Raw genomic sequence first — 57,350 nt, 5'->3', positions numbered from 1 at the left:
TCCCCCTCCACCACTACGTCTGCTTTTTTCTCCGCCTGCTTGGCGGCCAGATGCGGCAGCAGATCGGTGATCGTGAATACGGGATCCGAATCCTCTTCCCCGACAGATAAAGAAAAAGAGGTTCCGTCTTTTTTTATCACAACGCCGTGCAGGGCCATGGGAATCGCGGTCCACTGGTATTTTTTGATTCCTCCATAGTAATGCAAATCGAGATAGGCCAGACCGCCGTCCTCGTACAGCGGATTTCCCTTTACATCCAGCCGGGGCGAATCCACATGAGCTCCGAGAATATTGAGCCCTTGGGCCAGAGGCTCTGTTCCCAAATGGAAAAAAGCAGCGGTTTTTCCCATGTATTGGACATAAACCCGATCCCCGGGTCCTGCGCCGGGACCCAGTGGACGGAAACCGGCCTCTTCCGCCAATCGGATTGACTCTGCGATACATTCCCGTTCGGTCTTTCCGGCATCCAGATAACGGCGGTAGGATTCGCTAAGCTGCTCCAATTCCTGCCAATTCTTTTCTTGATATGTATGCCAGGCCGTTGTTTTCTGGTTCATTTTATCTCCTTATGTCATAATATATTTATTAATGTATACAAGAATGAATTGATTATACCACGAGGACCCGGAGGTTGCAAGAGAAAAAATTCAAAAAAAATACTTGTAAATAGAAAAAAAGTATGATATGCTTTCCTTAAGCACGTATACATTAAAGTATTCATGATATATGTGCTTAATTTTACCGAAATTAATGTATACATAGATAAATGTGATAACAAATACTAAAAACCAAAAGCACAACCAAAAGCAAAAGACTGAGGGAAGAAAGAGGTGATTTTATGAGAAGTCCGCCGGGATCTTTCAGGTGTTTCAGAGAGGGAGATTGAGAAGGTCTTTGGCAGACGGCATCGATGTACATAGAAAGAGATCAGGAGAGTTGACGCGCATCCTGCCGTCCAGTAGACTGGAGATATACGAAAAATGATACCGGATAGCCCTGCAAAATAAAGAAAGGAAGAGCGTATGCACGCCTCCTTTAGGCGTCGCATAGAAAAGAAAAATATGAGCGATCACGTACTAACAAAGATAAGAGATATAAAGATTCCGATGTGGGTGAAGATCTGTTTTTCGATGAACGGATTTGCCCGTATGATGTCCAGCACGTTTCTCACGGTCTATGGGGTCTATTACTATACCGATCTGATGGGGATTGACGGGAAAATTGTCAGCGCGATCTTTCTGATTTCAAAGATCTGGGATATCGTTAACGACCCTATGATGGGCGCCATGGTGGACCGGACCGAATCAAAAGAAGGAAAGTGCCGGTTCTGGCTGAAATATTTTTCCGTGCCCAGCGGCCTGCTGCTGGCTTTGATGTTTTGTGTGCCAAACATCAGTTCTGCCGGACAGATCTTTTGGATTGCCGTCACCTATATCGGATACGCCATGGGCTGCACGGCCAACAACATTCCCGCCAATGCGCTGTTGGGCCGGATTACCAGCAATAAAGTGGAGAGAAGTAAAATCAACCAGCTGAACACCATCTTTTCCGTGGCCGGTTCTTACCTTGCCATGGCGGTTTCTCTTCCGCTGGCCAACCTTCTGGGCGCCAACAATGTACGGATCGGCCTGTCCTATGTGGCCATCATCTATGGCGTGCTGTACGCCGTCATGTTCCTGACCGCTTATGCGGTAACCAAGGGCTATGAGCCTTTGGAGCATCTGGAGGTAGAGGAAAAGGGGACAAATCAAGTTCAGGAGCACAAGAAGAAAAAAACACCGATCCTTACCGTGGTTCGCGCGGCGATCAGCAACAAGGTTTGGCTCCTCTGCGTGGTGATGTATGCCACTTACGCCATCGGCGAATCCATTATGCAGTCCTCCATGGTACAGTATTATATGTATAATCTGAGGGATGTGAATCTGGTCTCTCTTTACTCTACGATTACGACGCCGGCATCTGTGGTGGGCGTCCTGCTGCTTCCGCTTTTTATCAAAAAACTGGGCAACGGCGGAACCGCCATGCTGGGCTGCATTCTTTCTTCCTGCGGCTATCTGGCACGTTTTATCTTTGCGGACCAGTTCCGGGCTTTGATGATTGCCAGCTGGGGAATCTCCAGTTTCGGCGGCGGTTTGATCGGTGCGACGGTTCTGCTTTGTATGTTTGATTCCCGCGTGTACGGAAAATGGAAAACCGGCGTGGACAACGATGCGATTTTGATGTCTGGGTTCACCACAGCAGCCAAGCTTGGAATCGCAGCCGGCGGTCCTGTTGCCGCTTTCCTGCTCAGCATGGTGAATTATGTGCCCCAGGCCCAGAGTCAGAGCGCGTCCGTGATGACCCTGTTCCGCATGGAAAACTCTCTGATTCCCTGTATCTGTCTGATCATCGGAGCGATTTCCGCCTACGTGGTATGGCGGTATGAAAAGAAGCTCCCTCAGATGCAGGCGGAAATCGATGCCAGGGAGGCGTCTGTTGGAAACTGATTGATAACGCAGTACAATTCCCCAGGTATTTGGGGCGGGAAGGAGGCAGGATAACATGAAGAAACCGACGATCTTGGTGACTGGCTTTCAGCCGTTTTTAGGGCAGGAGAAAAATTCTTCGGGGGAGGCAGTTCGTCTTTTGCCGAAGGAAGTCTCCGGCTGCCGGATCGAGACGAGGATTCTTCCGGTAAAGTGGTTCGGCTGTGTCGATGAGCTGGAAAAGGCGCTTGCGGAGACAAAGCCGGACGTGTGGCTGGGAACGGGGCAGGGCTATCCGGTTCCCCCGCTGTTGATCGAGCGGGTGGGTCTCAATTTGGCCTCCGGTCCGGACGGGGATTTTGAGGTGGACTTGCGGGAGCAGCCGATCTTTGCCGGAGGTCCCGCGGCTTATTTCAGCAGCTTTCCCTACGAGGCCGTGCATCAACGCCTGAAAAAAGAAGGGATTCCGGTCCGCTACAGCTTCAGCGCGGGACAAAATCAGTGTAATTGTGTCCTGTACGCTGCCCTGCATTTTGCAGCCACCCGGTATCCGGGTCTTCAGGCGGGGTTCCTTCATCTTCCCATGGTTCCGGACGGGACCAGGGAAAATACGATGACCCCTCAGGAGTGTGCCCGTGCGCTGGTCTTCTGCCTGGAGGAGATTGGAAGGACGCTGACACTGCCGGTGAGAAGCCTGGACGAGTACCGGGAATCTCTGTGATAAAAGGGCGATCGCTGCTTGCGCAGACATCACCCTATATGAGAAGAAAAGAAGGCTCACAGGAGCCGGATCAGAGATCTTTAGACGCCGGGCGGGTTTGGGAAAACTGTCCGGCGTCTGTCATAACGAAATAAAATTTTAGAGGGAGAGGAAGAAGAGCGATGTTTCAGGTTGATCTCAATAGTGATCTGGGAGAGAGCTTCGGCGCTTACCAGATCGGGATGGATGCCGATGTGATTGCAAAGATTACCTCAGCCAACGTGGCTTGTGGATATCATGCCGGGAGCCCCGACGTGATGGAGAGAACCATCCGTCTGGCAAAGAAGGAAGGGGCAGCCGTCGGTGCTCATCCGGGATTTCCGGATTTAATGGGATTCGGACGTCGGAATCTGAATGTGTCTTTGGACGAGGCCAGGCAGTATGTGATTTATCAGATCGGAGCCCTTACGGCTATGGCGAAAGCCAATGGCGTGCCTTTGCAGCATGTGAAACCCCATGGAGCTCTTTACAACATGGCAGTTCAGGACATGAGGCTGGCGGAAGCCATCGCCGAAGGGGTCGCCTCTGTGAACCCGTCTTTGATCCTGCTGGGTCTTTCCGGCAGCTGCCTGGTGAAAGCCGGCAGAAAAGCCGGGCTGAGGGTGGCGGCTGAAATTCCCATTGACCGTGGTTTTCTGGACGACGGCACGCTGGCGCCCCGCAGCCGGGAAGGCGCGGTTCTTGAGGAACAAGAGGAGGTCATTGACCGGGCGGTCCGGTTGATTCAGACCGGAAAGCTGTCCGCCCTTTCCGGCAAAGAATTGGAGTTTTCCGTGGATTCTCTCTGTGTCCATGGAGATAACCCTTCCGCTGTGGCATTGGTAAGAGCGCTTCGCAGAGCCTTTAAGGAGCAAAAAATCCAGGTAAAAAAATTGTCGGAGATTGTGGAGGCATAGATGGAAAGAAGGATAGAATATCGGATCGCCGGGGACTGCGCGTTGACAGTTGTGTTCGGCGATTGCATCAGCGAGGCGGTCAATCAAAAGGTGCGGGCTCTTTCGGAATTGCTCCGTGCGGAGCCGATCGAAGGTGTGTCGGAACTTGTCCCAGCCTATTGCTCCCTGACAGTTCATTACCGGCCGAACCGAATCGGATATTCAAAGCTGCTGGACCAATTGAGGCAGCGGATGGGGCGGCTGGAAATACGAAAGGAAAGACGGCGGCAGATCGTGGAGCTTCCTGTGCTGTATGGAGGAACCGCAGGGCCGGATTTGGAATACGTGGCCCGTTACCATCATCTGACCGTGGAGGAGGCAATCCGTCTGCATACCGGAAGCGATTACCGGATCTATATGATGGGATTTACACCGGGAAGCGCCTACCTCGGAGGTCTCGCGAAAGAACTGCATACGCCTCGTCTGGACACTCCCCGTGTGGAAATTCCGGCTGGTTCCGTCAGTATTGCCGGCAACCAGGCCTTTCTCTACGCCATCCGCTCCCCCGGAGGGCATCGGCTTGTGGGGAGAACGCCGGTCCGCCTCTTCGCGCCGGAGCGGGAACAGCCGTTTTTGCTGATGGCCGGACAAGTTGTCCGCTTTGCGGTCATCGACGCGGAGACTTACCGAGAGATTGAAGAGGAGGAGAGAAACGGTAGATATCACTGCCGGACATGGGAGGAAGTGTTCTGATGGGAATTCATATTTTGGAACCAGGGGCGCTCACCACGGTGCAGGACGGAGGGCGTACCGGCTATCAGGCATTCGGTGTGCCGGTGTCCGGCGTGACGGATCCCCGTTCTGCGGCGTGCGCCAATCTTCTTTTAGGGAACGAGGAGGGGGAAGCAGTGCTGGAGATGACTCTCCTCGGTCCGAAAATTTTATTCGGCCTTCCCAATGTGATTGCCATTGCCGGGGGCGATTTTTTCCCGACTCTGGACGGAAAACCTGTTCCCAGATATCAGGCGGTGGCGGTCCGGGCCGGGCAGGTTTTGCATTTTGCCATGGCAGCGAGCGGATGCCGCGCCTATTTGGCCTTTGCCGGAGGACTTCGGGTTCCGCTGGTGATGGGAAGCCGTTCCACCTATCTGCGCGGAGGGATCGGCGGCTGGTATGGGAGAGCGCTGCAAAAACATGACGAAATCCTTTTCCGTCATCCTCTGCCGGTCCTGCCGGACATGGAACAGAGAAGGCTGACGCCTGAGCACTTTTTAAAGGAGAGTACGGTGCGCGTGGTGCTGGGGCCTCAGGCGGATCGGTTTACCAAAAGGGGAATCCAGACATTCCTGAGTGAGTGCTATACCGTGGCGCCGGACTCGGACCGCATGGGATGCCGTCTTAGGGGGCCGGTGATTGAAGCGGTGGGGGACTCCAATATTCTTTCCGACGGCATCAGCTTCGGCGCCATCCAGGTTCCAGCGAATGGTCAGCCCATCGTACTGCTGTCCGACCGGCAGACCACGGGAGGGTATCCCAAGATCGCCAATGTCATTACCGCGGATCTTCCTCTTATCGCTCAGAAAAAGGCGGGGGATGCGGTTCGTTTTCAGGCGGTGTCCGTCGAGGAAGCGCAGGAATGTTACCGGAAGGAGCGGGAATGGTATCGGAGCCTGCGAGTATCGCATCAGATCTGACCGTACTGTCAACCGGCCGGAGGAGACGTGGCAGACGCAAAAACCATACCTTGCATCTTTCCCATGCGTATGTTATACTAAAACAGATTTCATGTGGAAAAGTTTCCGGCCGCCGGCTGTGACTATGAGTGGAAGACTGTAAGTTTGAATCGATCAATACCACAGCTTGGCAGTTCCGATCTCCGGATTGTCAGACGACCAAAGAAAAATGAGGCACTCCGAACCAGGAATGGGAGGAGTGCCTTTGTTGTCCTGCTGCGCTCTGCCCCTGTTGGTGCAACATCATCAAATCTTAAGGAAATTATCGAAATATTCATAGAAGTTTGTCTCGAAAATTTTCCGTGGCTGTGATATACTAAAATAGACTAGTGCTATTTTCCCAAAAACTCTGCCCGGCGCCTCATCGGTGAAGTGAAATAAGACCAAGGCCGCAGGGGAGCGCTTTGTTTCCTGTATGCGCGGCGGACCGTCCGCCGGCAGAGAGGAAAATGCGGCGGATGGGAGTAGAAAGGCGATCAGCAAAAGACCAAAAGCAGCGGAGCTATGTTTCATGTAGCAAAGCGAAAGGAATGATTTCATAGGAGCCCGAAAATGGTAAACGAAGAAAAAGTCAAATTGATGACGGAAACAGCGCTGACCCAGAAAAGGGAAAAGAGAGATACCTTCCTGGCCGTTTGTTTTTATGGAGATGATTATGTCAGCTTCCAGACGATCAAGGCGGTCATTGGAGTGACATTCTCTTATGCCCTGGTGCTGGCACTTTGGGCGCTGGGGCGTCTCGATACCTTGATGATGGATTACTCGATTCCGGCGCTGTTTGCCCTGGCGAAGAGTTTTCTGATCTTGTATTTAATGCTGCTCCTTTTGACCGTGTTTTTGAGTGTGCTGGTGTACACCTCACGGTATTGGAAGGCGCGGGAAAACGTGAAGGCTTATCAGTCCAATCTGAAAAAGCTGTATCGGATGTACCGGAAAGAGGAGAAGGAGCGAAAGGAATAAGCGATGGATAAAGTTTTAGTAATCAGGCAGCGCCTGAAAGAGTTTTACGGACGGTTTGATCTTTATATCCTGCCGGTCCTGAAATTTGTAACGATGCTGTCGATCCTTTTGGTAATGAACAGCATGATCGGCTATCGGGAGTTCCTGACGAAATGGATGATCGTCGTGCTGGTGCCGCTGATCTGTTGTCTTCTGCCCTGGGGGGCCATGACCTTTGCGTCGGCGGCGTTTCTTCTGGGGCATTTGTCTGCGCTCTCCTGGGAGGCCACGGTGCTGGCGTGTGCATTTTTGTTCTTGGCCGCGATGGTGCACTATCTGTTTCTGCCGGGCTACAGCCTGGTCATTGCGCTGATCCCGGTGGCCTTTGTACTGAAAATCCCGTATGTGGTACCGCTGATCCTCGGCCTGATCGGTGGGGCGACCTCATTCATTCCGGCGGGATTCGGTGTATTTGCTTATTATTTCTTGACTTGTATTCAGAAAAATGCCGGTTTCCTGGCAGATTCTACGGTCAGCGCAGATTCCCTGCAGCGTTTTACGCAGGTGATGACTGCCCTGAAAGATAATTCCTTGATGTTTTTGACAGCGGCGGCCTTCTGTATTATGACACTGCTCGTCTACGGAATCCGGAAGCTGTCAGCGGACTATGCGCCTTATATCGCCCTTGCTGTGGGCGGGATCGCCAATATTTTGATCTTTTTGGCCGGGGGCTTTATGCTGAATGTCAGCATCCCCTATGTGAATGTATTCGTAGGCAGTCTGGTATCCATTATTTTCGCTTTTTTGGTTTTATTTTGGGTTGTGACCGTAGATTACAGCCGGACGGAATATATTCAATATGAGGACGACGAGTACGTCTATTATGTGAAGGCCATCCCGAAGATCACGGTGACGCGGCCGGATGTCAAAGTGCAGGAAATTAATCCGAGAGTGGAGGATGATTCCAATCAGGAGATCCAGGAGGCTTTGGAAATGCTGGATTCCATGGAAAAAGAAGAAGAATAAGCTTTTGTGTGGCTTGGGAGACGAAAAATGGCGAGAATTACAGGCTTTCTGAACAAGCTTCAGTGGCTGACAGTTGGACCGACCGATATTTTAGAGATACTCATCATTGCATTCGTACTGTATCATTTGCTGGTCTGGGTGAAAAATACCAGAACCTGGTTTTTGCTGCGGGGCGTCATTGTGATTTTGGGTTTTTTCGGCGTGGCCGCATTTCTTCAGCTCAATACAATTCTCTACATTGCACAGAAATCCCTGAGCGTGATTGTACTGGCCGTGGTGGTCGTGTTCCAGCAGGAACTGCGGCGCGCCCTGGAACAGCTGGGAAAAAATAATGTGCTGATTAACTTCTTCTCCCCTGTGGAGGACGAGAGCCGGGGATTTGACGAAAAGACGGTGGAGGAACTGGTGAAGGCTTCTTTTGCCCTGGGAAAGGCCCGGACGGGGGCTTTGATGGTGATCGCCCGTGCAATCCCTCTGACGGAATATGAGAAGACCGGGATCGAGGTCGACGCCGTGGTCACCAGTCAGCTTTTGATCAATATTTTTGAACACAATACACCGCTCCATGACGGCGCGGTGATCATCAAAGGAAACCGGGTGGTTTCCGCCACCTGCTATCTGCCGCTTTCCAGCAATTCGTCCATCAGCAAGGACCTGGGAACCAGGCATCGGGCGGCTCTGGGAGTCAGCGAGAATACGGACAGCGTCACGATTGTTGTATCGGAGGAGAGCGGGAATGTATCTCTGGCGGTCGGAGGCGACCTCAAGCTCCACTTGACGCCGGAACAGCTGATGGAGGCGCTGGATGCAATTCGGGAGAAAAAGGCGGCGGGTTCGAAACGCGGATGGATCTTGAAGAAAGGACGCCGGCAGAATGAAAATAAAGAAATGGATCACGAATAACTGGCAGATCAAGCTGATTTCCGTTCTTCTTGCTGCGATCATCTGGGTGGTAGTGGTCAATGTGGACGATCCGGTCCAGACGGTGACCATTCCCAATATTTCGATTGAAATAGCAAATGACGATTTGTTTCGGGAGCAGGGAAAGACTTATACAGTGATAGGATCTCTAAAAATGTCGGTCCGGGTGACTCAGAGGCGGTCGGTGACTTCCCGGCTAAGCGCTTCGGACTTCAAGGCGGTGGCGGATTTCAGCGATATCTATCAGGAAGGCCAGGTGCCGGTTAAGGTAACCTGCCCCAGCGGGAAAGTGTCCAGCACTGATTATATCCAGATGACTCAAAGCTTGGAGATTCAGGCGGAAGAGCTGAAAACCGTTACGCAGAAGGTGACGGTGCAGACCAACGGAGAACCGGCGGAAGGCTATATGGTCGGGGAGACAAGCGTGTCACCCAATGAGATTACGATCACGGCGCCGGCAAGCTTTGCCAATAAGATTCGAAAAGCCGTGGTGAATGTGGATGTATCCGGCATCTCAGAGGAGGTCAACAGCCGGTCAAGCATCCAGTTGTTGGATGCCTACGGCGATGTGATGGCGACTGGTGATCTGGCGGAGGAAGATTTCCATATCAGCTCGGAAGAGGCGGATGCCAAGGTGGAAATCCTGAACATTAAATCCGTACCGATCAATGTCTCGGTCGGCGGAATCGATCAGGTGGCGTCCGGTTACCGGTACACCGGCTATGAGGTGAATCCGGAGAAGGCGGCGATTTCAGGACTGAAATCGGTCCTTGGCAAGGTGACGATTGAAATCCCGGCGGATATCGCCGATGTGGCAGGGGCCAGGGGTGATGTGACGAAAACGGTATTCATAAAGGATTACCTGCCGGAAGGCGTATCCTTGGTGGACGGGGAAAAAGATGAGATTACCATTACGCTGAAGGTGGAGCCGCTGCAGGAGCGTGAATTCCAGATCAATGTTTCCGATCTACAGCTTGAAAACGTTGGGGCCGGTCTGACCGTAGAGTTTGTCGGGCAGGAAGTTACCGTTAAGGTAAGAGGCTTGGAGGAGGACTTGAAGAAGCTGGAAGCGGAAGGCCTGACAGGACATGTGGACCTGGACGGCGTGGAAGCTGGGATCCATCCGGTGCAGGTGGATGTCGGCCTGCCGGATGCCTTCGAACTGGTGGAGAAGCCGACCGTGACGGTCCGTTTGGTGGAGCCAGCCACGGAACCGGTCAGCGGGGAAACATCGGAAAGCAGTTCAGAACCGGAGAATGATGGGGGGAATGAGCCCCAGTAGAATAGGGAGGACGCATGCGGCGGGGAACCGCCGCGGCGGAGAAGATATGGTATCAGGAAAAGTAAAAGTGATGGCGTCCATGGGCCTTCATCTCAGGCCTGCAGGCACCTTGTGTAAGCAGGCCACCCAATACCAGTGTAAAATCGAACTGGTGACGGAGCGCTCAAGGGCAAACGCGAAGAGCGTGCTCAGCGTGCTGGGAGCCTGCGTCAAGTCGGGAGAAGAGATTGAATTGGTCTGCGATGGACCGGATGAACAGCAGGCCTTGGAAGAATTGACGGATTTAATTAATCATCGGTTGGAAGAGGAGAGATTATGTTGAATTATCAGAGATATCGGAGAGTCCCGGTTGTAACTTATCCGGAACGGAAGTGGCCGAACAAAGAGATTGAGAAAGCGCCGGTATGGTGCAGCGTGGACCTGAGGGATGGAAACCAGGCTCTGATCGAGCCTATGGTGGTTTCGGAGAAAGTGGAGATGTTCCGGCTTCTGGTGAAGCTGGGCTTTAAGGAAATTGAAGTGGGATTTCCGTCTTCGTCTCAGCTGGAATACGATTTTCTGCGCCAGTTGGTGGACCGGAAGATGATTCCGGACGACGTGACCGTCCAGGTGCTCTGCCAGTGCCGGGAGCATTTGATCGAGCGCACCTTTGAAGCGCTTCGCGGCGTACCACGCGCCATTGTACATATTTACAATTCCACCTCCACCTTGCAGCGGGATGTGGTGTTTGAAAAATCCAAAGAAGAGATCAAGCAGATCGCTGTGGACGGCACTAGGATGGTTAAAGAGCGAGCGAAAGATTTCCCCGGAGAGATCATTCTGGAGTATTCCCCGGAAAGCTTTACCGGCACGGAGCTACCGTATGCCCTGGAAGTCTGTACGGCGGTACAGGAAGCATGGCAGCCCACGGAGCGGAATAAGATTATCCTGAACCTGCCGGCCACAGTGGAGATGAACACTCCGAACGTGTATGCCGATCAGATTGAGTGGATGAGCACTCATTTGCAGGACAGGGATAAAATTATATTAAGCGTGCATCCTCATAATGACAGAGGAACCGGTGTTGCGGCCACGGAGCTGGCTCTTCTGGCCGGAGCGGACCGTGTGGAGGGCACGCTGTTTGGAAACGGCGAGCGGACGGGAAATGTGGATATCCTGACGGTTGCCTACAATTTGTTCTCTCAGGGCATCAATCCGGAACTGGATCTGGAAGATATCAAGGAAATCATTGATGTATATGAGCGCTGCAGCAAGATGAAAGTTCATGAGCGCCATCCCTATGCCGGCAAGCTGGTGTTTACGGCATTTTCTGGGTCTCATCAGGATGCTATCAATAAAGGGACCAGAGCGATGGCTGAGCGTCAGAACCCGTACTGGGAAGTCCCCTACCTGCCCATCGATCCCACAGATGTGGGCCGTGTCTACGAACCGATCGTCCGGATCAACAGCCAGTCCGGCAAGGGCGGCGTAGCCTATGTGATGGAGACCTGCTTTGGCTTTAAGATGCCCAAGGGAATGCACCGGGAGTTTGCCGATGTCATTCAGGTTTTGGCTGAAAAACAGGGAGAAGTTACCCCAGAGCAGATCTATCAGCATTTTGAAAAAGAATACTTGGGTCTGACCGAGCCTTTCGAGCTGGTGCGCTATGAAGTATCGGATGTGGATCAGGATACCAGAGCGCGGGTAATCTTTAAATACGTAGGCCAGCTTTTTGATGCGGAATGTATCGGTAACGGCCCGATCGACGCGGTAAAGGCTGCAATCTTGTCCCAGGTGAACCTGAGCGCAAAAGTTTTGGATTACGACGAGCATGCCCTGACGCAGGGCTCCAAGTCCAAGGCGGCCGCCTATATTCATATGGTGGATCTGGACACCGGACGGACCACGTATGGCGTTGGTATCAGCTCCAATATTACCAGAGCGTCGATCCGAGGAATTTTCAGCGCCCTGAACCGGCTGTTTGGCTAAGGAGGAATTATGAGGGCAGTTGTACAGCGGGTCAGCCATGCCGCAGTTCGCGTGGAAAACGCGGTGATCGGCTCGATCGAGGGTGGTTTTTTGGTACTGCTTGGGATCGGGGAGGAGGATACCCGCGAGGATGTGGACCGCATTGTCAAAAAGCTGGCGGGGCTCAGGATTTTTGCCGACCAGGAAGGAAAGACGAACTTATCCCTGAAAGATGTGGGAGGCGAGCTCCTTGTTATTTCCCAATTTACCCTGTATGCCGATTGCCGGAAAGGAAACCGGCCGAGCTTTGTCCATGCGGCTAAACCGGAGATGGCGGAGGCGCTATATGAGTATTTTGTGGAAGTTTGCCGGAGCTATATCCCCAAGGTGGAAACCGGCGCATTTGGAGCTCATATGGAAGTGGATCTCGTCAACGATGGACCGTTTACCATTCTATTGGAGTGATTTATGACAAGAGAAGAATTCATCGATACTTTAGGGGCCAGCCTGCAAGGCCAGGTGCCTGCCGGTACAATCTCCTCGAATCTGCGCTACTACCGGGATTATATTTCGGAGGAGATGGCAAAGGGGCGTTCAGAGGCAGAAGTTCTGGACGGCCTGGGAGATCCGCGTCTGATTGCGAGGACCATCATCAATGCAGCGGAGGCGGGAGAGGGCCAGCAGGAAAATTCCTATGAGCAGAACCCTTACCGGCAAGATACAGGTGATTCTTGGGCGCCAAAAAAAAGTTTTTCTGTCAGTTCCTGGAAATTGATCTTGATTTTGGTATTGATTGTTGTTCTGATTGTGATTTTAGTCTCAGGAATGATTTCTTTGGTCGTCCGGATTCTGCTGTCGCCGGTCTTTTGGGCCGCTGTTTTGATTTACCTTGGAATTCGATTCTTTTTGAGCCGCAGATAAATCGTCTGTGAATAATTTTACCTCCGCTTGGGATAATAAAAGCGTAACCCAATAAAGGATATCAGGAGGTAGAAAAATGGATAACAGAGAGAGAAACAAATCCGAGAATAGAAGCCAGAACCGCAACGAGCAGAATCGTTCTCAGAACTGTGACAACCGCAGCGAAAACAGAAGCTCTAACCGCAATGAGCAGAACCGTTCTCAGAACTGCGACAACCGCAATGAGCAGAACCGCAGCGAAAACCGTTCTCAGAACAGCGAGAACCGTAGCTCCAACCGTAACGAGCAGAATCGCAGCCAAAACCGTTCTCAGAACAGCGAGAACAGAAGCTCCAACCGCAACGAGCAGAACCGCAGCCGCAACGAGTTCGATTTCTAAATCACTTTACAAAAGGGCGTTTTCCAAATGACGGCGGCTTAGAACAGATCACAGAATAGAAGCTGCTGGAGAATGCGCAAAAACCCGGTGGAAAAGTATGTTGCTTTTCTTCCGGGTTTTTGATTTGTGAAGTAAAAAAGATAATGTATCGGTTTGGCAGATTGGCCCGCTGTCCGGTTCTTTTGGAATCTTGCTGCCGGTTTGAGCTTGCATTATCAGAGGATGTATGATATAATTCCAGTAATTGAACCGACGGTTTAATTATTGCGAGGAGGCTTTATGGGGCGGAGAATCAAAGAGCCGGGACAGGTTCACCGGGAAAAGATCGCATCGGCAGCGGAGCGTCTCTTTTTTTGCCACGGGATAGAATCGACATCGATGAACCATATTGCAGATGCGGCGGGTTACAGCAAGGCTACGCTGTACGTTTACTTTGCCAATAAGGAGGATATCATAGGATTTCTTGTGCTGAAAAGCATGAAGACCCTCCTCTCTTTTCTTCAGGAAGCGGTGGCTGGTTCCGGATCATCGAAGGAAAAATACAACCGGATCTGTCTGGCCTTGATCAACTATCAGGAGCAGTATCCGCTTTATTTTCATTTGGCATTGGGGGAAATCAATGTAGACTTTGAAAGGGAGGACTATTTGCCGGTTGAGAAAGAGATTTATGAAGTAGGGGAACAGATCAATGCAGAGATCGGAACATTTCTCCGCACTGGTATCTGTAATGGAGATTTTAAGCCGGATATCCCGGTCGAACAAACCGCCTTCCTGTTCTGGGCTGCGCTGGCAGGCGTAATCCAAATGGCCGAAAATAAGCGAATCTATCTGAAAAAAGCAATGAACCTCTCAAAGCAGCAATTTACCCGGTATGGGGTTGATCTGTTTTATAAGCTAATCGCAGAGGAGGAGTAGGAATGAAGAAAAAGCTGCTTGCCATACTGGGAAGCTCCCATGAAAATGGTGCAACTGCCTCGATGTTACAATGCGTGCTGAAATCCGCCGAAGCGGACGGATGGGAAACTTCCATCCTTGTCCTCAACCAAAAACAGATTGCATTTTGTAAAGGCTGCCGGACCTGCATCCGGACAGGTAAATGTGTCATAGACGATGACATTCAGGAAATCGCGGGCCTTCTGAAAAGCTGTGACCGTGTGGTTTTGGCGGCGCCTACCTATTGGGCCAATGTCCCGGCTGTTGTGAAAAATATGTTTGACCGTCTGCTGGGAACGGCTATGGAGGAAACGGCCACGTTTCCACGCGCACGTCTTTCCTCCAAACAGGAGTATCTGCTTTTAACGGCCTGTCACACCCCATTCCCTTTTTCTTGGCTTTGCGGGCAGAGTAAGGGCGCGCTGCGCGCAATGAACGAATTTTTCAAAACTTCCGGTATGAGGCGCATGGGGGCGGTGACATTTCCAAGCGCAAAAGGCTCTGAACTGCCTCCCAAGGTGGCGAGAAAAATACAACGCCTGTGGCGTTAGGAAGGAAAAAAGAGAGGAGATAAAATTGGCGGCAGATTTGTTTGTTACGGGCAAAGATTTTAAGGAGGGCGGCTGGATTCCCGACCGTTACAGTGGATATGGGGATGACATCTCCCCCGAATTGAGAATAGAAGGAATCGATGAAAACGCCGTTTCCATGGTAATTACCCTGGACGATATGGATCATCCCTTGTTTCCCGGCTTTAATCACTGGATTGCTTGGAATTTACCGCCTGTGCCGGTCATTCCGGAAGCGCTTCCCAAAGGAGCGGTGGTTGAACAGCCCATTCACATGGAACAGGGGATCGCCTATGGAAGGCATTGCTATCGCGGCCCGAAACCTCCCTTTCACTGGAATCACAAGTATTGTTTTACTGTTTATGTGCTAGACGTCATACTGTCGGTAGATGCCAATTCGGGCAAACAGGCGGTGCGAAAAGCAATGGAGAACCATGTGATTCAGAAAGGCACTTTGACGGCGCAGTATCAGAGACAGCATCCGTAGAATTGCATCCGGCGGGTCAGGCACAAAGGCATCCGGCGCTCATATAGTATTTTATAGCAAGATTGGGAGGTCCCCATGGTTGACACGTTATCCGTTCGTGATCTGCGGAGGATGACCTTTCACCGGCGCCGCCGGCTGCTGGACTTGCGTGACCCGGAGGATTTCGCCGCCGGACATTATCCGGGGGCGGAGAATTACCCCTATGAGGACATGGAGGCCTGGAAACAGCGGCTTCCGCGGGATGCGGAGTATATTTTACTCTGTGAGCACGGGAGCACAGCGCTGCGGGCGGCCGCCGAACTGGAACGGCTCGGATATCAGGCGGCTGCCGTAGTGGGAGGCTATTCGTATTTACAGTTTTGATTCAGCGGGAACCGGTTGACAGAAACCGGTTCCTGTTTTAGTATTAATAAATAGCGGACAAGGTTCGCGGTGAGGAGAACATGCTTGATATATGAATGGATTGCCCCCTGCCATTTTGGGCTGGAGGCCGTATGTAAAAAAGAAATCATGGATCTGGGATATGAGATTGTTCAGGTGGAGGACGGCCGCGTTACATTCCGGGGTGGACCGGAGGCCGCCTGCCGGGCCAATCTGTTTTTGCGGACCGCCGAGAGGGTTTTGCTGAAAGTGGGATCTTTTAAGGCGGTTACTTTTGAGGAATTATTTGAAATGACCAAAGCCTTGCCATGGGAAGAATGGATTCCCGCGGACGGGAAATTCTGGGTGGCCAAGGCGACTTCGATCAAAAGTACCCTGTTCAGCGCATCCGACATCCAGTCGATTATGAAAAAGGCAATGGTGGAGCGCCTGAAAAGCCGGTATCATCTGACCTGGTTCCCGGAAACCGGGGCGAGCTATCCGCTCCGGGCGTTTTTCCTGAGAGACGTAGTGACAATCGGGATCGATACCAGCGGGGATTCTCTGCACAAGCGGGGATATCGGAAACTGGTAAGCAAGGCCCCGATCACGGAGACTTTGGCAGCGGCCCTGATCTTGTTGACTCCCTGGAAGGGAGATCGGATTTTTGTGGATCCTTTCTGCGGAAGTGGTACTTTTCCGATAGAGGCGGCGATGATGGCGGCGCATATGGCGCCTGGCATGAACCGGAGTTTCCTGGCGGAAAGCTGGGAAAACCTGCTGCCGCGCAAACTTTGGTACGAAGCGGCCGATGAAGCGGCCGACCTGGTGATCACGCCGGAAGGAACCGACATCCAGGGATACGATATCGACGGCGATGTGGTGAAAGCCGCGCGGGAAAATGCCAAAGAGGCTGGTGTGGATCATTTGATTCATTTCCAGCAGAGGCCGGTCAGCGCCCTGAGTCATCCGAAGAAATACGGCTTTCTGTTTATGAATCCGCCTTACGGGGAGCGTTTGGAGGAGAAAGCCGCGCTGCCGGAACTGTACCGGGAAATTGGGGAGCGGTTTGCGGCGCTGGATTCCTGGTCCGCCTATATGATCACATCGTTTGAGGATGCGGAAAAATATATGGGCCGGAAAGCAGATAAAAACCGAAAGATTTATAGCGGGATGATGAAGGCGTATTTTTACCAGTTCCAGGGCCCGAAGCCGCCGAGGAGAAAAAATGGAGAATAAGATAATTTTCGCTACCGGAAATGAGGGAAAGATGAGAGAGGTCCGGGAAATTCTCTCGGATCTTGGCATGGAGATTTTATCCATGAAGGAAGCCGGCGTTTCCATGGATATCGTGGAAGACGGGACTACTTTTGAGGAAAACGCCCGGATCAAAGCCAGGGCGGTCCAGAAAGCCACGAGGGCTCTGGTCTTGGCGGATGATTCCGGATTGGCGGTGGATTATTTAAACGGAGAGCCAGGTGTTTACTCGGCGCGCTATATGGGGGAAGACACTTCTTATGTGATAAAGAATAAGTCTATTATCGACCGTCTGAAGGGGATCGAAGGGAGCGCCCGCAGCGCCCGGTTTTGCTGCGCAATCGCTGCCGTGTTTCCCGATGGAAGCGAGGCCGTGACAGAGGGGATTATTGAGGGAGTGATCGCAGAGTCGCCCAGCGGCGAGGGCGGATTTGGCTATGATCCCATTTTTTACTTGCCGGAGCGCGGCATGACAACGGCGGAACTTTCCGCTGAGGAGAAGAATGCGGTCAGCCACCGTGGAAATGCACTGCGGAAAATGAAACCATTGATCAAGGATTGGCTGGGGAGGCAAGGACTATGAAGGTATTACTCGTCAGTGATACACACCGGCATTTGAATCATTTTGTGACTGTGCTGGAGCGGGTCAGCCCGGTGGACCGGATTTTGCATCTGGGAGACGCAGAAGGGGAAGAAGAAGTTATCCGAAGTCTGGCCGGCACTACTCCGGTGGATTTTGTCGCGGGAAACAATGATTTCTTTTCCCATGAGGACAAGGAAAAGGAGATCATGCTGGGCAATTACCGCGTGCTGATGACCCATGGGCATTTGTACGGAGTTTCCACCGGGATCAGCCGCCTGGCATCCGAAGGGGAAGCAAGGGGCGCGCAGGTGGTGCTCTATGGACATACCCACCGTCCGGCCATTGATCGCTGGGGAAATTTGACTTTGATGAACCCCGGCAGCCTGTCCTATCCGCGTCAGCAGGGGAGGAAACCATCCTTCGGAATTCTTGAAATTGACCGGGAAGAAAAAATTCATTTTACGATAAATTTTTTGGATTAAATGCTTGACAGATGAAAACTTTTATAATATAATAACCCTTGCGTCTGTAACGAACGGATGGTACTCGGACGGGGTGTGGCTCAGTTTGGCTAGAGCGCCTGGTTTGGGACCAGGAGGTCGCAGGTTCGAATCCTGTCACCCCGATTCGTGTTTGCGCGGGTGTAGTTCAATGGTAGAACACCAGCCTTCCAAGCTGGACACGTGGGTTCGATTCCCATCACCCGCTTCCTGCATCACCGCAGGGGATTGTTGAGTCTGACAATAGACCTGACATGGTGGGTGTGGCACAGTTGGTTAGCGCGCCAGATTGTGGCTCTGGAGGTCGTGGGTTCGAGTCCCACCCCCCACCTTTTTGGGCTATCGCCAAGCGGTAAGGCACAGGACTTTGACTCCTGCATGCGTTGGTTCGAATCCAACTAGCCCAGCTAGGCGGTAGAAGCAGGGGCGATTAGCTCAGTCGGTAGAGCACTTGACTTTTAATCAAGTTGTCGGGGGTTCGAATCCCCCATCGCTCATCGAATAACCCACGTAAAAACGTGGGTTATTTTATTTTGTGTCATATTTCATGTCATATCTTTCTGAATTTCTTTCAACACAGTTTCCTCAAAATACTGATTGATTACCTCATCAACCTTTTGGCGCTCTGGGCTGAATGTATGGGTATACACCTTTTTCATAGTGCTGTCGGTTTTCCAGCCGCCTCGTTCCATCGCATATTTATCGGGAATTCGAAGCAGGGCCATGACGGACGCATTTACGTGGCGGAGATCATGGAAGGACATGTGCGGGAGGCCGGCATCTTTCAGAAGCTTGGTAAACCGGTAATAGATTTGCCGGCTATTGAGAGGAACAAGCACATCGCCGTCCACCTGATCGATTAGCTGCTTGATATATGGAGGAATCCGGTGGCGCCGGTTCCTGGTGGGAACCTTGCCTTGGGATTTGCGGACAATTTTTGATCCGGCATTAACCACGACTTCTTTGACTGTAATATAATCTCCATCAATGGATTTTGACTTTGTCAGGCCGCGGACCTCGGACATAGAAAAAGAGAGCCACATGGCCAGCAGAGCCGCCAATTCTATTTCCGTTCCTTGGACGACCTCCATGATTATTTCCGGCGGGAGCACTTCTTTATAAATCACTTCCTTTTGGGGAAGTTTGACCGTGCAATCTAATTTCGGACGATACCGGTTCAAGACGGCTGTCACGAGCCCGTATTCGTTGCATACGGTCTTTGGCGAGATGGTCTTGGGGTTTTTCTTGGACTTCCCGTTTAAACGTTTTGATTCGGCGTTTACGGCCTCTGCGAGTGTGGCGGTGGTTAATTTGCGAAGGGGGACATCCATGATATCATGGAAGGCAACCTCTTGAATCTTTTTGTATCCGGCAATGGTGGTCTCAGACAGAACCGCATCGGAAGAGTTGATGTATTTGTGGATCGCTTCGCGCAGTGTCATGTCTGGGACGCTTTCCTGAACCCTTAATCCTGCGGCAAATTCAGCGGCAGCTAATTCGGATTCTTTTTTGGTGCCGGCGGTAAAGGATTCGTAGATTTTCTTCTCTTTCTGTTTCCCGTTTTTATCGTAGACCGGTTTTCCTGCATTGTCGACTGCAGGAATGCTGTGGCTGTAGACTCGTGTTCGCCAGGAGCCGGATGGGAGTTTTTTGGCTTTGGGCATAATATCTTCCTCCTTTGTTTCGATTTACGAACCCTGTATGGTGGGAACTGTAAATTTGGGTATAAAAATAACAGGGTACTTGACCCTGCCCGCCGAAGGATGGTATACTGTGAATGTTCAGGTCACTGTCCATCCTTTGGTGGGCTGTGTATCGCCGCCTGGTGCTGGTATGGTACTGGGCGGTTCTTCTTGACAAAGCAAAGATTGTGTGCAATAATAAATGTGAACCACTGAAAGCGTGAATACGCCGTAGGTGGTGTTTTTATTTTTTGGGATAAATAACCAGGCCATATTTTTCGTGGCTTGCTTTTTCATTTAAAATTCCATTGGTGGATAAGGTTGCCATCACACCACCAACAAATTCTTTATCAATTAGTTTTCCAACTCTATTCGGAAGTGCTCTCTTTTTATATCGTGTTAAATAGTAGAGGTGTACAAAGTAAGATATAAAATCACAAATCTGGATAAAATGGGATTCTTTGGAATCCTTTTCCAAGACATCTTCAATCATATTTTTAATGGGCTTATTGAAATATCCTCCAAATTGCGACTGAATTGGATTATAGGCTCTTATTGCCCTAGCGGTTTTTCTCATAGGGGATATACGTCCTTTGTCCGTAATAAGAAGGAAATTCCAGTCTCCTCTGCTATCATTCTCTATTCTTTGTATATTGTAAGTCAAGGCATTTTCTAGTACATGGTAACTGTCTGTGTTGATTAGTGTTTTATCAATAATTACATTGATTACAGAGAGCCGTAGTGAAGCAATCATGAGAGTGAATTTTTTCAGTATTTCTATTTTTTGAGTCTGTGTCCACTGGTAGGTTCGATACGGATATTTGTCGGTTAGGAAATACTTTGTGTGCATTTCTTGGCTGGTGTGAAATCCATATTCCTTTTTTAGTTCGGAGCGAAATGCTTTGATAGTATTATAATTATCTTGCCACGAGTTACTTGGCATATATATACTGGTAAGAATGAATGATTCACTGGAACTGGTATTTAATCCATCATCTCCGGTTTCATCACAATATACAATTTGAGTTTCCATAGCTTTTCCCTTTCGTAACTGTTAACCTTGCGCTAGCGCAAAGGATATATTTTTAATGGCGTTGATTTTCATGGCGCGCCTCCTTTTTTAACGATGAACAAGTATCTTACCATTTCTGTTGGTGCAGGGGCTGGTTTTTATTGTCAATAACATTTAGAGCAAGGCCCTCTTCCGCTATAGATTGCTTCATCCAGAGTAATATGGCTGGGATTTTTCATGTTGCTGCAAATCTTAAAAATCTTCTGCGCTAATTTTTTCGCTAGCGATATCTCCATCTTCTGTATGGAATGTTAGTGTATATTGGGAATCGCCGAAACCATCGCAGGCGATAATCTGATCAAGTTTATAAAATTGGGTACTTTCTCCAAACAAGTCATTTTTTCCATACCAATTCTGGCCAACGGCATAGTGAATAGTATAGTTTCCATCAGGCACATATACAGTTGTTTCTTCGCCTGCGCGGAGAAAAAATCCTAAAGTATATGGGAACCACTTAGATGTGTAATTTTTATCAAAACTAGGTTCTATATAATTTTCACCCAATAAATCCATCTTCGCATACTCAAAGAGAGATTTTCCTTCGAAATCGCCAATTAATTTTATGTAATAGTCATTGGAATCGCTCCTATTAGATTCCACAGTAAGAGGATTCCCAAAATGATCAGAGCGTGTAACAAGTTGATAGCCTTGAAGAATGGTTCCGCTATCGGGGGAAGGTTCAATTTTTAGCTCTTTTTCTTTCGTTTCTTCGTTTGTAAGAATTTCTGTCATTTCGGCGATTGTTGAGGCAGGTACTGTTATTTGTGTTTCAGGGGCATTTGTGGTTGTATCAGGTGGATTTGTAGCTTCTGCAATTTGGGTTTCATTGCCGGAAGAAATTAGATTAGTTGCGAGCCATACAACGGTACAGGATGCAATTAAAATGCCGGAAAAAATGAAAATAGCCAGATTCCGGGATGTTTTCTTTATTGGATATCCACAATGTGGACACTTTTTCGCATGGTCGGAAATTTCTTCCTTACATTCTGGACACTGTATTAAAGCCATTTTGCACCTCCCCGGTTTTTAACGTGTCAGCATCGTTTGTTCTAAAAGTCTTCAGGATCAACGCGCTCTTTGCTCAAGTTTCCATTTGGCTGCAAATAAAGTTCCAAAGTATATCCCATGTAGTATTCATCATCTTCGTAGAAAGAAAATGTAGAGTCCAATTTGTAATAGTCGGTGTCTTCACCAAATAGACCATCTTCCCCATACCAGGTAGAGCCGCAGGCATAATAAAGATTATAAGTACCTAAAGGGACATCGACAGTAACGGGTTCCCCTCCTCGAACATAGATTTCGATATAGGAATATTTAGCTTTTTTCAATTTTATTACATAATCATTAGAATCAGGGGCGATAATCTCTAAAGGTGCAAGGCACTCACCATCAACAAGGTTGTGTAAAACTTCACCATTTGACGGACGTGGCTCTTGTCGTAATCCCGCAAGAAACTGCCTCTTATATTTTTCATATTCAGCTCGCTCTTTTGAATATTCCGTTTGTTCTGGCGTTACTTCAGGGAGAGTGCTAAGCGTGGTCTCTACCGGGGTGGTTGTTTCAACTGCATCAATGATTTGCTGTTCTTGAAGCTGGGATGATTGTTTTTTACTATTGTTGTTTTTTATCGAAACTATGGCGGCTACAAGAAAAATACAAATAAATATTGAAGCGACAAAAATATCTGCCGATAGTCTTGTCCTCTTCTTTTGCGCACTCGATTCTTTGTCTTTTAGTACAATTGGTTCCGGTGCGGGTTCTGTAGGAGTTGTTTTTCCTTCACAAAGATTTTTTATGATTGACAAGAATAGTTGGCTTCCTTCATCTGCTACCTCTGCGTAAGCGTCTTTCGGGGCGGGTTTGCCAGTTAGCATAAAATAGCATAGAACGTATATTTTTCCGGGTGTTAGAGATTCATTTAGTTGCACGTCGTATCCGCATAAAGAAGGATGAGAGATTAATTTCTCGAATCGTTCCACGGCTTCCGGATTGTTAGTCGAGAAATGATTCATGGACAAAATTAGAACACAATCAAAATAATCTTTCAGCATTTTTTTGAAAGATGCTTCGGAGCCAGTGTTTTCTTTTTTTGCACGAGAAAAATGTTCTTCTATTATGGTGACGTTATCAGACATATAGGAAAGTATTTTGGCTTTTATAACAATAGAGATACTATCCATAGGGTTCTCCTCATTAGTAGCTATATGGGGCTCACTCAGTCGCTTTACGGAGAAAGAAAATTGCTATTCCACATATTATCATTATCAAGGCCTGTAGTTCGAAGTTTTTGTTAATGATAAGACCGGCTATAAGTTCGACTAGGTAGAGCAGTATTGTAAATATTCCTACTCCAATTAAAGCTTTCTCACCTTGAATAGGACGTTTTGCATTTATTTTTTTTTATGATAACTACCGTCAAGATAACAGCAAGTCCAGCAGAAGCTGCAACTGTATAAAAGCCACTTTGTCCTGGATCCATGAACCAAAAGATATTTAAAAACCATCTTAAAGGAGTGATTCTAGAAGCAGCCTGGAATATCCATGTATGGAAGTTAAACATTATAAAGTAGATGGAGTTGACGATTAAGACTCCAATGATGAAGGACAATATTACCATTAAAACTGACACGGATTTTTCCGATTGTTTATATTTTGTATTTTCTTCATTTGCCATAGGAATCCCCCTCACTTAACGCATGTTCCGTAGTTTTATTTTCACAAACTGTTCCCGATATCCCAACAAACGAGCCAATTGTTCTATGGAGTAATCCGGATACTCCAAAATGGTTTCCTCAGGGATTAGCAACTCTGCTGCGAATAGGTTGGCTTCTCGTTCAATTCCAGGAAGGAGCAACGTTTTTTCCCGAAGAAAATAACAGTTTTGCTTTCGGTGCATAACGGCATGTCCAAGCTCGTGGGCCAGCACCATATTGGCTTCCTGTTCTTCTAATTCCTGGTTAAGGAATATATATCTATGGTTTTTCAGAAACATATAGCAACCGCAGCAGCTTCCGGTATTACCGATTTGGACTTCAACATTTAGGGCATTGGCCAGCCGAAACGGATCACGTGTATTATATTTTCGTACATAGTACGCAACTTTTTTCTTTATCTTATCGCGCAAGGCAGCGGTCACCTACTTTTTATTCTTATGAGGATTGTATTTCTCCTTATTTATTAGTTTCAGACGTTTCAGCGCAATCTCTAGCTCGCCACGAAACAGTTCTAACGATTCGGGGGAAAGTTCTTCCCCATCATAGGATGCGGGACCATCGGCTCCAGTGGAGATCTTCTCCATAATATTGTCGAGGTCTTTTTTTATGTCCTTTTCGTCTTTGGCGGTAAGACCAGAGTGAATTATGTTCTTATCACCAGTTGTGAGGTAGTCAATAGACACGCCGAGATAATCTGCTATTTTTTTTAGACGATCATCAGGAAACACTCCTTTTTTTAACTGCCCTATATATCCGTTTGAAAATCCTAATTCCTTTTCAAGTTTTGAAATTGGAATCTTCTTTTCTTTACATAACACTTTTACTTTATCTACCGAGCTCATAAAATACCCCCGCAGAAATATAGAGGAAACCCTAAAAAACTCTTGACAATTTAGAGGAAACTCTATATAATGAACTTGTAATTAGAGAAAAACCTAAAACAAAATAAAAAGAGTACTTTTAAATTGGTTTCTAGACAATTCCTATTTTAGATTATTCTCTAAAAAAAGTCAATAGGCTTTTCTCTAAATCGATTACTTTAAGGAGGTGATAATTTGATTTACGCGAATGTTCTTGCATACTGCAAAGAAAATGAGCTCTCAGTAAGCGCATTTGAAAAAAAATGTGATATTGGGAACGGAACAGTGGGACGTTGGAAAGATGACTCTTCAAAGCCAACACTCGCAACGTTACAAAAAATTCAGGAAGCCACAGGAATCCCTTTGGCAAAGTGGATTGGTGATAATAAGGAGGTGTAAATCAAAGAGTTGAAAGGACGTGTGAAGGCTTGGAAAATTCAAAGATTGTATATGCCATACAGCATAACGTCACAAAGCGTATCTACATTGGTTCTACCGGAAGAGGGCATCACAGGATAAAAAGCCATTTAAATTTACTCCGTAGACATGCCCATAAGAATAAACTCATGCAAAAGGATTTTGATGAGTATGGGGAGGATTACAGCTTTTTTATCCTTGATATGATACCAACAAGTTTTCATAGAGAAAGAGAGTATTATTGGATGCTCATCTTTGATACTTATGATCCTGAAAAGGGTTATAACGTAAAAGATTACACGATAAACCATTTAAAGATTACTGATTTCCCTAAGTTGGAAATTTCGGGTGTATCCATTGAGAAGTTGTTGGCAGAATCCGACAAAGGAAGATAGGAAGGAAATGAAGAGATGCCGAAATTAGCCTTAACAGATAGTCAGAAGAAAAATACGGAGCTCCAAGCTCTTATCGCAGGTAAGTTGATTCGGTATGGAAAGAGCCGGCAGAAGCTGGCAGCTCAGATTTATATGCCATATTCGACTCTCTGCGCAAAAATCAACAATCCTGATGATTTTGATCGGGACGAGTTACTTAGAATATTTGATGTTCTAAAATTTTCCGACGAGGAAAAGGCGGCAGTTTGGTAGATAAAAGGAGAAGACAAAATGAAGTGTAAAGGAAAGGGGACGCTACTTGTCCCGGTTTATTTGATGGGGTGGATTATGGTCCTACTAGTGCTGGCCCATCGGAGTACACCGGCGATTCTGGGATTGGGGATGGTGTTCTTCGGTGTCAACACGGTGATGTTGATCAGAGGGAGATGAGAGAGTGACGCTGATGTATGGGAAAGAACTGGAAGACATGGCTTTGAAAGAGATTCATGAGCTGGAAAAAAGGACGGGAATCCATCTAATATTTGATGGCTTCCGACCAATAGCTATTCGTGTTCCCTGCGATCTTCCAGGGATGGCTGCGTTGCTGGTATTAAAATAGGCCGTCATGCTGCAACATGGCGACCCAATTAAGAAATAACTTATGCCCTTATTATAAGGCAGGATCGGAGGAAAATCAATGGATTATATGAAAATGTGGATGAAAGCAAAACGGAAGCTGATGGAAATCTCTGATGGACATGAGCCAGTGGAGGCAGGAAATTTTCGAATGTATTCCTCAGAAGCCGAAGCTGTTTTGCGAATTTTCGGCCAGATTGAAATGGAAGAGTTTTTTGGAGAAGAAATCGATGAATGAGATAATCGGTTATCAGTGTGTCGGAGTAGAAGACTACGGGACATTTGTCCCTGTGGAAAAGGCTTTTGCTTTTGCGATGGAACGTCTGCGGATGGCGGACGAGGAGCAGAGGAAAGAGCTGATCGACTGGTGGTTCGGGAATTCAGAATGGAAAAATGTTATGGAGGATACAGATGGACAATCTGAAGATTTATAATTCGGTCCGTGAGGTTCCGGAGGAAGCGAAGAAGATGATCCAGGCGGGGAATATCAAGGGTTTTACGGATATTAACCCCATGTGGAGAATTAAGACCTTGACGGAGCAGTTTGGGCCTTGCGGATTTGGATGGTATTCAGAGATCACGAAGCAGTGGCTGGAGGCGGGGGAAGACGGGAAGGTGGCTGCCTTCTGCAATATCAACCTGTACGTGAAGTGGGGCGGAGAGTGGTCAAAGCCGATTCAGGGGACGGGCGGTTCTGCGTTCGTGAATCTGTTTAAGGGTAGCCCAGCAACATCAGATGAGGCTTATAAGATGGCCTATACGGATGCGATTAGCGTAGCTTGTAAGAGCCTGGGGATCGGTGCGGATGTGTACTGGAATAAGGATCAGACTAAATATTCAGAACAGGAAACTAATCCTCCAGCATCCGGGGTAATGATATCGACGATTCAGAAAGCGATGGAGTCTTTAGGAATCACAGAAAAGCAGTTGTTTTATAATCTCGGCGTACGATCCTGGGATGAAATCGGCACACAGGAATTCAAGGTGGCGATGGAGAAGTTTGACGCGGAGAAAAAGAAGAGGGGGATTGCATGAATAAGTTGTTTTTGATGGGCCGTCTTACGCGGGATCCGGAGATTCGTTACGGGCAGGGAGAAAACCAGGCAGCAGTCGCCCGGTTTAGCCTTGCCGTGGACAGGCGGTTTAAGCGGGCAAGCGATACTGCAAATGCGGACTTTTTTAGCTGCACCGCATTTGGTAAGCAGGCAGAGTTTGTAGAGAAGTATTTAAAGCAGGGAACGAAGATTCTGCTAACTGGACGGATCCAGAACAACAATTACACGGACAAGAACGGGACTATGGTTTACAGCTTCCAGGTGATTGCGGAGGAAATAGAGTTTGCTGAGAGCAAAAAGGCGGATTCCGGTGGCGTTCTGGAAGATGATGATCAAAGGCGAGAGCAGTATCATGGTTTTGCGACGGGACCTGATAGATTTATGAATGTACCGGACGGGTTCGATGATGATAAATTGCCTTTTGATTGACGCCTATGGAGCTGATAGGGAAAATCAAGGACATCACTCGATCAATCGCGGGAGAGACAATAATCTCCCTGGTGATTGAGGATGGAACAGATGCGGTTCCCGGCCTGACGAAGCTGTATCAGGCTGGGAACCGGCTGGCGATCCAGATCAAAAAATATCGTAAAAAGCGGAGCCTGGATGCAAATAACTATTTTTGGCAGCTGGCTGATGAGATCGCCAAAGCAATGACGGATGCAGACGCAGGCGTGCAATACACCAAATGGGACATATATCTCATGAAATTAAAGGAGTATGGAGTTTTTACAACGATTGGATGTCGGCGGGAGATGAAACCGGAACTGGAAAAAGTCTATCGCGCGGTAGAGGAAGTGGATGAGGTCAAGATATCTTACGCCGGTAAGGAAAAAGAACAGACGATATTCCACTGTTATTACGGATCGTCCTGTTATGACAGTAAACAGATGGCTGACTTGATCAACGGCACAGTGGTAGATGCTAACGATCTGGGGATTGAGACGGCCACTCCTTCGGACATCGAAGAAATGCTGGAGGCAATGAGGATTCATGAAAAAGAGCAAGCGGACTAAGGCGTGTGATATGAAAAAAATTAAGAAGGCTCTGATGGAAAGGGATAATGGCTGTATATTCTGCCGAATGGGTTATAACCTCCCGGCAGAACCGCAGTATATCTTTGACGCCATGCACTACATACGGAGAAGCAGAGGCGGTCTTGGAATTGTTCAAAATGGTGCCATTGGATGCCGGTATCATCATACTATGATGGATTTTGATGTGGGTGGAAAGCAGAAAGAAATGATGGAACTATTTAAGGGATATCTTATGGAACGATACCCAGGCTGGAATGAAGATGATCTGATCTATAACAAGTGGGGTGAGATATTTGGTCAACAGCAGGCAAAAAGGTGCGAACGGAGAGAGAAAGTTTGCTCAGATGATGCGGGACTTTGGTTTTAAAGACTGCCGGAGAGGGCAGCAATACTGTGGAGCGAACGGGGATGCGGATATCGTTGGACTACCGGGCCTTCATGTGGAGTGCAAAGTGTATCGGGACCGCCTAAAAGGTGGAATCTATGGTGCGCTGGATCAATCGAAGCGGGATGTTAGAGAAGGGGAGGTCCCGGTAGTGTTTCACCGAAAAGATTATTGTGAGGCGCTGGTGACGATGCGTTTGGAAGATTGGGTGAATTTTTACCGGGAATGGAGGAAATAGCATGTCGTTTCATCCGTATATGATTAGTCGAGTTTTGCAGTGTACGCCGAAGGGAAGCCGGAATGCGAAAGACCGTTATCGGATAGCGGATCAAATCGGGATCAATGAGCGTGTTTATCGAGATTATGTGGAGCATATCAATGCAAACGGGATAGCGATCATCATTGCCGGCGTGAGGGGAAGAGGTTATTTCATCCCAGAATTTCCGGAAGACCGCCCTTATTATGAGGCTTATCTTGCGAAAGAAAGGTCGAAGGCAAGGAAGATCAATGAAAAGTGCGATGGAATGGAGGGCAAAAAAGGAAGACGGATATTTTCAATGGAACCAATTCAGTTGAATTTATTTGATGAGGGGTGGTTATGAACTATATCGCGGAGATGAAAGCGTTTTATGATTGGCTCGAAATAAATCCGCTGCCCTCACCGGCAATCGTATTATGGCATGGTTTGATGCACATAGCGAATAAAACCGGTTGGCAGCAAGAGTTTACGGTAGCTACATCGGTTCTGTCGATGAAGACGGGGCTTAACGCGAAAGCGATTGAGAGGGCGAGAAATCATCTGGAACAAAGCGGCAGGATTATCTGGAAAAAAAGGAGCGGAAACAGGGCGGCAATGTATCAGATAATTTCTCTGTGCGACAAAATGAATGTTGAAAATGTCGCACAGAATGTCGGACAAAGTGTCGTTCCAGTGTCGGACAAGGCGTCGTGCAGTATGTCGGACAAAGTGTCGGTATTAATAAACAGAAACATAAACGAAACAAAAAAGAAAGAAGAGAAAGAAAGTTTCCGTCCTCCGTCCGTTGTGGAAGTTCGTGCCTACTGTGAGAAGAGAGGAAACCGAGTGGATGCAGAGCGGTTTGTGGACTTTTACGCCTCAAAGGGTTGGATGGTCGGAAAGAATAAAATGCAGGATTGGAGGGCATGTGTCCGAACTTGGGAGAAGGGGGAACAGATCCATGTGAAATCATCCCAGGCCCCAAACCGATTTCACAACTTTGATCAAAGAGATACGGATTATGATGCTCTGCTGATGCAGGAAGAAAAAGAGCTTTACGGAGGCGGAGGGTGAAAGCTTATATGAACCCTCCGGATCCCCAGCCTTGGACGGACGATGACGTCCTAATGGAGTATGCCAGGGTTGGGAACCGGCGGAAGGTAGCGAAGATATATGATATCCCTTTGAGGGAAGTCAATCGGATCCTAAGATCTGGAGTGTGCCAAGAGACAGAGCGTCCATACAATCAAGGTGATTCATGCCCGGCAAAAGGCGGGTGCGCGGGGTATGTGCAGGAACTTAATCCACAAGATGTTGCAGCAGATAGTAAATTACTTCGCCTGGAGTCGGTTTCTCAGCCAGATGCCGTCCAGTAATCCGCTCCAACTCTTTCCGGTCCCCATGATCCCAACAATCATCCACGGCGCGGGCAATATCGCGGGATACGTTGGTTGGGGTGGATTCTGCTACTACGGCGATTTGTGGATAGAGGACAGTAGTTAGACCGCGGGCGGGATAGCCATCCCGAAGAGCAATCGAGACGGCAAGGGCGAGGTAATGATACCCGATTCGGGTAGGATGTCCGGCAATCAGGCCGATGGTGTGAGCAATGGATGTTTGCATCGTGTTATCTCCTTTGTTTGACTATTTAATTGTAGTTTATAACGGAAAAGTCTAAGGATGTAGTCAAACAATGAAATAGACATAAAACGACAATGCAAATCGGTTCATGATTACAGTTAATTAAGTTTTTAAGGAGGGTTTTAGATAACAGATGAACTACAAAGAGAAATGGTCGGAACTGAAAGAAAGGTTAAAAAAAGCCGAAATGGAATTGTTGCGCATGATTAGCAAAACCAGGCATAACGAGCTGGAAGAAAAAAGACTCAATGCTAAAATGCAAGGATTGCGGATCGCGATTGAATATATGGAAGAACTAGATGAAAATTAAGTTTTAGGAGGTAATTTGAAATGTGCGCTTACTGCGAGCTGAAAGAAACAGGAACCTATGCGGGAAGTAGTTTTTTGTGGGGCAGGGATTTAACAGGGGAGTATGCGGGGGAATTTAACATTGTGCAATCAAAGCATAATAAGAAACACTATCTGAAATACGCAGATGATGAATCAGAAAACACATCGGAGCCTATTCATTTTTGCCCTATGTGTGGGCGGAAATTAGATTAATAAATTAAAATTTAAAGGAGAAGAAATTTATGGATAAAACGAAAATTGATTGGTGTGATAGCACATGGAATCCGGTTACTGGCTGTCTGCATGGCTGCGAATACTGTTATGCCAGAGGGATAGCAAACCGATTTGGCTTCCATGCGAGCGAGCCGGATATAAACGAAAGAGTGTTATTGGAAATGCCCATGAGCGCAGGTAAGAAAGTGCCATACCCGTTTGATTTTCAACCGACATTTCATAGATACCGTCTTGACGAATATCGAAACAAGCGCGGCAGAAACATTTTTGTATGTTCTATGGCTGACTTGTTTGGCGAATGGGTACCGGATACTTGGATTGAAGAAGTGTTTGAGACTTGTAAGAAGTCTCCGCAGCACAATTATTTGTTCCTCACGAAGAATCCGGGGCGCTATGAGAAACTGCTTAACTGCTATATGCCGCCTAATATGTGGTTTGGTTGGTCGCAAACTGGACCTGTGGGAGCTGATTTTTCTTTCACAACACACCATTCCGTTCAGACTTTTGTAAGCATGGAACCGTTGTTAAGCCCTTTTACGGAATTTCATATTCGAGGGGTGGATTGGGTTATCATTGGTGCGGAAACTGGACGGAGAAAAGATAAGGTCGTTCCGAAGCGCGAGTGGATAGAAGATATTGTGGGGCAGTGCCGCAAAGAAGATATTCCGGTATTTATGAAATCCAGTCTAATGAACATATGGGGAGAGCAACTGATTCAGGAATTTCCGAAGCGACTTATTCATGAAAACTGAGCATTAAAGGAGCAAGAATATATGGGATGTAAAGCAAAAGAACTATTCCCCTTTCGGGGTGGATTGGCCTCTGCATATGCAATCTCAAAGGCGTATGGATTGCAGCACCGTACCCATTTAGTCCAGAAACGGTTAAGGATGGGGATACCTGCCGAAGAGGCGGTTAAAGTACATCGGGATGGCCCACGGAGTGTTATTCAGGGCGGAATCATGCCGTGGGAGATCGATGAGATGCGGGATCGGATACAGGTGGGACAAAAGATTTTAATGGTTGTTGAGGCGGCGTCGATGGGAAGGGAGAGTTCAGTGAGACGGAAAGAAAATTGCATTGTTATCAATAAATATGGCCATTTGGTTATTCTTCGAAGGCCGTGCGGACTTCGGATTTCCCGGACTTACTCGGAGCTCCTTTCTGAAATGAGGCAGCTATGGCAGGAAATACAATAAGAAGTGCGAATGCGATCTGCCCTTATTATAAGTCGGCGACTAGGGTCCGGATTCTATGTGAAAGTGGGAGTGATTACGATGCAGGTCTGTTTTTCCATTCGGAAGAGCGGGCCATCGCTTGGAGATTTAACTATTGTGATTGCCACTGTTGGCCGGGATGTCCAGTCGCAATTATGATCTCGGAAGATATTTTAAACGGAGGAGCTTTCTAGGGCTCCTCTTTTTGTGGGGAGAAATATAGAATGGTTTTCGATATGATTGTATGCAGAGGAGGTGGGAAGGTGTGTGTACCTAATTATGAGCCAGCAAAGAAGGATTATATGGCGGGCATGAAGTACAAGGATATCGCGGCTAAGTACGGTGTCAGCCTTGCCACAGTGAAAAGCTGGAAGACACGGTATCAGTGGGATCGAAAAGGTATGCGTACAAAGTCTAAAAAAGTATGCGTAAAACAAATGGTTGCAAAGGAAGTGGAGCAGGTATGCGCGAATCCAGAATTGACTGATAAGCAGCGGCTTTTTTGTTTGTTCTATGTTCGGTGCTTCAACGCCACAAAGGCGTACCAAAAAGCATATGGAGTGGGGTATGAGACAGCGGCTTCTATTGGATATAGAATGTTGGAAAATGATGGAGTGAGGAAAGAAATCCTACGTCTGAAACAAAATCGTTTAAACCGCGAGATGCTGGATGAGTTAGATATCTTCCAGAAATACATCGATATCGCTTTTGCCGATATAAAAGATTTTGCTGATATTGGCGGCGGAATGATTCATGTAAAGGCGGATCTGGACGGGACGTTGATATCCGAGATATCTGACACGGCCAACGGAATCAAAATCAAGCTTGCGGATCGAGCAGGGGCATTGCGTTGGTTGGGCGATCATATGGACCTTGCTACCGAGGAGCAAAGGGCCAGGATCGATAAGCTGAGAGCAGAGGCAGCCCGTGCAAAGGAGATGGATGTTGACCGGGATGAGGTTGGCGTGGTGATGATACCGGAGGTGATGCAGGATGCCTAATGTGATTTGGCAGCCGCAGCGCAAGCAGGGGGCTTTCATGAGACGTCCGGAGTATGAGTGCCTATACGGAGGGGCGGCTGGTGGGGGAAAGTCAGATGCACTGTTGGCAGAGGCTCTGCGGCAGGTTCCTGTTCCGCATTATCGGGCAATCATACTTCGTAAAACCTATCCGCAGCTTTCGGAGCTGATCGACCGAAGCAGGGCGATCTACCAACCGGCATTCCCGCAGGCAAGATACAACCAAACGGAGCACTTCTGGCAATTTCCCTCCGGAGCTAAGATTTATTTTGGTTCGATGCAGCATACCAAAGACCGCATCAATTATCAGGGCAAACGGTATGATTTCATTGCTTTTGATGAGCTGACCCATTTTACTTGGGACGAGTACAGCTATATGTTTTCTCGTAACCGTCCTTCCGGGCCGGGGACGCGGGTTTACATCAGAGCCACGACTAATCCGGGCGGTATCGGTCATGGATGGGTGAAAAGCCGGTTTATCCTGCCTTCGCCGCCGCTGACGCCGATATGGGAGGATTATCAGGTGGTGGGAGCAGACGGAAAGGCGATTCAGCTTAGGCGCAACAGAGTGTTTGTCCCGGCCACGGTCTTTGACAATCAGCGCCTGCTGGACAATGACCCGATGTACCTGGCCAATCTGGCCATGATGCCGGAGGCGGAGCGCAATGCTCTTCTGTATGGGAGCTGGGACAGCTTTGACGGCCAGGTGTTTACGGAGTGGAGGAATGATCCGGCCCATTATCAGGACCAGCGGTTTACTCATGTGATTGATCCGTTCCAGGTACCTGCTCACTGGAGGATTTTCCGTGGGTTTGACTTTGGATATGCCAAGCCGTTTTCTGTTGGCTGGTTTGCCGTGGATGAGAACGGAAAAATTTATCATATCAAGGAGTATTATGGCTGCAATGGGACACCGAATAAGGGCGTGATGATGGAGCCGACGCAGATTGCGTCCGAGATCAGGCGGATTGAGCAGGAGGATCCGATGCTGAAAGGCCGCAAGATTGTAGGGATAGCGGACCCTTCTATCTTTGATGAAAGCAGGGGCGAGTCGGTGGCACGGATGATGGAGAGGAGTCCGAACTTTGTTTATTGGATGGGAGCCGATAATACTAGGATCCCAGGCAAGATGCAGTATCATTACCGGTTGGCTTTTGACAAAGATGGAGACTGTATGTTTCAGGTGTTTCATACTTGCAAGCATTTTGTTCGGACGATTCCGGATCTGGTGTACGATGAGAAGCACGTAGAGGATATCAATACAGAGCAAGAGGATCATATCTATGATATGTGCCGGTATGTATTCATGGAGCATCCTATCGCTCCACGCAAAAATGTGCTGGTGAAACCGCTTCCCGACGATCCTTTGGATCTATGTGAGAGGTCCGGGAACGCATTGTTTTTTAGAGTGTAAAGGAGAGCATATGGCGAAGAAAAAGCTGGAGAAAAGGCAAAAAGAGGATGTGGCGTCTGTGGAGCTGACTCCCTCTGTTCAAGAGAGGACGGAGGAGCTGCTGAAGCCTGATGAGGCGATGGCCTCAGTTCATGAGGGAGCGGCGGAGGGATTGGAGCCGATGCCGGTGCAGGATGTGATTGGCCGGGAAGAGATCCGAAAGGCTACCCAGATCTTGGAGGAATATAAGAAGGGGAAGGCGAATCTGGAGAAACGCATGATTGAAAATGAACAGTGGTGGAAAATGCGTCACTGGGAGCTGTTTCGAAATCAGGCGAAAGGTCAGCTGGAGCCGGCGTCGGCCTGGCTGTTTAATTCGGTGGCCAATAAGCACGCGGATGCGATGGACAATTTTCCTGCGCCTAATGTATTGCCGCGGGCCAGGGATGATGAGGAGACGGCTAAGCAGCTGTCGTCTGTGCTGCCGGTCGTCTTGGAGCAGAACGAGTATGAGCAGGTGTACTCGGATACCTGGTGGTATAAACTGAAGCAAGGCACCGGCGTGAAAGGGGTGTTCTGGAACTCCGCGAAGAATAGTGGCTTGGGGGATATTGATATCCGAAAGTTGGATATTTTGAATTTGTTTTGGGAACCGGGAATTACGGATATTCAGACCAGCCAAAATTTGTTTCATGTGGAGCTGAGAGATAACGAAGTTCTGGCCCAGGAGTATCCGGACCTGGACTTTACTGCATCCCCTACCATGCAGGTGGGCCAATATATTTATGATGATGCTGTGGATACGTCGAAAAAATCTGCAGTGATTGATTGGTATTATAAGAAGACGGTGGATGGCGTGACGAGGCTGCATTATTGCAAGTATGTCAACGACCATGTTCTGTACGCCTCGGAGAATGATCCGGAATACCGGAGCCGGGGATTTTATGATCATGGGAAATATCCGGTGGTGTTTGACACTTTGTTTCCGGAGGAGGGAACACCGGCGGGCTTTGGTTACATTGATATTATGAAGTCTTGCCAGATGTACATTGATAAGCTCAATCAGGCGATCATCGAAAATGCCCTGGTGTCCAGCCGGAAACGGTATTTTATACGCCAGGATGGGAGCGTCAATGAGGAGGAATTTGCGGATATCACGAAGCCGCTGATTCACTGTGAGGGAAATTTGGGCGAGGATTCTATCAAAGAAGTGCAGTATAGACCTTTGTCATCCATCTACTATAGTATTCTTCAGCAGAAGATCGATGAGCTGAAAGAAACTTCCGGGAATCGGGATTTCTCCCAGGGATCTACGACGAATGGAGTGACGGCTGCCAGTGCGATTGCTGCCTTGCAGGAGGCAGGGAGCAAGCTGAGCCGAGATATGCTGAAGAGTGCTTATCGGGCTTACACCAGGGAGTGTTATCTGGTTATCGAGCTGATGCGGCAGTTTTATGATGAGCCGCGGATTTTTCGGATCACCGGAGACGCTATGAGCGGTTATGATTTCACTGCATTTGATAATTCTGGTCTGATGCCACAACCCCAGGGACAGGCGTTTGGGTTTGATCTTGGTTCCCGGCTGCCAGTGTTTGACATTAAAGTTACTCCGGAGAAGCAGAGTGCTTACAGCCGCCTGGCACAAAATGAGCTTGCATTGCAATTTTATAGCCAGGGATTTTTCAATCCCCAGATGACGGATCAAGCGCTGGCCTGTCTGGATATGATGGATTTTGACGGGAAAGAGAAGGTGGTAGACAAAATCACGGAGAATGGGACGTTGTTTCAACAGGTGCAGCAGCTTCAGCAGCAGATGATGCAGATGGCGGCGATTATTGATGCCCAGAACGGCACTACCATCGGCCAGGGGATGGGATCTGAGTTCGGTGGACCAGGGCAGGTGCAGCAGCCGGCAGGGACTGAGCCGGTGGAATCTAAATCAACTATGATGGATCGGGCTAGGGAGATTGCTTCTACGCAGTCTTCACCAAAATAGGAGGAGCCGATGACACATATCTTTGTTGGCCGCAACGGAAACTGGCATGAAATCCGAATCCAGGGTCATGCAGACTATGCAAAACAGGGGGATGATATTGTCTGTGCAGCGATCTCGGCGCTGAGCTATACGCTGATGCAGTCCCTGCTGGAGGCTGAGGAGGCTGGGATTATTCGGGGGCTGCAGCAGTGTTTGGATCGTGGGGATATCCGTGCCGGATATGAGAGTATCCATCATGGGACGGCGGGAACCATTCTGAATACGATTTTGTGTGGGTTTCGCATGGTAGAAGAGCGATACCCTAAAAATTGTGAGGTTATCTTGGAGGATCGCGGAGTGGGGGAGAAATGATTTTTGCGGTCTGATATAGTAAGGGAAACGGGGATATCCCCTGACACTTCGGAAAGGACGAAAGTATGTTGAAAAAAGAAAATCTGGTGCTGAATTTGCAGATGTTCGACGGAGAGGGATCCGGAGAAGGTGCCGTCAGCGCCGGGACGGGCGTAGATACTGCCGCCGCCGGGCAGACGAAAGGGCGTAATTCTCTGGCCAATGTGCATTATGGGGTGCAGGATGCGGAGGAGGCACAGGACGCCACTGTGCATGAAGCGGAAACATTGGTGACAACAAAGACTGCTGAAGAACGGGCGGCTGAGTTCGAAAATCTGATCAAAGGGGACTATAAGGACCTGTTTGACAGCCGAGTGCAGAATATTGTGCAGAATCGGCTGAAATCGAGCAAGGCGGCCGAAGAGCAGCTGGACAACCTGCGGCCTGTGCTGGATATGTTGTCCAGCAAATACGGGGTAGACGCCACGGACATTCAGGCGCTGTCAAAGGCGGTGGAGTCGGATAATTCCTTTTGGGAAGAAGAGGCGGCTAAGCAGGGGATGACTGTGGAGCAGGTGAAGGAAGTTCATCGTATGCGCCGGGAGAACGAACAGTTCCGAAGGGCCCAGGAAGAACTGGAGCGGCAGAAGGGAATCCAGCAGATTCAGGCGAAATGGAATCAGGAATCGGAGGAGGCAAAACGTTTTTATCCGAATTTCGATTTTTCTGCCGAGACGCAGAACCCGGATTTTATTGACCTGCTGAAGGCCGGCGTGTCCGTGAAAACCGCTTATGAGGTGGTTCACAAGGACGATATCATTGGCGGGGCTATGCAGTTTACGGCCCAGGAAGTCAGGCAGAAGGTGGTCAATGATATTCAAGCCCGCGGCAAGCGGCCTACGGAAAACGGGGTTTCTTCTCAGGCCGGCGTTGTTACTAAGAAAGACGTCAACTCCCTTACGAAGAAGGACAGGGAGGAAATTGAAAGACGCGTGATGCGCGGGGAAAGAATCAGTTTCTGACCCGCGCGGGAAGGAGACAGAATGAATACGAATCGAAGGATGGCACGTTTGGTGCTGAATTTGAAAAATTTTGCAACGACCACTCAGACCACGGGACTCTCGGCTCTGAGTGCAGAAATGAAAACCTACTATGAGAAACGGCTGCTGGATTTGGCAGAGCCGAAGCTGGTACATAATCAGTTCGGCGATAAGTACCCGATCCCGAAGAGCGGCGGCAAGACCATTGAGTTCCGGAAATATGATTCTCTGGGGAAGGCGACGACTCCGATTACAGAAGGGGTAACCCCGGATGGTAATAACCTGAATGTGACCACGCTGACGGCGACGATCAGTCAGTACGGCGACTGGATTCAGCTGTCTGACTTGCTGGATTTGACGGCTATTGATAATAACGTGGTGCAGGCGACGAAGCTTTTGGGCAGCCAGGCCGGCCGGACGTTGGATACAATCACCCGTGATGTATTGGCAGGTGGAACGAATGTGATTTATGCGCCGAAGGTGGCGGCGGATGGAGCGAAAACTGCGGTGACTTCGCGTGCTGGTCTGGACGCCACTGCAAAGATCAGTGTGGACCTGATTTTCAAGGCTGCCGCACAGCTGGAGGGGATGAATGCAGACCCCATTGACGATAGTTTTGTGGCGATTATCCATCCTTATGTGGCCTATGATCTGATGCGCTGTGATGAGTGGATCGATGCTCACAAGTACGCGACGCCGGATAATATCTATGCGGGTGAAATCGGTAAGATCGGGAATGTTCGTTTTGTAAAGTCGACGGAGGCGAAGATTTGGACGGGTGATGGCTGTCCTGCGGGATTGGCGGTGTTTGCTACGGTTGTCCTGGGCGCCCATGCTTATGGTGTGACCGAGGTGGAGGGCGGCGGCCTTCAGCATATTGTGAAACAGCTGGGGTACGGCGATGATCCGTTGAACCAGAGAAGTTCTTGCGGCTGGAAGGCTACCCATGTGGCGAAGCGGCTGGTGGAACAGTATATGGTGCGGATCGAGTCCTGTTCGGCTTACAGCGCGACGGCAGCGGCGAACTAGGGGAGGTTGGATATGGCGAAAGAAATTGGATAAGAGGCACCGGAGGTTAATGCTGCAGAGCGGAATCTGGTCAAAATCAAGTTGTTTAAGGACAATGTGAACTATAAGGACGATGTTTTCGTCAGTGTAAACGGCGAAAGTTTTCAGATTCAGCGCGGCGTTGAGGTTGAGGTGCCGGAGTATATTGCAGAAGTTCTTCGGCATTCGGAAGAGCAGGATGCCCATACGTCGTTGCTGATCGAGCAGGCGGTTGCGAGGGCAGAGAAAGCTGAATAGCGGGTTTACCACGGACAGGGGAGGCGGCGACGCTTCCCCTCTTTGGGTTTGCGGAGGAATTATGACAATCAAGGAAATTATTGATAAGACGGATACGCTGAAGCCAAACCAGTATTCTGCGGCGGATAAGATGGATTGGCTGTCGGATTTGGATGGACGCATTATGCAGGAAGTGATTTTGCGGCACGAACATGATGCAGATCTTCCGGCTTTCATCCGTTATTCGAGTGATGCGGACGAACTGTTGGTGGATGATGTCTATCGTGATGTGTATCTTTACTATTTAATGGCGCAGATTGATTTTTACAATGCGGAGTATGGCAGATATAACAATTCTAGCGCGGCATTTAATCAGGCGTATTCCGATTATTCGAGAAACTACCACGGAAAGCATGCGCCGATTGCGGGGCATTGGAAAAATTTGTAGGAGGGTGCCATGAATTTACCGGTGATGGAAGAGATCTCGGCGAGCCGGGATATGATACAGGAGTTTGGAGGATATAATCGCAATTTCCGGATAGGAGACGGTGAGTTTTATGATATGGAGAATCTGACGGGAGACTATTTTCCGATTCTATCAAACCGGCAGAGCCGTGGGTTGGTCCGGCAGATGGTGAAGCCGAATGGTCTTTTTGCTACTGACCGGCTTGCTTGGGTGGACGGCACCTCTTTTTTTTACAATGGATCTTTGGTTGGGGAGGTGTCGGACTGTGAGAAAACGTTTGTTGCAATGGGGGCTTATTTGATCCTTTTTCCGGACAAGAAGGCGTATAACACGTATACCGGGGAGTTTTTTTCTTTGGGAGCAAAATTCTCTACGGTGGGAAATACCTATTTTCGGCTGGCTAAGGTGGATGGTGAGGAGTATGCGGTCAAATCTGTGGGGACTTCGGCACCGGTGGAGCCGGCGAATGGCGATCTTTGGCTGGACACTTCCTCGAAACCTCATGTGCTGAAGCAGTATTCCGGCAATTCCGGTGCTTGGACTGCTGTGCCGACCACCTATGTGCGCATCGGGGCGACGGGGATTGGAAAGAAGTTTAAGGAATATGACTGTGTGACGATTTCAGGCTGCCAGGATGAGCAGTTTAATTCTGATATGATTGTATGGGCCAGGGGGGATGATTATATTGTTGTGACCGGGATCATAGACGAGGCTTTGACGCAGAGTGAGCCGGTGACGTTGGAACGGCGGGTGCCGGATATGGATTATGTGACTCAGTGCAATAACCGGATCTGGGGGTGTTCTTCTGCCAGCCATGAGATTTATGCGTGTAAGTTGGGGGATCCGACCAACTGGTATTGCTACATGGGACTGTCCAGCGACAGTTATGCGGCTACCATTGGGTCGGAGGGTCTGTTTACAGGTGCTTGTACTCATTTGGGTTATGTTTTATTTTTTAAAGATCATATGATGCACAAGGTTTTCGGGACGATGCCCGGTAATTATCAGGTGACGGATGTGAGGTGCCGCGGGGTGCAGGGAGGTTCGGAACGAAGTCTTGTTAGTGTGAATGAGTATCTATACTACAAATCAAGGAATGGTGTGTGTCGGTACGACGGAAGCCTTCCGACTGGAGTTTCCAATGCTCTGGGGGATGTTTCTTATTATGAGGCGGCGGCCGGCGCAGTTGGGAATAAGTATTATATTTCTATGAAGGATTCTAGTGGAATATTTTCTCTTTTTGTGTATGATACCGTTCGCGGGTCGTGGTACAGGGAGGATCATACCGAAGCCCGGTGGTTTGCTTATCTGGATGGGGATTTGTATTATGTGGATCAGAAGAATCGGCTGATGTGTATCAATGGGTCGAACGGTACGACTGAGGGGGCTGTGGATTGGTATGCAGAGTCGGGGGATATCGGTTTAAGTTATCCGGATAGCAAGTATGTTTCAAAAATTGTATTGAGACTTTTGCTTGAGCCGGGAGCGGTCTTCCGGTTGTCCGTTATGTATGATTCCGATGGCCGATGGGAAGAAAAAGTTCGTGTTCCTGCGGATCAGCTGAGACGCTGTACGATACCGATTATCCCAAAACGATGTGATCATATGCGGCTTCGGCTGCACGGGACAGGCGGATTTAAGCTTTACAGCCTATCAAAGGTCACGGAGTACGGAAGCGAGGTGTAAGGGATGGCGGTGTTTACGATGAATTTTCCTCAACTGTTGGCTTCGTCCGGGATGAGTACCGATCAGCAGGTGCAGGCGATGAAAAGCTATCTTTATCAGCTTACTGAGCAGTTACAGTACGCGTTGAATCACATTGATGAGGAGAATATCGGGGAGTCTGTCCGGAGTCAAATTCAGGCGGCCAATACCGCTGCCATACAGATTAAAGATTTGTCTGAGGCCCAGCGTCTGGAGTTGGATGAGTATGTGAAACGGTTGAACGATACGGATCAGGAGTTGGCAGAGATGCAGACGAAACGGATGTATCGGATTGAAATGCTGGTGGACGGCCCCAGTATTATGACGAAACGAGACCAGACGGCAGTCATGCAGTGCCGGGTATACAGCTGGGATCAGGATATTACGGATCAGGTGCCGGCTGAGTCGTTTCAGTGGCGCCGGTCCTCGGCTGACTCTGTAGCGGATCTGGAATGGGATGAGTATAAGGGAAAAGGAAGGAAGCAAATTACGATTACAACAGAAGATATATCGGATAATGCGTCATTTTGTTGTGTTGTTACAATTTAAGGGGAGGTAATTTTATGAGTACGATTTTGACATCGTCACAGCAAACCTTTGTTGACATTACGGATCAGCGGAAACTGTCTGCTTATATCACTTGCAATCTGCCGAAGACACAGGTGGAGGATCCCAATGTGCTGCCTCATACCTATGCTCCGTCGTGGGCCTCTACGGCATTGCAGTTGACCCCGGTGATTTTTTTGGACCAGACGGCTGTTGCGCTGGGTTCTACTGGGCTGACGATTGCGTGGAAAAGGAAAGACGGGGCAGGGGCGGAGGCTGCTTTGGCATCCGGGGAATCCGTTAGCGGAGGGGTGCTGACGGTGAATCAGAATAAGCTGTCGGCATCGTCTTCCGGAATGGTTACGTACATTTGCTATATTAGCTATTACGACAGCGAGACGAAGAACACGATCAATATTACGGCGGATGTGACGTTTAGCTTGGTGAAGAATGCGGTAAATGCCCGACTGGTAGATGTGACAGGCGACACTTATGTGTTTAAGTACAATACTTCCGGCACATTGGTAGGGGCTTCCCAGTCTGTGCTGACGGCTCAGGTGCAGGGGGGTTCGATTGCTAAATGGCAGTATAAGGACAGTTCGGGGGCTTGGACGGATTATCCGACGACTTCGGATAATGGGAATATTAGCGGAGCGACATTGATTGTGAAGCCTTCTCACGCGGTGTTTTTCAATAATGTGGCCCAGATTCGGCTGCTGACCGATGATGAGAATGTCTATGATGTGGTGACAATTACAAAGATTTATGATGGTGTGAAAGGGGATTCGGGAAGCGCGGGAGCAGGTGGTCTGTCGGTGATACTGGGCAATGAAGCACAGACGATTGCTTGTACCAATGGCGGCTTGGTGCAGTCCGCTGTGGATGTGACAATCCCTTTCGTTGGTTATATCGGGATCACGCAGGCGGCCTGTACGTGTGCGGTGGGGACTCTTCCGTCTGGCGTGACAGTTAAGAGTAATACGGCTGGGACGGCTGGTGCGGCGGGAAGCCTGGTGCTGACATTCGCAGCCAATGGGACGCTGGGCGGGGCGTCTGTCATCAACGGGACGATCGATCTGACATTTACAATCAGTGGGAAGACGGTGGGAAAGAAGTTTGGCTGGTCGAAGTCGATGAAGGGGAATACGGGAGCCGCGGGAGCTGCCGGTGCGGATGCCGTGGTGTTCAGTGTTTACGCCCCGAATGGAACGATTGTCCAAAATCAGTCGGGGAGTTTGACACTGGCGACTGCCGCTTATAAGGGGGCTGCGGCGATTACGTCCGGGGCGACCTATCAGTGGGCGAAGTATGTATCGGGGACTTGGACCAATATCAGCGGGGCTACGGCGGCTACTCTGACGGTGTCGGGGGCGGATGTTGTCAATATTCAGTCTTACCGTTGTACCATGACTTATAATAGCAAGACTTACCAGGATGTGATTACGGTGGAGGATAAGTCTGACCCGTATGTGTCGGAAATGCTTGCGATTGGTGGGTTTACTTTTAAGAATGGATTGGGCGGGAAAGCGGTTTATGTGATTGTAAGGACGAACAATCAGGAGGTGGACGCTTTGAAGGGGATTGTTTCGGAGACGGCGCCTTCTGCCTCTGCCAGCGGAACTTTTTGGTATAAGATCGATCATGCCAACCGGGCGGTGACGCTGATGAAGTACAGTGGTACTGAGTGGAAGACGGCTACGGAGGCCCAGGAATTAACGTATGCCTGGTATAAGCAGGATAAGGATGGAAATGGGACTTCGTTTGATCAGAAGGGTAAGGTTATTTATCTGCATGCGGATGATATTGATTCAATGGGGACGCTTCAGTGCGATGTGTCTCATTAGGAGGTGATGGCATGGCATTGTTAACTTCATGCCAGAGGTCTTTTGAGAATGTATTTGATGGTTTCAGTGTGGATGTGGGCTGTCTTTCTGTTTCGATTCCGTGCCGGATCAATGGGGTTCCGTCGGAAGGGATGGATGTTGCGATTCCGTTTTGGGGATATTGCGGGGCGCAGATGCGCCCTTGTACCGTGAGTGTTTCCGGTCTGCCGCAGGGTATGAGTGTGCTTTCGAATAAGGCAGCATCCGCGTCGGCAGGGGGGCAGCTGGTGCTTCGTGTCTCGGCTGATGTGGATCTTGGCGCCGGCGCATATTCTGGGGCTGTCTCTCTTACCTTTACCGTTAGTGAGAAAAAGGTTGTGAAGAAATTTCTTTGGACGAAGGTGTATGACGCGAAGGAATTTGACGCAATTCGGGAAGAAATTGAGAATGCGGCGACGAATATCTCCAGCGGTACAAAGACATATTCGGAAAATCTAGTAAATGGACTGAGGGATACGATTGCGTCTTTGTATGTTTCCCGTGTGGAGGGCGATGAGGCGACGGTTGCCCAGCTGAAAAGTTATATTACGAGCCGATTGGATCAGACCAGCGAGGACTATGAGCTGAAATTCAGCCAGCGGGACGAGATTATTGCAAATCTGAATGGTGTGCTGGCAGAGTATATGCGGGATATGGAAACCTATATTCGGTTTAGCGCGGAGGGGATTGAAATTGGAAAAAAGGAAAATTCGGATGAGCTTCCGTATTCTGTCTTGCTGTCAAATGAAAAACTTTCTTTTCGCTCCTATGGTGTCGAAGTTGCCTATGTTCAGTACAATAAGTTGTTCATTACTTCTGCGGAGGTGCTGGATAAGATTTCGGTGGGGAGTGCAGCGAATGGAGGGTATTTTGACTTTATTACTACGTCGACCGGTATGGGCTTGAAATGGAGGGATGTGTAATGGCAAATGCAAATTATTATGGTCATCCGGCCAATGATAAATATACGGGAAAGCTAGAGATTTATGAGAGCAATAATGTTTCGGCCAATAATTCTACGATTACCTGGTATTTCAAGGTATATCGCAATGATAATTATTCGAGTAGTTATTCACGGGCAACGGGGAACCATGTCGTTGTGACGATGAACGGGGCTACCGTCTGTGATACTACGGAGTGTGGAACTGTCAGGGCGCCGAACGGGGAGGCTAGCGCTTATACGTTGGCGAGCGGGACGACGGTGATCGGCCACAATGCGGATGGAAGTAAGTCTTTTGGTTTTTCTGCTACTTACACCAACTCTAACTCGGATTCGATCAGCCCTCTTACGGTATCCGGAACACATTCTTGTAATACGATACCGAGAGCCTCGTCGGTGTCTTCTACCAATTATACGTTGGGTTCGGCCGGGACGATTTCAATTAACCGGGCCTCTTCGTCCTTTACTCATACCTTACAGTATGCTTTTTGCGGCTTGACTGGGACGATCGCTACCAATGTGGGCACTTCGTGCAGCTTTACGCCTCCGAAGAGCTGGGGGAGCCAGATTCCCAATAGCACGTCGAGCTGGGGGACCATTATTTGTATTACATACAGCGGAGGAACGGAAATCGGGCGCAGTAATTGTACCTTTGATGTGTCTGTTTCTAGTGATATGGTTCCGAGTTTTTCCAGTTTGGGAGTTACGCGGGTTAATGGTTCGGTTCCTTCTTCCTGGGGGATCTATGTGCAGGGAAAATCGCAGGCAAAGCTGACGATTAACGGCGCGGCGGGGTCATATGGTTCGACGATTAAGGGTTATACCATTACCGGCGGAGGATTTAGTTCAGGGAGCTCTTCCTTTACTACGGGTTATCTTGGTAGCGGAACGATTACTTTTTCGGCGTATGTGACGGATAGCCGTGGGAGGAAATCGGCTACAAAGACGGTTAGTATTTCGGTGGCGGCATATTCGAATCCTTCTATTTCATCGGTGAGCACTTATCGGTGTGACGCCAGTGGGAATAAGAGCGATAATGGGACTTATTTTCGGGCGTTTGCGAGACTGTCGTTTTCTTCCTGTAGTTCTAAAAATGCTTTGACGTGTACGGTAAAATATCGGAGGACCAATGCGACGAGTTGGACCACGGCTGGTACTTTGACGGATAATGCGGCAGGTGTTTTTGGGGGCGGCGGGATTGGTACGGAGGCTTCTTATGATGTGCTGTATGAATTAAAAGATGCTTTTGCTACGACTACTTATCAGAGCTATGTTTCATCGGCGTTCTTTTTAATGCACTTCAAGCGCGGGGGAAAGGGGATTGCGATTGGGAAGACGGCGGAGACGGATAATTTGTTGGAATGTGCCTTGCCGATTAATATAGCAGGGGAAATCCAGTCCAGCGGCACGTTTAACCGAGGTGGATGGAATACTAAGACAAGCGGTGCATTAACCCAGATTATTGATCATACTGGTGATAGTGTACATAGCACAATTGTGGGGAGAGATAGAAATGGGATGCGTTTTTATGGTTTGGATATGTATGATACCCCTGATACAGCCAACGCACGTATGAGGCTGTATTCTGGTGTTCATTATATAGATGTCCGAGGAAACGGTACGATTGAGACGGATTCACCGATTAATGCTCCGCAATGGAAAAACGGCAATTACTATATGACGAATTATAATGATGGGTACATCCATTATAATGCGACACTTTCTAATAGTCTATCGACCTATGTGCTACAGTTAGCCAAACCAGATTCTGAACAAAATATAAATTTTGTAGATGCTGGATCTAATAACTTGACTGTCTCATTAGGAAAAGGAAGTTCTAACAATAGTAACGCTGTTTTTATGTTTGACCGAACAAATAATGCCAACGTTTGGGCATACAACTCAGTAACCAAGGCCTTCAATATCTATCAGAAAACCACCATGAATCATATTTTTGATAATAACGTAGGTACAGTATGGAACCGAGCCAGAGTCTATTCTCCAGGTGGACAGTTTCTATATATTTGTGGATCGGAAGAGAACGATTATAAGCTGTGGATTGGGGTTCGTAATAGTATGTGGACTTTTGCTCCAGAAAAACCCTATGTTACATTAGGACAAGCAAATTACAAATGGGCTGAGATATATAGTACGAATTCTTCGATCTCTACATCGGACAAAAAAGAAAAGAAAGATATCGAAACTCTAGATTCAAATAAGATGGAGACCTTTGTAAATGCTCTTGAACCGGTTAGTTACAAGTTAATAAAAGGCGAATCTGGTCGTACTCATCACGGTATGATCGCCCAGCAAGTTGAAGAAGCAATGGCTGCTGCCGGAATGACCGATATGGATTTCGCAGGTTTTATACGATCTCCGAAATATGTGGATGTGGATAAAGAAGACGGTACAAAAGAAAATGTTTTGGTCGAAGGCGAATATCTTTACGGGCTTAGATACGAGGAATTTATTGCTCCGTTGATTTCCGTGGTACAGCGCCAGGGAAAGGAAATTAACGATTTGAAGGAACGAATAGCTAGACTGGAGGCGCTGATGTCGTAATGCCGGGCTGGGGAGAATTTCTCCTCAGCTTTTGTTATACTGCCCATAAAAGATGGACGGAAAGGAGAAGTTTCGATGGCGATTACATCATCAAATAATTTGAGACGTGGGTCGAGGGGGGATGATGTCCTAGAGCTGCAGAGAAAACTGAATCAGCTGGGTTATAGCCTGGACGAGGATGCTAGTTATGGACGGGCGACAGAGGCTGCAGTGAGGGACTATCAATCAAAGAATAGCTTGAATATTGACGGGGTGGTGGGAACAAATACTTGGGGGGCGCTGACGCGTCAGCAGGCGAACCCCACGGCGCCGGAAACCCCGGCCGCACCGCCGGAGCCGACTGCTCTTCAGAAAACAGAGGCGTCGAAACCGGGAGCGTACCAGAAGTCGGATTCTGTCTTGGCTGCTGAGCAGGATCTTGTGGATTATGAGAAAAATAAGCCGGGAGCATACCAGAGTAGCTATAGTGACCAGATCCAGGAACTTTTGGATAAGGTGATGAACCGGGAGAAGTTTTCCTACGATTTCAACGCAGATCCTCTCTATCAGCAGTATAAGGATCAGTATATGCAGGGTGGGAAGCAGGCCATGATGGATACAACAGCCCAGGCGGCAGCTCTCTCTGGTGGTTTTGGAAATTCTTATGGTGCTACTGCGGGAAATCTGGCCTACCAACAGTATTTGAAGGGGATGAATGATGTGATTCCGGATCTGTATTCGGCGGCTCTGAACCAGTATCAGAATGAAGGGCAGACAATGCAGAATAATCTAGGGATTTTGCAGGGCCTAGATCAGGCGGATTATGGCAGGCATCAGGATGCCTTGGCGGATTATTATAATCAGTTAAATTATCAGTATAACAAGACCAACAACATGTCCCAGGAGGAGTACAACAAATATATGAATGATTTGTCTGCCTGGCAGGCGGATCGGGACTATGAGTATGGGAAGGATTGGAATGATAAACAGCTGGCCTACCAGAAGGAACAAGACGCGCTGGCGCAGTCAAATTGGGAGAAGGAGTTTAACCTGGCTTTGCAGGCGTCGTCTGGGTCTGGAGGCTCGTCGGGAGGATCTTCAGGAAGAAGCTCAAGTTCAAAGTCTAAGAGCAGTAAAAGCTCTAGCTCGAAATCTAATATGAGTAACGCTGAAGCAATGGCGGCAATAAGGCGTGATGCAACAGCAGTTAGTATTAGAAATGTGTTGGAAGAAGAAAAAGCAGGGAAGCTTACTTGGTATGAAGCCAAAGATCGCATTAACGGTTTAGAGGATTACTTGGAATTCTTAAAGAAATAAGGAGATGTTATGGCAAAATTAAAAACAAGGGCAGATTACGAAGAGTATAAAAAACGGTATGAAAGATCTAATACAAAATCGGAAGAACAATCTGAAAAGAAAAAGAAGTCTTCAAATCCCATAGAGTCATTTTTTCATGATGCCCTGGACGGAATGGTAGAGAAAAGCAAAAAGAAGAGCGCAAGTTCGAGTAATAGAATCAATTCGAGAATAGAATATGAAAAATATAAAAGAAGACATTTGGGCCTCCCCGAAGAAATAAGTTCTGCAGATTCTGTAAAGTATTTTTTTGAGGATGCTTTGAATGAAATGAAAGGGATGGTGAAAAATGAAGTAAAACGGAAAAAGGAGGAGAAAGCAACTTCGAGCGCTGCCTTCGGGAAGTTTTATCAGGCTGTGCAAAATAATCCGAGTGTGAAAAGGGAAATCATGGATCCTATACCGAAGCCCAAGGTTTCTTTTGGACAGGTTTATCAGGCAGCGTCGAAAAGCCGGCCTAGATTTTTTGATGCGGATCAGCATCAGCAGGAACAGTATATTTTGCGCCCGGAAAAATTGAAGCAGCGCCAGGAGGAAATTGAACGTCGGTTGACATTGTTGGAGGCTCAGAAAGCAGAGCGGGATACGGTTATTCAAACTTACCCCAATTATACTGGTGGGTCATACGGTTATTCGGATTATGTAGAGAAAGCGAAGAAGGCCAGGGAGGAGCGACTAAAGCCTTATGAAGGGCTCGACGAAAAGATTTCTGCCCTGGAGAAGGAACGGGATAATCTGAAATATTTGGATTACCAACTCCTATCTCAGCGGCCAGATTTTGTGGAAAAGTCTCAGCTCAGAATTGGAGAGTCTTCCAATTATACGAAAGCACAAAATTTTTTGAATTATGAAGCAGGGAAGCAGGGGATTTCCGATCCCCAAAAGGCTAAAGCGGAAGCGGTCAAATTACTTGGTACTACAAAGCTTGGCGATTTTACTTATGGCGATTATGATGCTATGACAGATAGCGAAGTAGGTACCTATCATTATCTGCTGAATACAGAGGGTGAAAAGAGTGCGGAGAGGTATCTCTTATTCATGGTGCCTGCTTTGCGTTACCGGCAGGGACAGGTCCGGGCCAATCTGGCCAATGATAGGGGCTTTTTTGGCGCTGCTGGAATGGCGGTGGAAAGCGGGCTGAACCAGTTCGGCAGCGGATTGGTCGGGGTGAAAAATGCGGTAACGGGGAACGAATCCAAAGCCGCTAATCTACCAGGGAGAACCCAATATGCTTCCGGAATTTACCGGGAGGGACTAAACCGGTTCCAAAAGCTTCCGTATGATCTTGCAACGACTACGGTAAACATGGCTCCATCTATTGCAGTGAGCGCAGTAAATCCGGTTGCAGGGAGTGCTCTGCTGGGTACGTCTGCGGGAGGTAATGCCTACTCCCAGTCGATTCAAGAGGGGAAGGAATGGGGAGATGCGCTTTTATATGGTGCGTTGGTCGGGGCTTCTGAGTCCTTGATGACCCATGCCCTAGGTGGTGTGACGAATGCGGGGAAAGGCGTTGTGGGCAAACTGGGAAATATGAAGATGGGGCAGAAGGTAGGTCATGTGTTTGATTCTGCCTTATCTCGTGTGGTCAAAAACGATACTTTCCGAAGAGCAGCGCAAATCCTGGGGAGTCGAGCCCTTGCGGAGGGAACGGAAGAGTACATTCAGGATATTGTGAATCCAATTTTCCGTAATGTATCTTTTGATGAAAAAAATGAGGTCCCGCTTTTTACAACGGATGCGGCGTATTCATTTCTCCTTGGTGCTCTTTCTGGCGGGATATTTGCGATTAGGGATACAGTGGCTGTGCGATACACGGAGCCCACTTTGGGGGAGATCACTGGACAGACGGAATATTTCAAAGGAGTAAAGGATATACAAGAGGCTAAAAAACGATTTCGAGAGCTGGCAAAAGAGTACCATCCGGACAGTGGGACGGATACAGCTGACGCTGCAATATTTTCTGCGATTTCTAGGGAATATGGTCGAATCACGTCTGATTGGCAGGCGATACAGCACGACGTTGTTCACGATACACAGAATTTGGCTGGTTTTTTAACTGGCCCTGTACAGGAAGGAAGGGGAATTGGCCTGGAGGAGCAGGCACTTCAAGAAATGGGAGTAGAAGTACCTGCAGAAGCAGCTTCTTCCGACCTGACGCGGAATCCAGTTATGGCAATCCAGCCAGCAGAGGAGACAATTCGTCAGACCATTCCTGGTTCGGTTCGAGATAGGGCATTGCAAGAAAACAGTGGATGGGCTGTCAGAGCAGACGAGGGTGCCTTGGCGAGGCCGGAAGGATTTGAGTCAGTGTCCAAGCGTGACGCTATGGTGAATCTGTCGGACGGGACCACAAAGTCTTTATCAGATGTTGTGATCACGGATCCTTCTCTTCGAACCGTATATCGAGTGGCGTCTAAACTGGACACGGCCACGGCAGCAAATTCGCTGGTAAATAATTACGATGGAAAGACGAATGCGGCCAGTTATGCAGAATCCTATTTGAGAGCATATACAGCGGGGGTAAATGGGAAAACATTTGAATCGGTTAGCTCACTGGAGGGCCGGTTTATTAATGCTGCCACTCTGAAGGAGGCCTATTATCAAGGGAAAGCTGCGATCCCAGTCAGACGGGAATATAACACTGGCAGGGAGATGCAAAAGAGAACGAAGGAAATTGCGAAAGCCCTGGGAAGACGCGTCCGTTTTGTGGACACTCTTTCGAATGGAAAGGGGGGGGGAGCCAATGGTGTATATATCAACGGAGAAATTCTGATTGCACGGGATTCTAACCATCCCGCGACGGTGGTACTTTCCCATGAGCTGACCCATGTGATGCAGGAATCTTCTCCGGAAGAGTACCGGGATTATAAGGAATATGTGGTGAACTATTTCCGGGAATCTCATCCGGATGAGTATTATAAGAGAATCCAGGATCTGAAAGATCTTTATAAAACGGACGATGTTTCATACCTTGAGGATGAGCTGGTGAGCAATGTCACGGAAACCTTCCTGATGGATGAAGCGGCAGTGGATCGTTTTATCCAGGAGAACCGTTCGGCAGCGAGGAAGGTATTGGATTCTATCAAAGAAGTGATCACTAAGATCAAGAATCTGCTTAGCGGATACGAGGCACAAAGCCCGGAGGCGAAGCTGCTGGCGGCTGATTTGGAGAAGTATGAGAAGGCCAGGGATTTGTGGATGAAAGGGCTGATGAAGTCTCAAAGACAATCTGCAAAGGTGGAAGGTGGCCCTAATAGCCGACAATCTATACGTCTTACAGATGCAGATACCCTAGCATATTTAGATGCAGGAGGGAGAACGAACAAGAATAAACTAGAGGCTTATAATGCCGGTAAGCAAATCATACTCCGTTCTGATACTGAAATAAAAGCATATGTGGATAATATCCTGGAAAATGGCGATCAGGGAGTTCCTACGGTGGCATATGGAAAAGTGAATGATCGACTTGCTGCCGCCGTACGTGAAAATTCTGGTGGAAATATTTCAGTGGATGGCCTGTATCTGGAATTTGTGCCTGCTGATATTTCACATGCTTATAAGGGGCATAGCACAGCAAAGCAGGAAGGCAATATTCCGTTGTCAAAGGAAATATTTGAACAAATCCCAGATATTTTGGATTCGTTTTCAGAAGTGGTGTATGTTAGAAAATTTAAGAGTGGTAATACAAGAGTAGTGACAGGAACCAAAACGGATGCAGGAATTGTTGTTATAGTTGAAACTGTATCAAAGAGTCGTGGGGCACTACAGTTTAAAAATGTGATTGGAATGACAGAAGAGGCATATGAATCATACTATGCAGATGAACTACAAAAAAGCAGAGCGAATTCCGGGGGGAACCCCGAAGGTTCCAGATATTCCCTGCGTGACGCGTCTGCTTTTGGTAATAGTATATCCAACCCGGATGAGAATGTCAATGGAAGATTCAGCCTAAAAAAGGACATGACAGAATCCGAACGGACGGAAGAACTCAAAAAAATGACGTTGGAGATTGCTTCTTATGACGCGGACAAAATGTCACGTGCCGATTTCGATGTGGAGCAGCTGGTGAATACGTACAAGAGCCAGGCGAGGGAGCTGATCAGGCCTCTGGCGGAGAGGTTTGGAGTGTTTAAGAGCTATCGGAATGAGCATGTGGAGCTGGAGTTTCAGTATTCGAGGAGCTCTTTAGATGAAAGTTTACATAAACAGGATACACGAACAAAGGAGTTTGATTCTTTTGCCAAGATGTTGTCTTGTTTTGACCAGGTATTAGAAAACGCACAGCCGGTGTATATCCATGATGATAAGTATCGAGGTACAAGAAGGGAAGAGCCACAAATTAAGCAGGTTTATGTTTTGGTAAGTGCATATCGAGACACGGATATGTCCTTAGTGCCGGTGGAACTTCTTGTTAAAGAGTACTGGAATATCAAGAATAAGTTGTATGTATCTGTTACTATGAATTCAATAAAAGAAGCTGACCTCGAGGGGACTACTTCCTTCTCGGAGGGAGAAGGCGCGAACATCCCTAAGTCAGCTTCCTTAGAAACCAGCCTCGAGGCGCAGCCGGAACTCTCCAAAGGAGAGAACTCGAACAACGCTAAGCTGGTTTCTATCATCACTTTACCAGAACTATTTTCAAAAATCAACCCTAAAGATGGAGATTTCCTAAAATATATTCCAGATGATCTTTTGAATCCAGAACAGCTTGTCAGTAAGCGGAAGGCCCAGGCTGAAGAAGACGCAAAAATTGAGAGCCTTCGCGTCTCCTTGAAGGACACTCAGGACACCTCCTCCCCGGATGGCACTCCCTATGAGCACATGGACACCATCCTCGCAGAGGGCTTCCAAGCTCTGGGGAAAAAGAACATCAACCGGAAGAATCTGGGCCATGTGGCAGACCGGATCATCAAGGAGTACAGTTCCCAATATTCAGCGGAAACCCTGGCAGACAATATGCAGACGCTTTTTGCCTACATCCAGTCCCATGATGGGAAGGTGGATTACCAAGACATGATGCAGATCATGGCGGAGATCGCGAAGCCGGTGCTGGAGCAAAGCCGGACACTGGATCGCTCTACGGAGCAAGATTATCAGAAATTGCAGGACTACCTAAAGGGAAAAAAGATCCGTTTGAATGAGCAGCAAAAGGCGGAGATTAATTACTCTTATGGCTCTTACAACCAGTTCCGGAAAGATAACTTTGGCCGGATCTGTCTGTCAGAGGATGGCGTAGCACTGGACGAAATCTGGGACGAACTGTGTGACTTGATGCCGGAGCATTTCGACTCGAATACGCATGAGGCGGCTCAGGTATTTGAAATCCTTGATACCCTGCAGGCGCTAAAGCCGACCTGGAAAAATGATTTCAATATGGACACGGAGGAGGCAGCTTATGATTTGGGCCTTCGTCTGTACCATGAATATTTCAAATATCAGTCGGGCCAGGATGTCCAGAAAGTTCGGGATGAATTGAATCAGCAGCTGCTGGAGGTTCGCAAGCAGGCAAAGGAGTCGGGAGAAAGCAAGGTAGAGAAGGCGAAGAAGCGGGATAGAGCTTATCAGCAAGCAAAAAAAGGATTTATTCCGAAGGGGGAAAATCTGGTACGGAATGTAGATGTGCCTCTCCGGTCAAATGACGGACGGAAGGTGCGGCGTTTTGTGCGGACAGTCTTGGAAAGCCAGTCCATCACAGATGAGATGGTGGCGCCGATCCAGGACAAGGTGCTGGAAGGGACTATGTCTTATACTCCTGCATCCAACGGGGCCGATATGCAGAATGCAAAAGGCGTAGTAGAACGTATGGGACTAGAAGGCGCACGTAGACGGTGGGAAGCGGCCTCCAATGGAAACCGGATTGCCGACCATCGGGAAATCGCCATAGGGGAAGCCCTGCTGCGCGAATATGCAAAAGCCGGTGATGCGGCCAATGTTATTGAGATGACCGCGAGTTTGGCGGCCAATGCAACGAAGGCTGGGCAGGCAACACAGGCGTCCCGCATGATGAAACAAATGGAGAACTTGGGAGAACTGACGTATGTTGCCGATCTTTACACAGTACAGAAAGCGACAGATGATATCAATCGACAGTTGGAAAAGCGTTTTCGAGGTAGAAAAGAGATTCCTCAGATTCAAGTAAACGAAGAGTTGGCACAACAGTTTGCTAAAGCGAAGACCCTGGAAGAACGCCAGAAGTTGAAAGAAAAGATTTATGCGGATCTGGGAGAACAACTGCCGTCCACCTGGGTGGATAAGTGGAACGCCTGGCGTTATCTTTCTATGCTTGGAAATCCCCGGACCCATATCCGAAATCTTACAGGCAATGCAATTTTCATACCGGCCATCTGGACGAAAAATACAATCGCTTATGGTCTGGAAACTGCTTTCTTGCAGAACCAGGAACGTTCGAAGTCTCTGATTGTGGGGAAGAAGTACAAGCAGTATGCGAGAGAGAGCTGGCAGGAAGTGAAAGATATCGTGGCATCTGGTGGAAAATACAATGATTCCAACCGGATCACGGAGAACCAGAGGGTATTTAAGTTTACGCCGCTGGAATGGCTCAGAAAGCAGAATTACCGACTCTTGGAGGGCGAAGATGCCTTATTCTTGCGGCATCATTATCAGCGAGCACTGGGGCAGTATTTACAAGCAAATAAGGTGGATTTGGAAAATGCGGATCAGGCGGTAATGGATCGGGCGATTGCTTACGCCATCAAGGAAGCTCATAAGGCTACTTACCGGGATGCTTCCGCCTTTGCCACCACAATTTCGCGGGCTTCTTCAGGGAACCAGGCGCTGGGACTCTTTATCGAAGGTGTTCTGCCCTTTAAAAAGACGCCGATCAATATCCTGAAGCGTGGTGTGGAATACAGCCCAGCGGGCTTGATCCAGGCTATCACACGGGGAACAAAGCGTTTGGCACAGAAGAAAATTACGCCGGCAGAGTATATTGATCAGCTGGCATCCGGATTGACGGGGACAGGTGTCGTAGCTTTGGGCGCTTTCTTGGCTTCTACCGGATTTTTGATGGGCGGTTTCGGAGATGATGAAGAGGATGATCTAAAAAAATTGACCGGAGAGCAGGAGTATTCGGTTCGCATCGGAGATATATCCTTCACGGTGGATTGGGCTGCCCCGATTTCCCTCCCGCTGTTTGTTGGAGCAGAGTTGCACGCAGCTATGGAGGGGGAATGGGAAGATGCTACCTTTGCCGATTATGCGGAGAGTCTAACGAAGATTACAGAGCCGATGTTTAATCTGTCTATGATGAGTAGCTTAAATGATATGCTATCTGCTGTGAAGCGGTCGGATAATCCTTTGACAGAGGTTGGAAAGCAGGCTGTGCTCAGCTATCTCCAGCAGGCATTTCCTACTATTGGAGGACAGATTGCACGGACGATTGATCCGATATCCCGGCGGAACTCTACAGACAAGAATAGCCAGATTCCCAGCGATGCCCAGTATTTTATCCAGAGGGTAATGGGGAAGATTCCAGCACTGTCTTATTTAAAGGAGCCGCGGTTGAATTCTTGGGGCGAAGAAGATGTGGAAGACAATGTTTTGCTCCGTGCATTTGAAAATTTCATCAGCCCCGGTTATATCTCCAAAGTGGAAGGATCGGACGTTGAGAAGGAACTGAAGAATCTTGTGGAAGATGGAACTACCGGTGTTATCCCGGAGGTGGCGGAAAAAAGCTTTAAAATCGATGGTGAGCAGATTGATCTGACCCCGGAGAAGTATACGAAATACCAGAAAGAGCTCGGTAATTTGTCATATAAAATTTTGGATGAGTTGATCCATATGCCAAACTATGATGCGTTGGAGATGGGAGACCGTGGCGACGTGGTGAAATTGGCCTATAGCTATGCCGACCAGGCCGTGAAACATGAGTTGTTTGACAAGGAGTTTTCTTCCACGTGGGCTGCTGAGATTTATGAGGCTTCGCAATCCGGCGAGACTCTGGGAGATCTTCTAATGGGACGAAAGCAGAACCTATTAGACAGGGAAGAGGTCAGTGCAGCACGAAATGAGTTCATGGAATCTTTGTCCAGCGGAAAGGGCATCCAGAAGAAGGCGGATGCGTATTTTTCCGAAAAGGTTTCCAAAGGAAGCGATGAGAAAAAGGCTGCCAGCGATATTAAAGGCGATGTGACTGAGCATTATAAAAGCACATACATAAATGCGAACGCTTCGGAACGTGCCAGGATAGAAAAGGAATTGCTGAGCTATAAAGTAAACGGTTCTGCCCTGTATGAGAGGAAAGAATTCCTGCAGTGGAGAGAAGGCGGCCAATACGGATCGTTGAAATCCTCGATAGAATCGGGCAATGGGATTCAGAGCAGTGTAAAAGAACTAATGGATTATGGGGTGAGCGGGAAGAGTATTGCAACGCAGATTACGAAGCTGTATAAGGATGAATATGTCAAATTGTATCGGACAAACCGGGGAAAGGCTGCTAATTTGAAGGCCTATATTCTCACGGCATATCAGTCCGCAGGGTATGACCGAGCGAAGAAGAGCAAGGATATTGACCGATGGTTGGATGATTGACGGGGAGGGGAGAAATCCTCTCCCTTCTTTTGTTATACTCAGAGAAAGATATGAGGGAAGGAGGGCCGGAGATGTGACTGTAAGCACAGCAGAATTTGCGCTGGTGATCAGTGTGCTCTCATTGATTTTTCTTGGGTATTCTACGATCCGGGGAAACAAGAGGTCGGATCATACGGATGTGGAGCGACGGGCAGCAGAGACAGCAACCATCAATGTTAAGTTGGATCAGATCGGCGGCGATGTGAAGGATATTAAATATGATATCACCGCTGTGAAACGAGATGTGCAGGGGCTGAATGAGAGAATGATTGTCGTGGAACAATCGACCAAATCCGCCCACCATCGGCTGGACGAGCTTGTAAAAAAGGAGGTACGGAGTGAACAAGGACAAAGCGAAGCTGTGGATTAAAGCTGCCGGGGTACGGGCAGTAAAGACAGTGGCGGAAGCCGCGATTGCTATGATCGGTACAGCAGCAGTAATGGGAGATGTGGAT

The 57,350-nt window shown here is 48.4% G+C and carries 62 protein-coding genes and 5 tRNA genes (1 of these 67 running past the window's edge); 58 read left to right on the top strand and 9 right to left on the bottom strand.

Going from position 1 to position 57,350, the window contains the following annotated elements:
• On the bottom strand, positions 1-557 hold the start of the coding sequence (locus MUB23_RS19215) for an aminopeptidase (protein WP_244802369.1). 844 nt of this gene lie to the left of the window's left edge; the window shows 557 of its 1,401 coding nt (coding positions 1-557); its start codon is at positions 555-557; the stop codon falls past the left edge of the window.
• Positions 558-1,061: 504 nt separating this feature from the next.
• Here MUB23_RS19215 and MUB23_RS19210 point away from each other — a divergent pair.
• The 26 genes from MUB23_RS19210 to MUB23_RS19085 all read left to right on the top strand — a co-directional run bounded on the left by MUB23_RS19210 (position 1,062) and on the right by MUB23_RS19085 (position 18,434).
• Positions 1,062-2,486, top strand: coding sequence for an MFS transporter (locus tag MUB23_RS19210; RefSeq protein WP_244802368.1), 1,425 nt, complete (start codon positions 1,062-1,064; stop codon positions 2,484-2,486).
• Positions 2,487-2,541: 55 nt separating this feature from the next.
• On the top strand, positions 2,542-3,186 hold the full coding sequence (locus MUB23_RS19205) for a pyroglutamyl-peptidase I family protein (RefSeq protein WP_244802367.1): 645 nt from the start codon (positions 2,542-2,544) through the stop codon (positions 3,184-3,186).
• 161 nt (positions 3,187-3,347) lie between these two features.
• Positions 3,348-4,121, top strand: a complete 774-nt coding sequence (locus MUB23_RS19200; RefSeq protein ID WP_244802366.1) for a LamB/YcsF family protein — start codon at positions 3,348-3,350, stop codon at positions 4,119-4,121.
• The gene (gene pxpB / locus MUB23_RS19195; protein WP_244802365.1) at positions 4,122-4,853 is read left to right on the top strand and encodes a 5-oxoprolinase subunit PxpB; all 732 of its coding nucleotides are present in this window, start codon (positions 4,122-4,124) and stop codon (positions 4,851-4,853) included.
• A complete protein-coding gene (locus tag MUB23_RS19190; RefSeq protein WP_244802364.1) occupies positions 4,853-5,794 on the top strand; it encodes a biotin-dependent carboxyltransferase family protein in 942 nt (313 codons plus the stop codon). Before pxpB ends, MUB23_RS19190 begins: the two co-directional genes overlap by 1 nt.
• A 591-nt stretch (positions 5,795-6,385) precedes the next feature.
• Positions 6,386-6,793, top strand: coding sequence for a hypothetical protein (locus tag MUB23_RS19185; RefSeq protein WP_244802363.1), 408 nt, complete (start codon positions 6,386-6,388; stop codon positions 6,791-6,793).
• A gap of 3 nt (positions 6,794-6,796) precedes the next feature.
• Positions 6,797-7,798, top strand: a complete 1,002-nt coding sequence (locus tag MUB23_RS19180) for an ABC transporter permease (protein WP_244802362.1) — start codon at positions 6,797-6,799, stop codon at positions 7,796-7,798.
• A gap of 27 nt (positions 7,799-7,825) precedes the next feature.
• A complete protein-coding gene (cdaA, locus tag MUB23_RS19175; protein WP_244802361.1) occupies positions 7,826-8,701 on the top strand; it encodes a diadenylate cyclase CdaA in 876 nt (291 codons plus the stop codon).
• A complete protein-coding gene (locus MUB23_RS19170) occupies positions 8,673-10,001 on the top strand; it encodes a CdaR family protein (protein ID WP_244802360.1) in 1,329 nt (442 codons plus the stop codon). Before cdaA ends, MUB23_RS19170 begins: the two co-directional genes overlap by 29 nt.
• Before the next feature lie 46 nt (positions 10,002-10,047).
• Positions 10,048-10,323 (top strand): HPr family phosphocarrier protein, encoded by a 276-nt coding sequence (locus tag MUB23_RS19165; RefSeq protein WP_244802359.1) that lies wholly within the window; start codon positions 10,048-10,050, stop codon positions 10,321-10,323.
• Complete coding sequence (gene leuA, locus MUB23_RS19160) at positions 10,317-11,969, top strand: 2-isopropylmalate synthase (protein WP_244802358.1); 1,653 nt, start codon at positions 10,317-10,319, stop codon at positions 11,967-11,969. The genes MUB23_RS19165 and leuA overlap by 7 nt, the downstream gene beginning before the upstream one ends.
• A 9-nt stretch (positions 11,970-11,978) precedes the next feature.
• Positions 11,979-12,413 carry a D-aminoacyl-tRNA deacylase gene (dtd, locus tag MUB23_RS19155; protein WP_244802357.1) on the top strand — a complete coding sequence of 145 codons (435 nt, stop codon included), beginning with the start codon at positions 11,979-11,981 and terminating at the stop codon, positions 12,411-12,413.
• A 3-nt stretch (positions 12,414-12,416) separates the two neighbouring features.
• A complete protein-coding gene (locus tag MUB23_RS19150) occupies positions 12,417-12,869 on the top strand; it encodes a DUF1700 domain-containing protein (protein WP_244802356.1) in 453 nt (150 codons plus the stop codon).
• 76 nt (positions 12,870-12,945) lie between these two features.
• On the top strand, positions 12,946-13,248 hold the full coding sequence (locus tag MUB23_RS19145) for a hypothetical protein (RefSeq protein ID WP_244802355.1): 303 nt from the start codon (positions 12,946-12,948) through the stop codon (positions 13,246-13,248).
• Positions 13,249-13,527: 279 nt separating this feature from the next.
• Positions 13,528-14,163, top strand: coding sequence for a TetR/AcrR family transcriptional regulator (locus MUB23_RS19140; RefSeq protein ID WP_244802354.1), 636 nt, complete (start codon positions 13,528-13,530; stop codon positions 14,161-14,163).
• 2 nt (positions 14,164-14,165) lie between these two features.
• Entirely contained in the window at positions 14,166-14,732 is a 567-nt protein-coding gene (locus MUB23_RS19135; RefSeq protein ID WP_244802353.1) for a flavodoxin family protein, read from the top strand.
• A 25-nt stretch (positions 14,733-14,757) separates the two neighbouring features.
• Positions 14,758-15,237, top strand: a complete 480-nt coding sequence (locus MUB23_RS19130) for a YbhB/YbcL family Raf kinase inhibitor-like protein (protein ID WP_244802352.1) — start codon at positions 14,758-14,760, stop codon at positions 15,235-15,237.
• A gap of 75 nt (positions 15,238-15,312) precedes the next feature.
• A complete protein-coding gene (locus tag MUB23_RS19125) occupies positions 15,313-15,600 on the top strand; it encodes a rhodanese-like domain-containing protein (RefSeq protein WP_244802351.1) in 288 nt (95 codons plus the stop codon).
• 84 nt (positions 15,601-15,684) lie between these two features.
• The gene (locus tag MUB23_RS19120) at positions 15,685-16,836 is read left to right on the top strand and encodes a THUMP domain-containing class I SAM-dependent RNA methyltransferase (RefSeq protein WP_280515884.1); all 1,152 of its coding nucleotides are present in this window, start codon (positions 15,685-15,687) and stop codon (positions 16,834-16,836) included.
• Positions 16,826-17,437 carry an XTP/dITP diphosphatase gene (locus MUB23_RS19115; protein ID WP_244802349.1) on the top strand — a complete coding sequence of 204 codons (612 nt, stop codon included), beginning with the start codon at positions 16,826-16,828 and terminating at the stop codon, positions 17,435-17,437. The genes MUB23_RS19120 and MUB23_RS19115 overlap by 11 nt, the downstream gene beginning before the upstream one ends.
• Complete coding sequence (locus MUB23_RS19110) at positions 17,434-17,919, top strand: YfcE family phosphodiesterase (protein WP_244802348.1); 486 nt, start codon at positions 17,434-17,436, stop codon at positions 17,917-17,919. The genes MUB23_RS19115 and MUB23_RS19110 overlap by 4 nt, the downstream gene beginning before the upstream one ends.
• Positions 17,920-17,988: 69 nt before the next feature.
• Positions 17,989-18,063, top strand: a tRNA-Pro gene (locus MUB23_RS19105).
• An 11-nt stretch (positions 18,064-18,074) separates the two neighbouring features.
• Positions 18,075-18,145 (top strand) — tRNA-Gly (locus tag MUB23_RS19100).
• Positions 18,146-18,193: 48 nt separating this feature from the next.
• Positions 18,194-18,269 (top strand) — tRNA-His (locus MUB23_RS19095).
• 3 nt (positions 18,270-18,272) lie between these two features.
• A tRNA-Gln gene (locus tag MUB23_RS19090) sits at positions 18,273-18,344 on the top strand.
• A 17-nt stretch (positions 18,345-18,361) separates the two neighbouring features.
• Positions 18,362-18,434, top strand: a tRNA-Lys gene (locus MUB23_RS19085).
• A 48-nt stretch (positions 18,435-18,482) separates the two neighbouring features.
• On the opposite strand, the gene MUB23_RS19080 is transcribed toward MUB23_RS19085, so the two are convergent.
• The 7 genes from MUB23_RS19080 to MUB23_RS19050 form a co-directional block, all read right to left on the bottom strand.
• Positions 18,483-19,601 carry a tyrosine-type recombinase/integrase gene (locus tag MUB23_RS19080; RefSeq protein WP_244802347.1) on the bottom strand — a complete coding sequence of 373 codons (1,119 nt, stop codon included), beginning with the start codon at positions 19,599-19,601 and terminating at the stop codon, positions 18,483-18,485.
• 262 nt (positions 19,602-19,863) lie between these two features.
• Positions 19,864-20,652 carry a DUF3800 domain-containing protein gene (locus MUB23_RS19075; RefSeq protein WP_244802346.1) on the bottom strand — a complete coding sequence of 263 codons (789 nt, stop codon included), beginning with the start codon at positions 20,650-20,652 and terminating at the stop codon, positions 19,864-19,866.
• A 231-nt stretch (positions 20,653-20,883) separates the two neighbouring features.
• Positions 20,884-21,699 (bottom strand): zinc ribbon domain-containing protein, encoded by an 816-nt coding sequence (locus MUB23_RS19070; protein WP_244802345.1) that lies wholly within the window; start codon positions 21,697-21,699, stop codon positions 20,884-20,886.
• A gap of 41 nt (positions 21,700-21,740) precedes the next feature.
• Positions 21,741-22,871: a hypothetical protein gene (locus tag MUB23_RS19065; RefSeq protein WP_244802344.1), complete on the bottom strand. Its 1,131-nt coding sequence runs from the start codon at positions 22,869-22,871 to the stop codon at positions 21,741-21,743.
• Positions 22,872-23,056: 185 nt separating this feature from the next.
• Positions 23,057-23,365, bottom strand: coding sequence for a hypothetical protein (locus MUB23_RS19060; protein WP_244802343.1), 309 nt, complete (start codon positions 23,363-23,365; stop codon positions 23,057-23,059).
• A 15-nt stretch (positions 23,366-23,380) separates the two neighbouring features.
• Positions 23,381-23,815: an ImmA/IrrE family metallo-endopeptidase gene (locus MUB23_RS19055; RefSeq protein ID WP_244802342.1), complete on the bottom strand. Its 435-nt coding sequence runs from the start codon at positions 23,813-23,815 to the stop codon at positions 23,381-23,383.
• Between the two features lie 12 nt (positions 23,816-23,827).
• On the bottom strand, positions 23,828-24,247 hold the full coding sequence (locus tag MUB23_RS19050) for a helix-turn-helix domain-containing protein (RefSeq protein WP_244802341.1): 420 nt from the start codon (positions 24,245-24,247) through the stop codon (positions 23,828-23,830).
• 213 nt (positions 24,248-24,460) lie between these two features.
• Between MUB23_RS19050 and MUB23_RS19045 the strand changes: the two genes are divergently transcribed.
• The 14 genes from MUB23_RS19045 (at position 24,461) to MUB23_RS18980 (ending at position 29,481) form a co-directional block, all read left to right on the top strand.
• Entirely contained in the window at positions 24,461-24,664 is a 204-nt protein-coding gene (locus MUB23_RS19045; protein WP_244802340.1) for a helix-turn-helix domain-containing protein, read from the top strand.
• A gap of 29 nt (positions 24,665-24,693) precedes the next feature.
• Complete coding sequence (locus MUB23_RS19040; RefSeq protein ID WP_244802339.1) at positions 24,694-25,077, top strand: GIY-YIG nuclease family protein; 384 nt, start codon at positions 24,694-24,696, stop codon at positions 25,075-25,077.
• 15 nt (positions 25,078-25,092) lie between these two features.
• Positions 25,093-25,329, top strand: a complete 237-nt coding sequence (locus MUB23_RS19035) for a hypothetical protein (RefSeq protein ID WP_244802338.1) — start codon at positions 25,093-25,095, stop codon at positions 25,327-25,329.
• An 18-nt stretch (positions 25,330-25,347) separates the two neighbouring features.
• On the top strand, positions 25,348-25,506 hold the full coding sequence (locus tag MUB23_RS19030; RefSeq protein WP_244802337.1) for a hypothetical protein: 159 nt from the start codon (positions 25,348-25,350) through the stop codon (positions 25,504-25,506).
• A 4-nt stretch (positions 25,507-25,510) separates the two neighbouring features.
• Positions 25,511-25,675 carry a hypothetical protein gene (locus MUB23_RS19025; RefSeq protein WP_244802336.1) on the top strand — a complete coding sequence of 55 codons (165 nt, stop codon included), beginning with the start codon at positions 25,511-25,513 and terminating at the stop codon, positions 25,673-25,675.
• A gap of 78 nt (positions 25,676-25,753) precedes the next feature.
• Positions 25,754-25,930, top strand: a complete 177-nt coding sequence (locus MUB23_RS19020) for a hypothetical protein (RefSeq protein ID WP_244802335.1) — start codon at positions 25,754-25,756, stop codon at positions 25,928-25,930.
• Positions 25,923-26,126: a hypothetical protein gene (locus tag MUB23_RS19015; protein ID WP_244802334.1), complete on the top strand. Its 204-nt coding sequence runs from the start codon at positions 25,923-25,925 to the stop codon at positions 26,124-26,126. The genes MUB23_RS19020 and MUB23_RS19015 overlap by 8 nt, the downstream gene beginning before the upstream one ends.
• Positions 26,104-26,727 carry a hypothetical protein gene (locus tag MUB23_RS19010; protein ID WP_244802333.1) on the top strand — a complete coding sequence of 208 codons (624 nt, stop codon included), beginning with the start codon at positions 26,104-26,106 and terminating at the stop codon, positions 26,725-26,727. Before MUB23_RS19015 ends, MUB23_RS19010 begins: the two co-directional genes overlap by 23 nt.
• Positions 26,724-27,176 carry a single-stranded DNA-binding protein gene (locus MUB23_RS19005; protein ID WP_244802332.1) on the top strand — a complete coding sequence of 151 codons (453 nt, stop codon included), beginning with the start codon at positions 26,724-26,726 and terminating at the stop codon, positions 27,174-27,176. The genes MUB23_RS19010 and MUB23_RS19005 overlap by 4 nt, the downstream gene beginning before the upstream one ends.
• A 5-nt stretch (positions 27,177-27,181) precedes the next feature.
• Positions 27,182-27,763: a hypothetical protein gene (locus MUB23_RS19000; protein ID WP_244802331.1), complete on the top strand. Its 582-nt coding sequence runs from the start codon at positions 27,182-27,184 to the stop codon at positions 27,761-27,763.
• Positions 27,741-28,151 (top strand): hypothetical protein, encoded by a 411-nt coding sequence (locus tag MUB23_RS18995; protein ID WP_244802330.1) that lies wholly within the window; start codon positions 27,741-27,743, stop codon positions 28,149-28,151. Before MUB23_RS19000 ends, MUB23_RS18995 begins: the two co-directional genes overlap by 23 nt.
• On the top strand, positions 28,129-28,407 hold the full coding sequence (locus tag MUB23_RS18990; RefSeq protein ID WP_244802329.1) for a hypothetical protein: 279 nt from the start codon (positions 28,129-28,131) through the stop codon (positions 28,405-28,407). Before MUB23_RS18995 ends, MUB23_RS18990 begins: the two co-directional genes overlap by 23 nt.
• A gap of 1 nt (position 28,408) precedes the next feature.
• Positions 28,409-28,771 carry a hypothetical protein gene (locus MUB23_RS18985; RefSeq protein WP_244802328.1) on the top strand — a complete coding sequence of 121 codons (363 nt, stop codon included), beginning with the start codon at positions 28,409-28,411 and terminating at the stop codon, positions 28,769-28,771.
• Entirely contained in the window at positions 28,768-29,481 is a 714-nt protein-coding gene (locus MUB23_RS18980; RefSeq protein WP_244802327.1) for a hypothetical protein, read from the top strand. The genes MUB23_RS18985 and MUB23_RS18980 overlap by 4 nt, the downstream gene beginning before the upstream one ends.
• A 225-nt stretch (positions 29,482-29,706) precedes the next feature.
• Here the strand turns inward: MUB23_RS18980 and MUB23_RS18975 are convergent, their stop codons facing one another.
• Entirely contained in the window at positions 29,707-30,030 is a 324-nt protein-coding gene (locus MUB23_RS18975; protein WP_244802326.1) for a sporulation initiation factor Spo0A C-terminal domain-containing protein, read from the bottom strand.
• Positions 30,031-30,181: 151 nt separating this feature from the next.
• On the opposite strand from MUB23_RS18975, the gene MUB23_RS18970 reads away from it, so the two are divergent.
• The 18 genes from MUB23_RS18970 (at position 30,182) to MUB23_RS18885 (ending at position 57,265) form a co-directional block, all read left to right on the top strand.
• A complete protein-coding gene (locus MUB23_RS18970; protein WP_244802325.1) occupies positions 30,182-30,358 on the top strand; it encodes a hypothetical protein in 177 nt (58 codons plus the stop codon).
• A gap of 262 nt (positions 30,359-30,620) precedes the next feature.
• On the top strand, positions 30,621-31,364 hold the full coding sequence (locus tag MUB23_RS18965; protein WP_244802324.1) for a DUF5131 family protein: 744 nt from the start codon (positions 30,621-30,623) through the stop codon (positions 31,362-31,364).
• 728 nt (positions 31,365-32,092) lie between these two features.
• On the top strand, positions 32,093-32,830 hold the full coding sequence (locus MUB23_RS18960) for a terminase small subunit (RefSeq protein ID WP_244802323.1): 738 nt from the start codon (positions 32,093-32,095) through the stop codon (positions 32,828-32,830).
• Positions 32,823-34,262, top strand: coding sequence for a terminase large subunit domain-containing protein (locus MUB23_RS18955; protein ID WP_244802322.1), 1,440 nt, complete (start codon positions 32,823-32,825; stop codon positions 34,260-34,262). Before MUB23_RS18960 ends, MUB23_RS18955 begins: the two co-directional genes overlap by 8 nt.
• Positions 34,263-34,272: 10 nt before the next feature.
• Positions 34,273-36,237, top strand: coding sequence for a portal protein (locus MUB23_RS18950; protein ID WP_244802321.1), 1,965 nt, complete (start codon positions 34,273-34,275; stop codon positions 36,235-36,237).
• A gap of 9 nt (positions 36,238-36,246) precedes the next feature.
• Positions 36,247-36,588 carry a ribosomal-processing cysteine protease Prp gene (locus MUB23_RS18945; RefSeq protein WP_244802320.1) on the top strand — a complete coding sequence of 114 codons (342 nt, stop codon included), beginning with the start codon at positions 36,247-36,249 and terminating at the stop codon, positions 36,586-36,588.
• Between the two features lie 65 nt (positions 36,589-36,653).
• The gene (locus tag MUB23_RS18940; RefSeq protein ID WP_244802319.1) at positions 36,654-37,589 is read left to right on the top strand and encodes a hypothetical protein; all 936 of its coding nucleotides are present in this window, start codon (positions 36,654-36,656) and stop codon (positions 37,587-37,589) included.
• A 21-nt stretch (positions 37,590-37,610) separates the two neighbouring features.
• A complete protein-coding gene (locus MUB23_RS18935) occupies positions 37,611-38,636 on the top strand; it encodes a N4-gp56 family major capsid protein (protein WP_330641946.1) in 1,026 nt (341 codons plus the stop codon).
• Positions 38,637-38,732: 96 nt separating this feature from the next.
• Complete coding sequence (locus MUB23_RS18930) at positions 38,733-38,912, top strand: hypothetical protein (protein ID WP_244802318.1); 180 nt, start codon at positions 38,733-38,735, stop codon at positions 38,910-38,912.
• A 61-nt stretch (positions 38,913-38,973) separates the two neighbouring features.
• Positions 38,974-39,339, top strand: coding sequence for a hypothetical protein (locus MUB23_RS18925; protein ID WP_244802317.1), 366 nt, complete (start codon positions 38,974-38,976; stop codon positions 39,337-39,339).
• 9 nt (positions 39,340-39,348) lie between these two features.
• Positions 39,349-41,043, top strand: coding sequence for a hypothetical protein (locus MUB23_RS18920; RefSeq protein ID WP_244802316.1), 1,695 nt, complete (start codon positions 39,349-39,351; stop codon positions 41,041-41,043).
• Between the two features lie 18 nt (positions 41,044-41,061).
• Positions 41,062-41,610 carry a hypothetical protein gene (locus MUB23_RS18915; RefSeq protein ID WP_244802315.1) on the top strand — a complete coding sequence of 183 codons (549 nt, stop codon included), beginning with the start codon at positions 41,062-41,064 and terminating at the stop codon, positions 41,608-41,610.
• A gap of 14 nt (positions 41,611-41,624) precedes the next feature.
• Positions 41,625-43,451, top strand: coding sequence for a hypothetical protein (locus MUB23_RS18910; protein WP_244802314.1), 1,827 nt, complete (start codon positions 41,625-41,627; stop codon positions 43,449-43,451).
• Between the two features lie 11 nt (positions 43,452-43,462).
• A complete protein-coding gene (locus MUB23_RS18905) occupies positions 43,463-44,392 on the top strand; it encodes a hypothetical protein (RefSeq protein ID WP_244802313.1) in 930 nt (309 codons plus the stop codon).
• Positions 44,392-46,971 (top strand): DUF859 family phage minor structural protein, encoded by a 2,580-nt coding sequence (locus tag MUB23_RS18900; RefSeq protein WP_244802312.1) that lies wholly within the window; start codon positions 44,392-44,394, stop codon positions 46,969-46,971. Before MUB23_RS18905 ends, MUB23_RS18900 begins: the two co-directional genes overlap by 1 nt.
• Before the next feature lie 75 nt (positions 46,972-47,046).
• Positions 47,047-48,267, top strand: a complete 1,221-nt coding sequence (locus tag MUB23_RS18895; RefSeq protein ID WP_244802311.1) for a peptidoglycan-binding domain-containing protein — start codon at positions 47,047-47,049, stop codon at positions 48,265-48,267.
• Between the two features lie 9 nt (positions 48,268-48,276).
• The gene (locus tag MUB23_RS18890; protein WP_244802310.1) at positions 48,277-56,856 is read left to right on the top strand and encodes a J domain-containing protein; all 8,580 of its coding nucleotides are present in this window, start codon (positions 48,277-48,279) and stop codon (positions 56,854-56,856) included.
• Between the two features lie 73 nt (positions 56,857-56,929).
• Positions 56,930-57,265: a hypothetical protein gene (locus tag MUB23_RS18885; protein ID WP_244802309.1), complete on the top strand. Its 336-nt coding sequence runs from the start codon at positions 56,930-56,932 to the stop codon at positions 57,263-57,265.
• Positions 57,266-57,350: the final 85 nt, after the last annotated feature.

Source organism: Cuneatibacter sp. NSJ-177, assembly GCF_022867805.1.
Lineage (GTDB): Bacteria > Bacillota > Clostridia > Lachnospirales > Lachnospiraceae > Pseudolachnospira.
This window is presented reverse-complemented; position numbering and strand designations above follow the sequence as displayed.

Bases quoted from the DNA above. Each gene is read 5' to 3' on its own strand.
- MUB23_RS19030 (WP_244802337.1), top strand. From the start codon at position 25,348: ATGAAGTGTAAAGGAAAGGGGACGCTACTTGTCCCGGTTTATTTGATG.
- MUB23_RS19190 (WP_244802364.1), top strand. From the start codon at position 4,853: ATGGGAATTCATATTTTGGAACCAGGGGCGCTCACCACGGTGCAGGAC.
- MUB23_RS19145 (WP_244802355.1), top strand. From the start codon at position 12,946: ATGGATAACAGAGAGAGAAACAAATCCGAGAATAGAAGCCAGAACCGC.
- MUB23_RS19115 (WP_244802349.1), top strand. From the start codon at position 16,826: ATGGAGAATAAGATAATTTTCGCTACCGGAAATGAGGGAAAGATGAGA.
- MUB23_RS19050 (WP_244802341.1), bottom strand. From the start codon at position 24,247: ATGAGCTCGGTAGATAAAGTAAAAGTGTTATGTAAAGAAAAGAAGATT.
- MUB23_RS18915 (WP_244802315.1), top strand. From the start codon at position 41,062: ATGAATTTTCCTCAACTGTTGGCTTCGTCCGGGATGAGTACCGATCAG.
- MUB23_RS19110 (WP_244802348.1), top strand. From the start codon at position 17,434: ATGAAGGTATTACTCGTCAGTGATACACACCGGCATTTGAATCATTTT.
- pxpB (WP_244802365.1), top strand. From the start codon at position 4,122: ATGGAAAGAAGGATAGAATATCGGATCGCCGGGGACTGCGCGTTGACA.
- MUB23_RS19060 (WP_244802343.1), bottom strand. From the start codon at position 23,365: ATGGCAAATGAAGAAAATACAAAATATAAACAATCGGAAAAATCCGTG.
- MUB23_RS19165 (WP_244802359.1), top strand. From the start codon at position 10,048: ATGGTATCAGGAAAAGTAAAAGTGATGGCGTCCATGGGCCTTCATCTC.
- MUB23_RS18935 (WP_330641946.1), top strand. From the start codon at position 37,611: ATGAATACGAATCGAAGGATGGCACGTTTGGTGCTGAATTTGAAAAAT.
- MUB23_RS19205 (WP_244802367.1), top strand. From the start codon at position 2,542: ATGAAGAAACCGACGATCTTGGTGACTGGCTTTCAGCCGTTTTTAGGG.
- MUB23_RS18905 (WP_244802313.1), top strand. From the start codon at position 43,463: ATGGCATTGTTAACTTCATGCCAGAGGTCTTTTGAGAATGTATTTGAT.
- MUB23_RS18925 (WP_244802317.1), top strand. From the start codon at position 38,974: ATGACAATCAAGGAAATTATTGATAAGACGGATACGCTGAAGCCAAAC.
- MUB23_RS19180 (WP_244802362.1), top strand. From the start codon at position 6,797: ATGGATAAAGTTTTAGTAATCAGGCAGCGCCTGAAAGAGTTTTACGGA.
- MUB23_RS19080 (WP_244802347.1), bottom strand. From the start codon at position 19,601: ATGCCCAAAGCCAAAAAACTCCCATCCGGCTCCTGGCGAACACGAGTC.
- dtd (WP_244802357.1), top strand. From the start codon at position 11,979: ATGAGGGCAGTTGTACAGCGGGTCAGCCATGCCGCAGTTCGCGTGGAA.
- MUB23_RS19010 (WP_244802333.1), top strand. From the start codon at position 26,104: ATGGACAATCTGAAGATTTATAATTCGGTCCGTGAGGTTCCGGAGGAA.
- MUB23_RS18890 (WP_244802310.1), top strand. From the start codon at position 48,277: ATGGCAAAATTAAAAACAAGGGCAGATTACGAAGAGTATAAAAAACGG.
- cdaA (WP_244802361.1), top strand. From the start codon at position 7,826: ATGGCGAGAATTACAGGCTTTCTGAACAAGCTTCAGTGGCTGACAGTT.
- MUB23_RS18895 (WP_244802311.1), top strand. From the start codon at position 47,047: ATGGCGATTACATCATCAAATAATTTGAGACGTGGGTCGAGGGGGGAT.
- MUB23_RS19210 (WP_244802368.1), top strand. From the start codon at position 1,062: ATGAGCGATCACGTACTAACAAAGATAAGAGATATAAAGATTCCGATG.
- MUB23_RS19200 (WP_244802366.1), top strand. From the start codon at position 3,348: ATGTTTCAGGTTGATCTCAATAGTGATCTGGGAGAGAGCTTCGGCGCT.
- MUB23_RS18990 (WP_244802329.1), top strand. From the start codon at position 28,129: ATGATGCGGGACTTTGGTTTTAAAGACTGCCGGAGAGGGCAGCAATAC.
- MUB23_RS18980 (WP_244802327.1), top strand. From the start codon at position 28,768: ATGAACTATATCGCGGAGATGAAAGCGTTTTATGATTGGCTCGAAATA.
- MUB23_RS19150 (WP_244802356.1), top strand. From the start codon at position 12,417: ATGACAAGAGAAGAATTCATCGATACTTTAGGGGCCAGCCTGCAAGGC.
- MUB23_RS19135 (WP_244802353.1), top strand. From the start codon at position 14,166: ATGAAGAAAAAGCTGCTTGCCATACTGGGAAGCTCCCATGAAAATGGT.
- MUB23_RS19035 (WP_244802338.1), top strand. From the start codon at position 25,093: ATGCCGAAATTAGCCTTAACAGATAGTCAGAAGAAAAATACGGAGCTC.
- MUB23_RS19015 (WP_244802334.1), top strand. From the start codon at position 25,923: ATGAATGAGATAATCGGTTATCAGTGTGTCGGAGTAGAAGACTACGGG.
- MUB23_RS18970 (WP_244802325.1), top strand. From the start codon at position 30,182: ATGAACTACAAAGAGAAATGGTCGGAACTGAAAGAAAGGTTAAAAAAA.
- MUB23_RS18900 (WP_244802312.1), top strand. From the start codon at position 44,392: ATGGCAAATGCAAATTATTATGGTCATCCGGCCAATGATAAATATACG.
- MUB23_RS18955 (WP_244802322.1), top strand. From the start codon at position 32,823: ATGCCTAATGTGATTTGGCAGCCGCAGCGCAAGCAGGGGGCTTTCATG.
- MUB23_RS19005 (WP_244802332.1), top strand. From the start codon at position 26,724: ATGAATAAGTTGTTTTTGATGGGCCGTCTTACGCGGGATCCGGAGATT.
- MUB23_RS18920 (WP_244802316.1), top strand. From the start codon at position 39,349: ATGAATTTACCGGTGATGGAAGAGATCTCGGCGAGCCGGGATATGATA.
- MUB23_RS18945 (WP_244802320.1), top strand. From the start codon at position 36,247: ATGACACATATCTTTGTTGGCCGCAACGGAAACTGGCATGAAATCCGA.
- MUB23_RS18910 (WP_244802314.1), top strand. From the start codon at position 41,625: ATGAGTACGATTTTGACATCGTCACAGCAAACCTTTGTTGACATTACG.
- MUB23_RS18940 (WP_244802319.1), top strand. From the start codon at position 36,654: ATGTTGAAAAAAGAAAATCTGGTGCTGAATTTGCAGATGTTCGACGGA.
- MUB23_RS19000 (WP_244802331.1), top strand. From the start codon at position 27,182: ATGGAGCTGATAGGGAAAATCAAGGACATCACTCGATCAATCGCGGGA.
- leuA (WP_244802358.1), top strand. From the start codon at position 10,317: ATGTTGAATTATCAGAGATATCGGAGAGTCCCGGTTGTAACTTATCCG.
- MUB23_RS19185 (WP_244802363.1), top strand. From the start codon at position 6,386: ATGGTAAACGAAGAAAAAGTCAAATTGATGACGGAAACAGCGCTGACC.
- MUB23_RS18995 (WP_244802330.1), top strand. From the start codon at position 27,741: ATGAAAAAGAGCAAGCGGACTAAGGCGTGTGATATGAAAAAAATTAAG.
- MUB23_RS19020 (WP_244802335.1), top strand. From the start codon at position 25,754: ATGGATTATATGAAAATGTGGATGAAAGCAAAACGGAAGCTGATGGAA.
- MUB23_RS18950 (WP_244802321.1), top strand. From the start codon at position 34,273: ATGGCGAAGAAAAAGCTGGAGAAAAGGCAAAAAGAGGATGTGGCGTCT.
- MUB23_RS18975 (WP_244802326.1), bottom strand. From the start codon at position 30,030: ATGCAAACATCCATTGCTCACACCATCGGCCTGATTGCCGGACATCCT.
- MUB23_RS19065 (WP_244802344.1), bottom strand. From the start codon at position 22,871: ATGGATAGTATCTCTATTGTTATAAAAGCCAAAATACTTTCCTATATG.
- MUB23_RS19125 (WP_244802351.1), top strand. From the start codon at position 15,313: ATGGTTGACACGTTATCCGTTCGTGATCTGCGGAGGATGACCTTTCAC.
- MUB23_RS19070 (WP_244802345.1), bottom strand. From the start codon at position 21,699: ATGGCTTTAATACAGTGTCCAGAATGTAAGGAAGAAATTTCCGACCAT.
- MUB23_RS18985 (WP_244802328.1), top strand. From the start codon at position 28,409: ATGTCGTTTCATCCGTATATGATTAGTCGAGTTTTGCAGTGTACGCCG.
- MUB23_RS19170 (WP_244802360.1), top strand. From the start codon at position 8,673: ATGAAAATAAAGAAATGGATCACGAATAACTGGCAGATCAAGCTGATT.
- MUB23_RS19140 (WP_244802354.1), top strand. From the start codon at position 13,528: ATGGGGCGGAGAATCAAAGAGCCGGGACAGGTTCACCGGGAAAAGATC.
- MUB23_RS19075 (WP_244802346.1), bottom strand. From the start codon at position 20,652: ATGGAAACTCAAATTGTATATTGTGATGAAACCGGAGATGATGGATTA.
- MUB23_RS18965 (WP_244802324.1), top strand. From the start codon at position 30,621: ATGGATAAAACGAAAATTGATTGGTGTGATAGCACATGGAATCCGGTT.